Genomic DNA, 56,394 nt, shown 5'->3' with positions numbered 1-56,394 from the left:
CCGCCGGCGACGGCGCCGTATCGGTCATGCAGCTTCGCAGCGATGTGGCTGTAGGACAGCCCATGAAAGCCGTAGGAAACGATGCCCGCCTCGGTCATCGCGCGCGGCAGCCCGTAGGTTTTGGCAAGCTCCGGCCGGGTCGAATGAAACGCCGTGTCGAAGCATCCTATCTGGACGGCCTGCGGGAGGAGTGCAGTGGCCAGCGCGACAATCTCGAGATTGATCCGTTGGTGGATGGGCGCCATTGGCTCGAGCAAGCGCAGTGCCTTGAGCGTGCGTTCGTCGAGCTGCGTTGCTTCGGTGAAGTCGCGCCCGCCGTGAACGATCCTGTGCCCTACCCTGTCGATGCGACGCAAGAGATCGTTTTCGACGAGCACGGAGGCAACCGCCGCGAACGCCTTGTCCATATCGATTGGTTCTTTGCTCAGGCTCCTGTCGACTTTGGAGCTGCCGGCTACGGCCTCGACACGCAGCCGCGGTTGTTGACCCAGAGAGGAGACGTTGCCGCGCAGCAGCAGCGGCAGCTCACCGCGTCGCCCGAATACGGCGAACTTCAGGCTCGAAGAACCGCCGTTGAGAACAAGGATCGCGTCGGTCATGAAGCCATCCGAAATGTTGCCGTTCCCATGCGCTTGCGAACGGGTGTCCGTTCAATCCGGACGCTTCGGCGCCGCATCAGCATCCTGTCCCCACTTCCAGTCAAGGATCTCCGGCATGTCCTGCCCATGGGCGCGAATATAGGCTCGATGTTTAAGCAGCTTGCTGTCCATCGCCTGCTTCAGGCTGACCCGCATGCCCTTCAGTCGCGGAACCCAGTCGAGGACACTTTGGACGATATGAAAGCGGTCAAGGCCGTTCAGCACCGTCATATCGAAAGGGGTCGTCGTCGTCCCTTCCTCGTTGTAGCCGCGCACATGGATGTTGTCATGGTTGGTGCGCCGATAGGTCAGGCGGTGAATGGTCCAGGGATAGCCATGATAGGCAAAGATGACCGGTTTATCCGGGGTGAACAGCGCATCGAAATCACGATCCGACAGACCGTGCGGATGATATTCCTTCGGCTGAAGCGTCATCAGGTCGACGATATTGACCACCCTGATCCTGAGGTCGGGAGCCTGTTGCCTGAGGATCTGCACGGCGGCCAGCGTTTCGAGGGTCGGGACGTCGCCGGCGCAAGCCATCACGACGTCGGGCTCAGCCCCATCGTCCGTCGACGCCCAGTCCCAGATGCCGATCCCTGCCCGGCAGTGAACGATCGCCTTGTCCATCGGCAGCCACTGCCATGACGGCGGCTTGCCTGCGACGATGACGTTGATGCGGTTCCAGGTCTGCAGCACATGGTCGGTCACGCACAGCAAGGTGTTGGCGTCCGGTGGCAGGTAGACCCGTACGATGTCGGCCTTCTTGTTGAGGGCGACGTCGATGAAACCAGGGTCCTGATGGCTGAAGCCGTTATGTTCCTGATGCCAGACATGGCTGGACAACAGATAGTTCAGCGATGCGATCGGCCGGCGCCACGGGATCTCGCGGCAGGCATCCAGCCATTTCGCATGCTGGTTGAACATGGAATCGACGATGTGGATAAACGCCTCGTAGCAGGAAAACAGGCCGTGGCGCCCGGTGAGCAGGTAGCCTTCCAGCCAGCCCTGGCAGGTGTGCTCGGAGAGGATTTCGAGAACCCGGCCGTCGCGCCCGAGATGAACGTCTTCGGGCAGAATCTTTTCCATCCAGCCGCGCTCGGTGACTTCAAACACGTCCTGAAGACGGTTTGAGGCAGTCTCGTCCGGGCCGACGATGCGGAAGTTCTTCGCGGCCTCATTCAACCGCATGACGTCCCGCAGGAAGCTGCCCATCGCCCGCGTCGACTCGGCCTTGATGGCGCCGGGGCGCTCGACCGCAATGGCGTGGTCATGCAACCCGGGCAGTTCGAGGGACCTGCGCAGCAGGCCGCCATTGGCGTGCGGGTTGGCACTCATTCGTTTCGTTGCCTGCGGTGCCGTGGCGCGGATCGAAGCGACAGGAGCGCCAGCGGCGTCGAACAGCTCCTCGGGCCGGTAGCTTCTCAGCCACTCCTCAAGCAGCTTGAGATGCGCGGGGTTTTCGGCAAGGCCCGACAATGGAACCTGGTGCGAGCGCCAGAAGCCCTCTGTCTTCAGGCCGTCGACCTCTTTCGGCCCGGTCCACCCCTTAGGGCTGCGCAGCACGATCATCGGCCATTTTGGTCTTGGCTCGGTCGGGGCTAGTCCGTTGCGCGCGGCATGCTGGATAAGCTTGATGCGATCAAACGCATCGTCGAGCACGCTCGCCATCCGCTCATGCATCAGGACCGGCTCGTGGCCTTCCACGAACAGCGGCTCATAGCCGTAGCCGGCAAACAGCGCGCGCAATTCCTCTTCGGGAATGCGGGCCAGTATTGTTGGATTGGCGATCTTATAGCCGTTGAGATGCAGGATCGGCAGCACGGCCCCGTCGCGCGTCGGGTTGAGGAATTTGTTGGAGTGCCACGCGGCCGCCGACGGTCCGGTTTCTGCTTCACCGTCACCGACGACGCAGGCAACGATGAGATCAGGATTGTCAAAGGTCGCGCCATAGGCGTGCGAAAGCGAATAGCCCAACTCGCCGCCCTCATGGATCGAGCCAGGCACGTCCGGTGCGGCATGGCTCGGTATGCCGCCGGGAAACGAGAACTGCCGGAACAGCTTGCGCATCCCCTGCTCGTCCATCGCAATGTCCGGATTGAGCTCGCTGTAGGTGCCTTCCAGATAGGTATTCGCCACCATTGCCGGGCCGCCATGACCGGGCCCGCAGATATAGATCACATTCGCGTCCCTGAGCCGGATGACGCGATTGAGGTGGGCATAGATGAAACTCAATCCGGGCGACGTTCCCCAGTGGCCGAGGAGACGCGGCTTGACGTGCTCAAGCCGCAACGGTTCGCGCAGCAGCGGATTGTCGAGCAGGTAGATCTGGCCGATCGTCAGATAGTTGGCTGCGCGCCAATAGGCATCGATATCATGCAGCTCGCGATCCGACCGAAGGCCGCCGGAAGCTGGTATCGTCCTATGCTCGGTCATGTCTGGCTCCCATCCTGTTGGCGCCCTGTCGCCGGAGCGCGACATGGGCTTGTGTTCGTCGATCCGCGGGGAATGGACACCAACGCGTGTGCACGCTTTCCGTTCATCGCTTCGCAACCTTACGTATCCGTGTCCTCGAGCGCGCGCGCCTCCGGGTATGTCGCCATGCAGAGACATGCTATTGGCTTCATGAGATTTCGCGTCCTTCGCAACATGCCTGCGCTCGCGACATCTATGGAGGCCGCGGACAGCGCTGCATTGATTCACCGCAAATGCCGCCATCGGTGCGACCAAGGAATGAAGGTTGGGCATGCTCGGTCGGGAGGCCCACCCGCGAATGCTGACATTCACTGCTCCTGAACGACCTAGCGGGTTGTGGTGCCGCTGATAGTGCTCCGTTACCGGCGCCGAATGGATCGAGGCAAGGCCCGACTTGAACAGCCCCGACTTGAACAGCAGGTGAGGGTCGAAGCGTCCGATTTGAAGAACTCTAGCGTGTCGAAGGACTTGCACGACCATTGACGGCCAATGGCAAGCTTAGCCACCTCTCCTTACGGGCACTACGCGGACACAAATGCGGCGCTGTGGCAAAACAACCCCGTCAGCCTCGTGTAATTTATTGATTTCATTGAAATATTGGTGAGCGCGATGGGATTCGAACCCATGACCTACTGATTAAAAGTCAGTTGCTCTACCGGCTGAGCTACGCGCTCCCGCGGGCGCGAAAAGGCGGCCCTCGAAATTGCGCGGAACATAGGGAGAGTGCCTCGACCGGTCAACCGGAAAAAGAGCATCCGCAAGCCATACCGCGCAAGCATTCCCACTGTGGCACTCCGCCTGCTTCGATCAAAGGCGCAACGCCCCCGGCGAAGCGCTGGCATCACCCCACGTCGGCGCTGGTGGGAGGCCTCAGAAACATTACAATTCAGCAACTTGGGATTTAGCGAGGAACCTTCCCCAAAACCACCCGTTGTCTCGCCTCAAGGGACGTCAATCACCCTTTCGAAGGAGAAGGTCATGAACAAGATCGTATCGGGTATACTGGCGACCACCCTGTCGGCTTCGTTTGCCGCGACTGCACTGCCTGCCAATGCCACGCAGATGTTGGTGCCGCAGGCGGCTTCGAGCGCTGTGCAGACGGTCGATTACAAGCCGTGGATGAAGAACCGCCATTTCGACGGCAACCGTAACTTCGCGCGTAACGGCGACGCCTATTGGAATGGCCATCGCGGCTATCGCGAATATCATCGCGGCTATCGCCGCCACGGCGACTACTGGTTTCCGCTGGCAGCTTTCGCGACCGGCGCGCTGATTACGGGTGCCATCGTCAACAGCGAGAACAACCGCGTCTCCGAAGGCAATGCGCATGTGCAGTGGTGCTACGACCGCTATCGCAGCTATCGTGCTTCGGACAACACATTCCAGCCGAACTACGGACCGCGCCAGGAGTGCCGTTCGCCTTACTGACCCAGGGATGAGTGTCAGTGGCTGGCAAGTCTGATTACAAGGCCCGCGTTGGAAATGGCGCGGGCCTTTTCGTTGAGACTTTCAGCATCCCGGTCAACGGAATGAAGTTTCCTGTCAGTTGGTCCAGCTTGCGCTTTTGAGCATCAGATAAAGGCCTCCACCTTCTCCGCGCGGAGAGCGATAGGCTCCGAGCGCGTCGCAGACTCGCACCATTGCCGCGGCCAGTTCCCAGCCGAGTGCTTCCAGGTCATCTGTCGTGTCGGTCACAAAAGCCTGCTGAAGTTCGGCAATATCATTCTCCTCGCCGAAGGAACGAACGCGATTGGCGTCGGCAAGAAGTTCGTTGGGCAAGTTGGAATTCGACCACGCCCAAAGCCAGTTGCCGGCCTTGGCGCTTGTCGAGCCAGCAATCTGAATCTCGGCAACGACCTTGACGGCACCATTGTCCGAAAACAAAAGCCTGCCGGTCGTCAGGTCATAGTCATAGCGCGGCCAGCGGCCGAGGCGAAACTCCTTCTCCAAAATGGCATTCTTCGCGGTCAGCTGTTCAAAAGCCTCGTCCCGCCAAGCAGGATACCAGTCTGGCTGCATGTCCCCCACCTCAAGTCCGTTCCTGTGGTGACCGTTATGACACGCTCAGAGACCTGCGCACAGCATCGCGCCAGCCTGCCAGCTTGGCGGATCGCGTGGCGCTATCCATCTCCGGCTTGAACCGCCGCTCGAGCGCCCAGCTCTTGGCGAATTCCTTCGCCTTGGGCCAGACACCAGCCTTCGAGCCGGCAAGCCAGGCCGCACCCAGCGCGGTCGTCTCGAGGATGGTCGGGCGATCGACGGGAGCATCGAGAATGTCGGCCAGCCGCTGCATGGTCCAGTCCGACGCGACCATGCCGCCATCGACCCTCAGCACCGTTTTCGCCGAAGTGCCCTTCCAGTCCTTGCGCATGGCGTCGAGCAGGTCGCGGGTCTGATAGACGACGGCCTCCAGGGCGGCGCGCGCGAACTCCGCAGGACCGGAATTGCGTGTCAGTCCGAAAATCGCGCCGCGCGCCTCGGCGTCCCAATGCGGCGCGCCGAGACCGACAAAGGCCGGCACCAGATAGACGTTTTGCGTCGGATCGGCTTCATCAGCGAGTTTGCCGCTCTGCTCGGCCTTGCCGATCACCTTGATGCCGTCCCGCAGCCATTGCACGGCAGCGCCGGCAATGAAGATCGAGCCTTCCAGGGCATAGGTGGTCTTGCCGTTCAGCCGATAGGCGATGGTGGTCAAGAGCCGGTTCTTCGAACGCACCAGATCGCCGCCGGTGTTGAGCAGCGCGAAGCAGCCGGTGCCATAGGTGGATTTCATCATGCCCGGCTCGAAGCAGGCCTGGCCGATGGTCGCGGCGTGCTGGTCGCCGGCAACGCCGAGAATCCTTATTGCGGCGCCGAAGAGATTCTTCTCCGTGACGCCATAGTCATCTGCGCAATCCTTCACTTCGGGCAGCATCGCGGGGGGAATGCGCAGGATGGCCAGTAGCTCGTCGTCCCAGACATTTTTCTCGATGTTGTAGACCAGCGTGCGCGAAGCGTTGGTGGCATCGGTGGCGTGGACCTTGCCGCCGGTCAGCCGCCAGATCAAAAAGCTGTCAATCGTGCCGGCGAGCAGCTCGCCCTTCTCGGCACGCTTCCTCGCCCCCTTCACCTTGTCCAGCATCCAGGCGATCTTGGTGCCCGAGAAATAGGGATCGAGCAGAAGGCCGGTCTTGCGCGTGAAATTCTTCTCCAGCCCCTGCTTCTTCAGTTTCTGGCAGAGCGGCGCGGTGCGCCGATCCTGCCAGACGATGGCGTTGTGGATCGGCTTGCCGGTCGCCCTGTCCCAGATCACGACGGTCTCGCGTTGGTTCGTGATGCCGATGGCGGCGACATCAGATCCTTCGCGGCCAGCATTCTTCAGCGCAGCCTTCACGGTCGTCACGACGCTTGCCCAGATCTCTTCCGGGTCATGCTCGACCCAGCCCGAGGCCGGATAGTGCTGGGTGAATTCCTTCTGCCCGCTGCCGGCGACTTTCATCTCACCGTCAAACAGGATCGCCCGGGTCGATGTCGTTCCCTGGTCGATTGCCAGCACAAAACCGCTCATTGCGTCCTCCGCCTTCACACAAACAGGGGAGACGGCAACATGCCGCCTCCCCCAATTTCACACGGGCGCGAGCGCCCGCATAGGGCAGTCCTATTTCTGCCAGCTCTTCACCAGTTCGTCGTAGTTGATGGTGATCGGCTTGTCCTTCTCCTTCTCGAGCTTCAGCTGAGGCGCCAGATTGCCGCCCTTGACCGCGTCGGCGTTCCAGTAAGCAAGGTCATGCTCTTCGGCCATCTTCGGTCCGATGTCGCCCTGGACACCGGATTTCTCGATACGTGCCATGACTTTTTCCTGATCGGCGCAGAGCGAGTCCATGGCTTCCTGCGGTGTTTTGGCACCAGACGATGCGTCACCGATGTTCTGCCACCAGAGCTGAGCCAGCTTCGGATAGTCCGGCACGTTGGTACCGGTCGGCGTCCACTGCACACGGGCCGGCGAGCGATAGAACTCGATCAGACCGCCGAGCTTCGGCGCACGTTCGGTGAAGCTCTTGTCATGGATGGTGGAGTCGCGAATGAAGGTCAGGCCAACCTGGCTCTTCTTCACATCGACGGTCTTCGAGGTGACGAACTGGGCATAAAGCCAGGCGGCCTTGGCGCGGTCGGTCGGCGTCGACTTCATCAGCGTCCAGGAGCCGACGTCCTGATAGCCGAGCTTCATGCCGTCCTTCCAGTAGGAGCCGTGCGGAGACGGCGCCATGCGCCACTTCGGCGTGCCGTCCTCGTTCATGACCGGCAGGCCGGGTTTGACCATGTCGGCGGTGAAGGCGGTGTACCAGAAGATCTGCTGAGCGACATTGCCTTGCGACGGCACGGGGCCGGATTCGGAGAAGGTCATGCCCTGGGCTTCCGGCGGCGCATAGGCTTTCAGCCAATCAAGATACTTCTGGATGGCATAGACCGATGCTGGTCCATTGGTGTCGCCGCCGCGCGCGGTGCACGAGCCGACAGGCCGCGAATTCGCATCGACCTTAATGCCCCATTCGTCGACCGGCACACCGTTCGGCAGGCCCTTGTCGCCATTGCCGGCCATCGACAGCCAGGCGTCCGTGAACCGCCAGCCGAGCGACGGGTCCTTCTTGCCGTAGTCCATGTGGCCATAGACCTTCTTGCCGTTGACGTCGCGGCCAGTGAAGAATTCGGCGATATCCTCATAAGCCGACCAGTTGACCGGCACGCCGAGATCATAGCCGTACTTGGCCTTGAAGTCGGCCTTGTTCTTCTCATCGTTGAACCAGTCGTAACGGAACCAGTAGAGGTTCGCGAACTGCTGGTCGGGCAGTTGGTAGAGTTTCTTGTCCGGCGCGGTGGTGAACTTCGTGCCGATGAAGTCGTCGACGTCGAGCATCGGATCGGTGACGTCCTTGCCTTCGCCCGCCATCCAGTCGGTCAGGTTGCGCACCTGCTGGTAACGCCAGTGGGTGCCGATCAGATCGGAATCGTTGACCCAGCCGTCATAGATGTTCTGGCCGGTCTGCATCTGGGTCTGGATCTTCTCGACGACGTCGCCTTCCTGGATGACGTCATGCGTGACCTTGATGCCGGTGATGGCGGTAAAGGCCGGTGCCAGCACCTGAGACTCGTACTGGTGGGTGGTCAAGGTTTCAGACACGACTTTGATTTCCATGCCGGCGAAGGGCTTGGCCGCGTCGATGAACCACTGCATTTGCTTTTCCTGGTCGGCGCGGGAAAGCGTCGACACGCCGCCTATCTCTTTGTCCAAAAAGGCTTTTGCCTCATCCATCCCGGCATAGGCATTGCCGACGCCGAGCAACAGGACAAGGGCCGTTGTTGATGTTAAAAATTGCCGTCGCATGTGTTTCCTCCACTGTTTCAGGTTTGAAGTGCGATCTGGTGCGGTCGCCGGCATGCGGCCGCTCCAACAGTATCCCCCTCTATACGTAGCGGAACACGCCGATGGCGTAGACCACGGAGAGAGCGAGAGCCCACCACAGGTTGGATCCAACGAGACCCAGCCAAGCGAGATGAATAAAGGCGCTGCCAAGCAGCGACAGGAAAAGACGATCGCCGCGCGTCGTCTCGAAGCGCAGGATGCCGACGCGCGGATTGCCGCCCGGCGAGGCGTATTCCCAGGCCGCCATGCCGCACAGCAACAGCAGAACAGTCGCGAAGAAGGCCGCCGTCGGCCACGTCCACGCCATCCAGGAGAGATCTAGGTTCATGATCATACCCTCCCCAGGGCAAAGCCCTTGGCGATATAATTTCGCACGAACCAGATGACGAGCGCGCCGGGGATCAGCGTCAGCACGCCGGCGGCGGCGAGCAGGCCCCAATCCATGCCTGCGGCCGAAACGGTGCGCGTCATGGTGGCGGCGATCGGCTTGGCGTCGGTTGTGGTCAGCGTGCGTGCGATCAGCAATTCGACCCACGAGAACATGAAGCAGAAGAAGCAGGCGACACCGATGCCGCTCGCGATCAGCGGCATGAAGATTTTTACGAAGAAGCGCGGGAAGGAATAGCCGTCGATATAGGCGGTCTCGTCGATTTCCTTCGGCACGCCCGACATGAAGCCCTCGAGAATCCACACCGCCAGCGGAACGTTGAACAGGCAATGCGCCAGCGCCACGGCGATATGCGTGTCGATAAGCCCGAAGGCCGAGTAGAGTTGGAAGAACGGCAGCGCGAACACCGCTGGCGGCGCCATGCGGTTGGTCAGCAGCCAGAAGAACAGATGCTTGTCGCCAAGGAAGCGGTAGCGCGAGAAGGCATAGGCCGCCGGCAGCGCCACCGATACCGAAATCACCATGTTCATGACCACATAGGTGATCGAGTTGATGTAGCCGGAGTACCAGGCCTTCTCGGTGAAGATGGTGACGTAGTTGGCGATTGTCGGCGCGTGCGGGTAGAGCGTCATCGAGTTGACGATCTCGGCATTGGTCTTGAAGCTCATATTGATGAGCCAGTAGATCGGCAGCAAAAGTACGATGATGTAGAGCGTCGGCACGATCCACCACCAGCGCGATTCCTCGCCGCGCCGGCGCATGCGCCTGTCGAGATCGCTCTGCGACAGCGTACCGGCGAGACCTCCCGAAGCAGTCCCGTTCATCGCATTGCGCTCGGTTCGTTCATTGGCGCCAGCCATTTCAGCGCTCCGCGTCGTAATTGGTCATCACGGTGTAGAACACCCATGACAACAACAGGATGATGAGGAAGTAGACCAGCGACATGGCGGCCGCCGGGCCAAGGTCGAACTGGCCGAGCGCCGTCTTGACGAGGTCGATCGACAGGAAGGTCGTCGAGTTGCCCGGCCCGCCGCCGGTGACGACGAACGGTTCGGTGTAGATCATGAAACTGTCCATGAAGCGCAGCAGCACGGCGATCAAAAGCACGCGCTGCATCTTCGGCAGCTGGATGTAGCGGAACACCGCCCAGCGCGAGGCCCCGTCGATCTTGGCCGCCTGGTAGAAGGCATCGGGGATCGAGACCAGTCCGGCGTAGCAGAGCAGCACGACGAGGCTGGTCCAGTGCCAGACATCCATGACGATGATCGTCACCCAGGCATCGAACGGATCCTGCACGTAATTGTAGTCGATGCCGATCGCGTTGAGGTAATAGCCCAACAGTCCGATGTCGTTGCGTCCGAACACCTGCCAGATGGTGCCGACGACGTTCCACGGGATCAGCAGTGGCAGCGACATCAGCACCAGGCAGACCGGCACGCCCCAGCCCTTCTTCGGCATGTTGAGCGCGATGAAGATGCCGAGCGGCACCTCGATCGCCAGGATGATGAAGGAAAAGATCAGGTTGCGGACCATCGCTTCCCAGAAGCGGCTGGACGACAGCAGTTCCTCGAACCATTCGGTGCCGGCCCAGGTGAAGACATTGTTGCCGAATGTGTCCTGCACCGAATAGTTGACGACCGTCATCAGCGGGACGACGGCGGTGAAGGCTACCAGCACCAGCACCGGCAGCACGAGGAACCAGGCCTTGTTGTTCCAGGTCTTGTCCATCTATGCCCCCATCTCGACACGCCAGGAATCGGCATAGATGTTGATGCCGGCCGGATCGAACCGCACCTTCGGTTCGGCTGGCACGGTCTCGTCCTCACCGATGACGGCAGCGATGTCCCTGCCTTCCAGCTTGACGCGCACCACCTTGTGGCGCCCGACATCCTCGACCTTGCTGATCGAAACGGCCATGCCGTCGCGGCCGAGCCGCACATATTCGGGGCGGATGCCAAGTTCGATGGCGCCGCTGTCGGCCTTCGGCGCGCCCGGCAGTTCGATCCGCTGCGACCCGAGCGTCGCCGTCCTGCCGTCGATCGCCACCGGCATGACGTTCATGCCGGGCGAGCCGATGAAATAGCCGACAAAAGTGTGGCGCGGCCGTTCGAACAGTTCCGCCGGCGTGCCGATCTGGACGATGCCGCCATCATACATCACCACGACTTGGTCGGCGAAGGTCAGCGCCTCGGTCTGGTCGTGGGTGACATAGACCATGGTGTAGCCGAAGCGGCGATGCAGTTGCTTCAATTGCGAGCGCAGCACCCACTTCATATGCGGGTCGATGACGGTCAACGGCTCGTCGAACAGGATGGCGTTGACGTCGGAGCGCACCAGGCCGCGGCCGAGCGAGATTTTCTGCTTCTGGTCGGCGGTCAGGCCCCTCGCCTTCTTCTTGGCCCAGGACGCCAGATCGATCATCTCCAGCGTCTCGCGCACCTTGCGGTCGACATCGGCCTCCGGCACGCCGCGATTGCGCAGCGGAAAGGCCAGATTGTCGTAGACGGTCATGGTGTCGTAGATGACCGGAAACTGAAACACCTGCGCGATGTTGCGCTCCTGCGTCGACAGATTGGTCACGTCCCTGCCGTTGAACAGCAACTGGCCGTGCGAGGGATGCAGCAAGCCCGAAATGATGTTGAGCAGCGTGGTCTTGCCGCAGCCGGATGGGCCGAGAAGCGCATAGGCGCCGCCATCCTCGAATGTATGGTGCACTTCCCTGAGCGCGAAATCGGCATCCTTCTGCGGGTTCGGCAGGTAGGAATGCCTGACATGGTTGACGTCGATGCGCGCCATATCGCCCTCCTCAAGCCGCCAGCTTCGGCGCGGTCACGGCGCGGCCGTGCTCGTCGAAGACCATGATGTGACGCGGATCGATGAACACCTCGACCACTTCGTCGGTCTCGAAATCCCGGATGCCGTGGGTCAGCATGACCCAGCGCACGTCGGCAAAATCGAGATGGATGAAGCTCTCCGACCCGGTGATTTCCGTGATGGTCACCTTGGCCCGCACTGGCACTGCGCTGGCATTGGGCCGTTCGAGCGACAGATGGTGCGGCTGAAAACCGATCGTGTAATTGCCATCGGCAATGCCGACGAGTTCGGGCGGCACCGGCAGCTTCACCCCGCCTTCGAGCAGGAAGTCGGCGCCCTTCTTGGCCAGCACGATGGAGTTGAGCGGCGGATCGGCGAAGGTCCGAGCCGTCACCAGGTCGACCGGTTTGCGGAAGACGTCGATGGTCGGTCCGAACTGCGTGATGCGGCCTTCCGACAGCGTTGCCGTGTTGCCGCTGAGCAGCAGCGCCTCATGCGGCTCTGTCGTGGCGTAGACGAAGATGGTGCCGGCGGCGGCGAAGATCCTCGGCAGTTCGGCCCGCAGTTCCTCGCGCAATTTGTAGTCGAGATTGGCAAGCGGCTCGTCGAGCAGCACCAGGCTGGCATTCTTGACGATGGCGCGCGCCAGTGCGGTGCGCTGCTGCTGGCCTCCCGACAGGCTGAGCGGGGTGCGGTCGAGATAGGGCGTCAGCTTCAGCAGCGCCGCGGCCTCGCGCACCTGGCTGTCGATCTTGCCTTGCTCCGCGCCGGCCACCCGGAGCGGCGAGGCGATGTTCTCATAGACGGTCATCGCCGGATAGTTGATGAACTGCTGGTAGACCATGGCGATCTTGCGCTTCTGCACCGGCACGCCGGTGACATCCTGGCCGTCGAACCAGACCGAGCCGGAGGTCGGCACATCCAGGCCGGCCATCAGCCGCATCAGGCTGGTCTTGCCGGAAAGCGTCGGCCCGAGCAGCACGTTGAGCGAGCCGTGCTGAAGCGTCAGCGACACGTCGCGGATATGCTCGGCCGCACCGACCGTCTTGGTGACGTTTCTCAGTTCCAGCATGACGCCTCCTCCCAGGCTTTCCGCATCAGCTCAAACCCTCTTCATTCGGCAGCCGCGACATGCCGCCGGCTTATGCCGCGCATGAATTCATCGAGTGCCGCCACCTGCTCGCGGTTGAAATGCAGGCCGCGCTTTGTGCGACGCCACAGTACATCCTCTGATGTGACGGCCCACTCATTTTCAACGAGATAGCGCACTTCGGCCTCATAGAGATCGCCGCCGAAACTGCGGCCGAGCTCGGCATTCGACTTGGCAAGACCAAGCAGACGCTGGGCCCGCGTCCCGTAGAGCCGCGTCAACCGCCGGGCGAGGCGCGCATCGAGGAAAGGATAGGCTGTCTTGAGCTTCGCCACCTGTGCGTCGAACCCGGTCGCCGGGAAATCGCCGCCCGGCAACGGCGCGTCCGATGTCCACGGCTTGCCGCGCTTGCCGAGAAAACCCTCGATCTTTTCCAGCATCGATTCCGACAGCCGGCGATAGGTGGTGATCTTGCCGCCGAAAGCATTGACGATCGGGGCTGCACCCTCACCGCCATCGGCCTTGAGCACGTAGTCGCGTGTCGCTTCCTGCGCCTTGGAGGCGCCGTCATCGTAGAGCGGACGGACAGCCGAATAGGTCCAGACGATGTCCGAACGCTTGACGGGTTGCGCGAAATACTCGCTGGCCGCGGCGCAGAGATAATCGATCTCGGTGTCGCTGATCTTCACATCGTGCGGATCGCCGGGATAATCCCGGTCGGTGGTGCCGATCAGCGTGAACTCGTCCTCGTAGGGGATGGCGAAAATGATGCGACCATCCTTGTTCTGGAAGAAATAGGCGCGCGGATCGTCGAACTTCTTGGCGATGACGATATGGCTGCCCTGCACCAGGCGGACATTGTGCACGTCGTTCTGGCCGACGACGCCGGAAAGTACATGATCGACCCAAGGTCCGGCGGCATTGACCAGCAGCCGCGCCTTGATCTCTTCCGTTTCTCCGCTCCGCAGGTTCTCGATCTTGATTGTCCAAAGGCCGTTTTCGCGGCGCGCGCCGACCACCTTCGTGCGGGTCCGGATCGTTGCGCCACGATCGGCGGCATCGCGTGCGTTGAGCGCCACCAACCGCGCATCGTTGACCCAGCCGTCAGAATATTCGAACGCCTTTTTGAACAACGGCTTCAAAGGCTTGCCAGCCGGATCGCTCGCCATGTCGAGCGTCCTGGTCGCCGGCAGCAATTTTCGTCCGCCAATGTGGTCGTACAGGAACAGGCCGAGCCGGATCAGCCAGGCCGGACGCAGCCCCTTGGCATAGGGCAGCACGAAGCGCATCGGCCAGATGATGTGCGGCGCGTTCTTCCACAGAACCTCGCGCTCCATCAGCGCCTCGCGCACCAGGCGGAACTCGTAGAATTCGAGATAGCGCAGGCCGCCATGGATCAGCTTGGTGGAACCGGAGGAGGTTCCGCTGGCGAGGTCGTTCATCTCGGCGAGAAAAACCGAAAACCCGCGCCCAACGGCATCGCGGGCTATGCCGCAGCCGTTGATACCGCCACCTATGACGAAAATGTCCCGGACTGAAGACGTGTCCACTTAACTCCTCCACGATTTCGCATTGCACCATTTTTGGTCTTTTGCGAAACCGCGACGGAATTATTTCGAACTCATAACGAATGTCAAACGAAATATATAACAAACCCGTGAGACGATCGGGAAAGGGCCTCACCCCAGCGACGTCTCGATCAGCTGAACCTCGGCCTCCTGGCAGATCTTGCGCACCGAGGGGATGTCGCAGCGGTCGGTGATGAAGGTGTTGACCTGCGACAGGTGACCGATGCGCACCGGCGCCGTGCGCTCGAACTTGGTCTGGTCGGAAACCAGAATCACATGCCTGGCATTGGCAATGATCGCCTGCGCCACCTTCACCTCGCGAAAATCGAAGTCGAGCAAGGCGCCGTCATGGTCGATGGCCGAGGCGCCGATAACGGCGTAGTCGACCTTGAACTGCCTGATGAAATCGACCGCTGCCTCGCCGACGACGCCGCCATCCGACCCGCGCACCACCCCGCCGGCAATCACCACCTCGATCGAAGGATATATACGCATCCTATTGGCAACATTGATATTATTGGTGATCACCATCAGGCCGTTATGGTCGAGCAACGCGTTGCTGACCGCCTCCGTCGTGGTGCCGATATTGATGAACAGCGAGGCGTTGTCGGGGATCAACCTTGCCGCCGCGCGGCCGATGGCTTCCTTCTCGTCCGCGGCGATCTTGCGCCTCGCCTCATACTCCATGTTCTCGATGCCGGACGGGAACAATGCGCCGCCATGAATGCGGGAAAGCAGGCGCTGGTCACAGAGATCATTGAGATCCTTGCGAATGGTCTGCGGCGTCACGTTGAAACGCGTGGCCAGATCGTCGACCAGCACGCGGCCATGGTCCTTGGCCATCTGGATGATCTCGGCATGGCGTGGCGACAGATACATGGGCGGCCTCCCGTTTTCGTTTTTCTTGTCTATAGCCGAAAACGAAAGCAATGAAAAGGCATAAGCCGGCTAAGGGAAATCACCTGATTGCAAAGGCAAACTCCAGCGCAATCCTACATGGGCCTGTCAGACCAGGCCGCGCGCGATTTCGGTGATGACGGCAAAAGCCGCATCGACATCGCTAGCGGTCGCCTCGAACTGGCCGACCTGGAAGCGGATTGCCACCTGCCCGTCGACCCTCGTCTGCGTCAGGTAGATGCGGCCATCGTCGTTGATCGCATTGACGAGCCGCAGATTGTGCGCGTCGGCATCGGCGCTTGAGGGCGCCCTGTGCCGGAACGAAAATAGCGACAGCATCGGTTCGCTGACGATCTCGAAATCCGACTCCTTTGCCAGCCGCCCGGCAAGGCCCTCGCTCCAGTTCACATGGTTGCGGATCATGGCGCGCAGGTTTTCCAGCCCGTGGGCGCGCAGCAGGAACCACAGTTTCAGGGCTCGGAAGCGCCGGCCAAGCGGCACCGACCATTCGGAATAGTTGATGATGCCGTCATGACCGTGGGTTTTCAGATAGTCCGGCTTGATGGCCAGCGTCCTGACATGGCTTTCGGGGTCGCGCAGGAACTGGATCGAGCAGTCGAACTGTGCGCCCAGCCATTTGTGCGGATTGAAGACGATCGAATCGGCACCTTCGACACCGGTCCAGAAGTGCCTGTACTCGGGGCAGATCATCGCCGATCCGGCCCAGGCCGCATCGACATGAAGATACAGTCCATGCCGCTTGGCGACCTCGGCGACCGCCGCAATGTCGTCCGTGCCGCCGGTGCTGGTACCGCCGACGCAAGCGATGATGCCCGCCGGCAGCAGGCCGGCTTGCCGGTCGGCCGCGATGGCCGCCTCCAGGGCGGCGGTATCCATGGCGCGAAAGCGGCCGGAGACCGGAATGCGCACCAGATTGTCCTCGCCGATGCCCGACACCCAGATCGCCCTGTCGATCGACGTGTGCACCTGATCCGAGGAATAGATGCGCAACTGGCCCTGCCCGGCCAACCCCATTTTGTTGCCTTGCCAATCCAGCGCCCGCTCGCGCATGGTCAGCACGGCATTGAGTGTCGCCGACGAAGCCGAATCCTGGATGACGCCGGAAAATCCCTCGGGAAGGCCAAGTGCCTGGCGCATCCAGTCGACGGTACGGGTCTCGAGTTCGGTCGCCGCAGGCGAGGTCTGCCAAAGCATGCACTGCGCGGCCATTGCGGAGACGAGATACTCAGCCACCACCGAAACCGGCGCCGCATTGGCCGGGAAATAGGCGAAGAAGCGCGGGTGCTGCCAATGCGTCATGCCCGGCACGATCTTCTCTTCGAAGTCGGCGAAGATCCTGTCCATCGGTTCAGCGTCTTCCGGCGGCGAGGCCTCAATGCTCCTGAAAATGTCACCCGGTTCGACCAGCGGCCGCACCGGCCGCTCGCGCAGTGAATTGCGATAGTCGGCGCCCCAGTCGGCGGCACGCCGCGACCACTGCCGGAACTCGTCATTGTTCATCCTGTCCTCCCGACACGAATGCAATGCCGGCACTCTTCGCCCGGCTCTCAAATTCAATCAATAATTAACATGTGAAATAGATGCAAGCGCTGGCGCTACGGCAAGCGCCTTAAAGCGCATCGCTTGATAGGATCCAAGCGATGCGCTTTAGATCCTTGTTCTTGTGCATGTCGTTCCCCAAAACCGGGGCCACTTTTGGGCTGCATGCATCACCCCGGAAAATCCGGCAGGCTGGCAAAGGCGCTCTTCAGCGCATTCGACCAGCCGTCAGAGATGGTGCGGTAATACTGGTCGTCTTGAGCGATCCGCTTCTTCAGGCCGACCTTGAAGGCGTCCTTCTCCAGGAACAGCAGGTCGAGCGGCAAGCCGACCGACAGGTTGGACTTGAGTGTCGAATCGAACGACACCAGCAGCAGCTTCACCGTCTCGGCCAGGCTCATCGTCCGCTCATAGGCGCGGATGATAATCGGCTTGCCGTATTTGGTCTCGCCGATCTGGAAGAACGGCGTGTCGTCGGTCGATTCGATGAAATTGCCCTCGGGATAGATCATGAACAGCCGCGGCGGACTGCCCAAGATCTGCCCGCCGAGGATGAAGGAGGCGTTGAAATAGGAATCGGCCTTCTCGCCGGCGGGAGACGATTGCGCGATCACTTCTTTCACCGTGTCGCCCACCAATCGCACCGTCTGGTACATGGATGGTGTCTCGAGCAATTTCTCGTGGCGGTCGGTCACCGCCTTGGTGCGTTCGTCGAGCAGGCTGACCACGGCCTGCGTCGTCGCCAGATTGCCGGCCGACATCAGGACGATGACGCGCTCACCCGGCTGTTCCCAGACATGCATCTTCTTGAAGGTCGAGATCGAATCCATGCCGGCATTGGTGCGCGTGTCCGACATGAACACGAGCCCGCGATCGATCTTCAGGCCGACGCAATAGGTCATGGAATCTCTTCTGGCACTAATCCTTGCGGGATTACTGCTCTACCGTGACGGTGACCGCAAGCCGTTCTTCCGCCTGTCCCAGTCGAATTCCCGACACCGGCGAGGCGTCGCGGTAGTCGCGGCCGGTCGCCACCTTCACATAACGCTCGTCGGGAGAAATACCATTGGCTGGGTCGAAGGCAACCCAGCCGAGACCCGGAACATGCGCTTCAGCCCAGGCATGGCTTGCCGCCTGCTCGACAGCATCCATCATCAGATAGCCGGAGACGTAGCGCGACGGAAATCCCATGGCGCGCGCGGCGGCGGCAAAGATATGGCTATGGTCCTGGCAAACCCCGGTCTTCAGCACCAACGCCGCTTCGGCCGGTGTGGTCGCATTGGTTGTGCCTGGCGTGTAGGCGACGCGCTCGCCGATCATGGCCATCAGCCGGTGCAGCCGTTCGATGTCGGTGCCCGTGCCGACCGCTTCGGCCAGCTCGCGGATGCCGCCGCCGATGGTGGTCAAGGGCGTTTCCTGCGCGAACAGCCACAGCGGCGCAAAGCCCTGATGCGACCCGCAAACGCCTGACGTGTCGCGCGTCACCACCTCGCCGGACGCCTCGACCGTGATGAAATCTCGGTCACCCTCGACACTCAACAGCCTTGTGTCGTTGCCGTAGTGATCGGTAAACCGCACTTCCTCGCGCGCGCCTTCGACCTTCAGCGCCCAGGACAGCACCGTCTGTGTCTGTCCGCTGACCGGAAGCAGCCGCAGCCGCTGCAGCAGATATTGCACCGGCGCGTCGTAGCGGTATTCGGTCCGGTGGGTGATCTTGAGCCGCATGAGGTCCTCAATAAAACCGGTAATCCTGCGCGATCTCGTCGCCGAGCCGGGTGTTGTCGCGAATGAACCCGGCGAGGAACTCGTGCAGACCCGCGTCGAATATATCCTTGATCGACCCAGCCCTCAGCATGGCTTGCGTTTTTTCCGCCGTCGCGTGGCAGGCGTGGCGCTCGCCGTAATCGTCGCTCAGGAACTTCAGATGTTCGGACAGGAAGCGGTAGCAGAAGGTCAATGAACGCGGCATGCGGACGTTGAGGATCAGGTAGTCGGCGATGTTGGTCGGCTTGTAGTCCGCATCATAGACCCAACGGTAGGAGCGGTGCGCCGACACCGAGCGCAGGATCGATTCCCATTGATAGTTGTCGAGCGTCGAACCAACCCAGGAGATCGACGGCAGCAGCACGTAATATTTCACGTCGAGGATGCGCGCCGTGTTGTCGGCGCGCTCGACATAGGTGCCGAGCTGCGAGAAGTCGAAAATCTCGTTGCGCAGCATGGTGCCGTAGAACGAGCCGCGGATCAGCGCCGTCTCGCGCTTGATGGCGTCGAGGACGTTTGGCAGGTCGCGCTCGTCGATTGGCCTCGCCAGCATCCGCTTCAGCGACATCCAGGCTTCGTTGATGCTTTCCCAGGTCTCGCGCGTCAGCGCGGTGCGCACCATGCGGGCATTGTTGCGGGCCGTCTCGATCGACGACATGGTGCTCGACGGGTTCGAGGTGTCGCGCAAAAGGAAATCAGCGACATCGGCGGCCGTATAGTCCGAATACTTCTGCTTGAAGGCCACGTCGGAGCCGGCGCTGAGCAGCACCGAATTCCATTCCTCCGACGCGCTTTGCGTGCGGGTCAGCGCCATGCGCAGGCCGGCATCGACCAGCCGCGCCATGTTTTCGGCCCGCTCGATATAGCGGTTCATCCAGTAGAGCCCGTTGGCGGTGCGGCCGAGAAGCATAGGAAGGCCCTTTGGGCTAGTGAGTAGGGAATGGTGAGTAGTCAGTAGTAAATAGTTGAATTTCAGTGGAATATGGCATGCGCTTCCCCTCTACAGCTGACTACTCACTACCGACTATTCCCTACTCACTCATCTCATCTCAATCATCCAACACCCAGGTATCTTTCGTTCCGCCGCCCTGCGACGAGTTCACGACCAGGGAGCCCTCCTTCAACGCTACGCGCGTCAGGCCGCCGGGCACGATCTGGATGCGGTCGGAAACCAGCACGTAGGGCCTGAGGTCGACGTGGCGCGGCGCCAGTCCCTTGTCGGTCAGGATCGGGCAGGTCGACAGCGCCAGCGTCGGTTGGGCGATATAGTTGGAAGGCTTCGCCGCCAGTTTCTTGGCGAAGGCTTCGCACTCTTTCTTGGTCGCCGCCGGTCCGACGAGCATGCCGTAGCCGCCGGAGCCGTGTACTTCCTTGATCACCAGTTCGTGGATGTGCTCGAGCACATATTTCAGGCTGTCCGCCTCCGAACAGCGCCAGGTCGGGATGTTGCCGAGGATCGCCTTGCGGCCGGTATAGAATTCGACGATCTCGGGCATGTAGGAATAGATCGCCTTATCGTCGGCGATACCGGTTCCCGGTGCGTTGGCGATGGTGATGTTGCCGGCGCGATAGACATCCATGATGCCGGGTATGCCGAGGGCCGAATCCGGCCGGAAGGTCAGCGGGTCCAGGAAGGAATCGTCGACGCGGCGGTAGAGCACGTCGATTTGCTTGTAGCCCTCGGTCGTGCGCATCGCCACATGGCCGTCGACGACGCGCAGATCCTGGCCCTCGACCAGTTGCACGCCCATCTGGTCGGCAAGGAAGGCATGTTCGAAATAGGCGGAATTGAAGCTGCCGGGCGTCAGCACGGCGATGGTCGGCGCGCCCTTGGTGCTTTGCGGCCGAACCGCCGCCAGCGACTGGCGCAGCAGCTGCGGGTAGTTCTCCACCGGCCGCACCTTGATCTTCTGGAACAGCTCGGGGAACAGCTGCATCATCGTCTCGCGGTTCTCCAGCATGTAGGAGACACCGGACGGGGTGCGCGCATTGTCCTCCAGCACGTAGAATTCGTCCTCGCTGATGCGCACAATATCGACGCCGATGATGTGGGTGTAGACGCCGGCCGGCGGCCGCACCCCGATCATCTCCGGCAGGAACGCCTCGTTCTTGGCGATCAGGTCCCTGGGAACGCGGCCTGCACGCAGGATCTCCTGGCGATGGTAAATGTCGTCGAGGAAGGCGTTCAGCGCCTGCACGCGCTGCTCGATGCCTTGCGTCAGGCGCCGCCACTCATTGCCTGAAATGATGCGCGGAACGATGTCGAAGGGGATCAGCCGCTCGGAGGCTTCCTGCTCGCCATAGACGGCGAAGGTGATGCCGGTCTTGCGGAAGACGCGTTCGGCGTCCTGCATCTTCTCGGTAAGTCTGGCTGGATCCTGTTCCTTCAGCCAGCGATCATAAGCCGAATACGGTCTTCTCAATCCGGAAACTTCCGGAAGCATTTCATCGAACGCTGCCAATCGCATACTCCCCTGTGACGCCATTTCACTGGCGTCGCCGAAGAAAATCAAGCGCAATCGGTGATTTGGGAGATGCGGACGATCAGTATGTTGCGGCTGCCTAAAATTGAGGCAGACGAAATACGACCTTGATCAGGCTTTGCCTCGTGCCCGGGCAAATGCCTTCCCGGCTAGAAGGCGCGGAAGGTGACGACCGTGAACGTGTCCTTGATGCCGGGGAGAATCTGCACCTTCTCGTTGACGAAATGGCCGACATCTTCCTCGTCATCGACATAGAATTTGGCGAGCAGGTCGTAATTGCCGGCGGTGGAATAGATTTCCGAAGCGATCTCGGCATCGGCAAGCGCGCTGGCAACCTCATAGGATTTGCCCAACTCGCATTTGATCTGCACGAAAAACGCCTTCATGGCTTCGTCCCGCTAAACGTCCAAGTCCAAGCGGCCCTTCTGGCAGACTGGAGGCGGCCTTTCAAGCACTGGAATCCGCACTTGGCCGGCACGGACCCTGGCCACGGCCTCGCGTAGCCCGGCAACCGGCAGGACATTCCGGTGGCGAATATTCGCGATCGGTGAAACCGGGATGCACCGCCGAGCGTATGTTATCGTGCGTCATCGGACACTATTTTTGAGGGACCATTCCGAGGGACAACGGAGACAGGCCATGCGCCGCGCTTTTTTCGCATTCGCAGTCATTCCATTCCTCTTCACATCCTCGGCCTTTGCCGGCGATGCCGAAATCAAGGCAGGCCAGGTCGTCATCGACGGTCAGTTGAAGGCGTTGCTGGCCGATGACGGCGCCAAGGCCTACAGCTTCGCCGCCCCGAATGTGAAGCAGGTGTTCCCGACCGTCGACGCCTTCATGAACATGGTGACCAATGGCTACCCGCCGGTGCGCAGGCCACAGTCCTATGCCTTCGGCAAGGTCGAGCAGACGGGTCCGGGCTCGATTATCCAGCAGGTGCTGATCGTCGGCCCTGACGGCAAGGATTATGAGGCGGTCTATACGCTGCAGCAGCAACCCGACGGCACGTTCCAGATCACCGGCTGCAGCCTGCGCGCATCCAACTCGCTGAGCACGTGAGGACTTTCTTGTTCGAGCATTATCTTTTCCGAAAACCGGTCTCCACTTTTCGGGATCATGCTCTACAGGACGGGAATATCGCCCCTCGCCCAACCCTCTTTGATCTCGGCCCCACGCGCTTCGAAGCTGCCGGTCTCGATCGCGGCGCGAATGTCCTGCATCAGCTTCTGATAGTAGGACAGGTTGTTCCAGGTCAACAGCATGGCGCCCAGTGCCTCCTGCGAGCGCACCAGATGATGCAGATAGGCGCGCGAATAATCGCGCGCCGCGGGACAATCGCTTTCCTCGTCCAGCGGCCGCGGATCGTCGGCATGGCGGGCGTTGCGCAGATTGACCTTGCCTCGCCTGGTGTAGGCCAGACCGTGCCGGCCAGCCCGCGTCGGCATCACGCAGTCGAACATATCGATGCCGCGCGCCACCGATTTCAGGATATCGTCTGGCGTGCCGACACCCATGAGATAGCGTGGCTTGTCCGCGGGCAGTTCGGGACAGGTGATGTCGAGCATTTCCAGCATCACCGCTTGCGGCTCGCCGACCGCCAGGCCGCCAACCGCATAGCCCTTCAGCTCCATCGCGCTCAGCGCCTGCGCCGAGCGCACCCGAAGTGCCGCATTGTCGCCGCCCTGCACGATGCCGAACATCGCCTTGCCCGGTTGGTCGCCGAACGCCGTCTTGCAGCGCTCGGCCCAGCGCAGCGACAATTCCATGGCGCGCTCGATCTCCTTCAGTTCGGCCGGAAGCGCAGTGCATTCGTCGAGCTGCATCTGGATGTCGGAATCGAGCAGGCCCTGGATCTCGATCGAACGCTCCGGCGTCATTTCATAGGGCGCGCCATCGATATGCGAGCGGAACGTGACGCCCTTTTCGGTCAATTTCCTGAGCTTCGACAACGACATCACCTGGAAGCCGCCGCTGTCAGTCAGGATCGGATGCGGCCAGCGGGCGAATTCATGCAATCCGCCAAGCCGCGCGACACGCTCGGCGCCGGGCCGCAGCATCAAGTGATAGGTGTTGCCCAGGATGATGTCGGCGCCGACGCCGCGCACCTGGTCCATATACATGGTCTTAACGGTGCCGCCAGTGCCGACCGGCATGAAGGCAGGAGTGCGGATTTCGCCGCGCGGCATGTCGATGACACCGCGCCGCGCCTTGCCGTCGGTGGCAAGGACCTTGAAGCTGAACGGCTTAGCCATTGAATTCCTTGTCGTGGATCGGCGCGTCAGGCGCCTGTCTGTCGAGCGACTGGCGGTATTGGATGCAGCCGCGCATGAATTTGGGCCAGGGCGGCACCGCGATCGACGGCTCGGTCTTTTCCGGCAGCAGATCCCACAAATCGGGGTGATGCCAGCAGAGATCATGGCCTGACGTGTCGCGATGAGCGCGAATGCCGGCGCGCAGTTTCTTCACCTCGGCGATCAGGGCATCGCGACCGAGGGTTTCCAGGTCATCATCCATCGCTCGTCTCCGCTCGATAAAGCAGGCTTGCGTCACCATAGGAGTAGAACCTGTAGCGGTTGGCAATCGCATGCGCATAGGCCGCGCGCATCGTGTCGAGGCCGCTGAAGGCCGAAACCAGCATGAACAGCGTCGAGCGCGGCAGATGGAAATTGGTCATCAGCATGTCCGCGGTGCGAAAGCGGTAGCCGGGCGTGATGAAGATATCCGTCGGCCCGGACCACGCGGGCACCGTCCCGTCTTCGCGCGCCGCGCTCTCCAGCAGGCGCAGCGAGGTCGTGCCGACCGCGACGATGCGCCCGCCTCTTGCCTTGGCCGCGTTCAGCGCATCGGCGGTTGCCGCGCTGACTGAGCCGATCTCGGCATGCATCTTGTGGTCGGCGGTGTCGTCTGCCTTGACCGGCAGGAACGTGCCCGCACCAACGTGGAGAGTGACGAAGTGGCGCTCGACCCCTTTGGCGTCGAGAGCCGCAAACAGCTCCGGTGTGAAATGCAGGCCCGCCGTGGGCGCCGCAACAGCGCCTTCCTCCCGAGCATAGATTGTCTGGTAGTCGGCCCGGTCGCGCTCGTCGTCGTCGCGTTTGGAAGCGATGTAGGGCGGCAGCGGAATGTGGCCGACGGCGTGCAGCGCCTCGTCGAGGAACGGCCCCGACAGGTCGAAGCCAAGCAAGGCTTCGCCGCCCTCGCCCTTCTCTATCACCGTGGCATCGAGTTGGCCGAGGAAGCAGGAATTGCCGTCATGGCCGAAATGGATGCGGTCGCCGGCGGCAATGCGCTTGCCTGGCCGCATGAAGGCGAGCCAGCGATCCGGCGCCACGCGCATATGCAGCGTGGCCTCGACCTGCGCCTGGGCTTCGCCGCGGCGCCTTATGCCTTTGAGCTGCGCCGGAATGACCTTGGTATCGTTGAACACCAGCACGTCGCCGACCCTGAGCAGGGATGGCAGGTCGCCGACTGTGCGGTCGCCGAGCGCCTCGCCCGGTTTGACCACCAGCATCTTGGCGCTGTCGCGCGGCTCCGCCGGGCGAAGCGCGATCCGCTCCTCCGGCAGGTCGAAGTCGAAGAGATCGACGCGCATCAGTAGAGCCGGACGAGCAGCGCTCCGACCAGCAGCAGCACCGCGCCGGCGACGCGGCCGAGCGAGATTTCACGCACCGCGACGCCGAGGAAGCCGATGCGGTCGATGAGCATGCCGGCGAGCAGCTGGCCGGCCACCAGGAACGCCATCAGGGCGGCGGCGCCGATGCGCGGCGTCAGGATTGTGGAGAGCGTGACATAGAAGCCGCCGAGCATGCCGCCGGCGACGAAAAGCCAGGGTGCCGGCGCCTTCCATTCGAGCGAAATGCCTTGCAGCTTCACCACCGTGGCCGCGATGATGCCGAGCAGGATGGCGCCCGACAGGAACGAAAACGCTGCCGCCGCGACCGGGAGACCCAGGCCGCGCGCAAGCTGCGAATTGATCGGTGCCTGAATGGCAATGAAGGCGCCGGACAGGATGCCGAGAAGCGACCAGACGACGCCCATCATTGTCGTTTCGCCTTACTTGACGTCGGCCGCGACCTTCAACGTCACGATCTTGTCGGGATCGACCACCGGTTCGCCGCGCTTGATCTTGTCGACATTGTCCATGCCTTCGATGACCTGACCCCAGACCGTGTACTGGCGGTTGAGGAAGGCGGCATCGTCGAAGCAGATGAAGAACTGCGAATTGGCCGAGTTCGGATTTTGTGAACGGGCCATCGAGCAGGTGCCGCGGCCATGGTTGGCGTTGGAGAACTCAGCCTTAAGGTCCGGCTTGTCCGAGCCGCCCATGCCCGCGCGCGACGGCGCGAAGGTGGGTTTCGAGGAATTGCCGAACTTCACGTCGCCGGTCTGCGCCATGAAGCCGTCGATGACGCGGTGGAAGACCACGCCGTCATAGGCGCCTTCCCTGGCCAGTTCCTTGATGCGGGCGACATGGCCGGGGGCCAGATCGGGGAAAAGTTCGATCACGACCTTACCCTTGGTCGTTTCCATGATGAGCGCGTTCTCGCGGTCCTTGATTTCGGCCATGTCAGATATCCTTTTGAGAAAACAGAAATTACTTGTCGGCGGCGATGCGCACCTTGATCATCCGGTCGGGGTCGGAGACCGTACCATTGTCCGCCTCGTCACCCTTCTTGATGTGGTCCACCAGCTCCATGCCGCCGACGACATTGCCGACGATGGTGTACTGGCCGTCGAGCGGCGGCGCCGGCGCGAACATGATGAAGAATTGCGAATTGGCGGAGTTCGGATCTTGCGAGCGGGCCATGCCGACCACGCCGCGCTTATAGTGCTCGGTCTGCGAGAATTCGGCCGGCAGGTCAGGCAGGTCCGAACCGCCCGTGCCGACGGCCTGGGAGTTGAATCCCTTCTTCATGTTGCCGAACTTGACGTCGCCGGTCTGCGCCATGAAGCCGTCGATGACGCGGTGGAAAGCGACGTTGTCATAGGCATGGTCACGCACGAGCTTCTTGATCTGCGCGACATGCTTGGGCGCCAGATCGGGCCGCAACGCGATGGTCACGTCGCCGTCCTTCAGCGTGATGATCATGGTGTTTTCGGGATCGGCGGCATAGGCCGAGACCGAGGCGGTCACAAGACCGGCAAGCACGACGAGGAACGAGGCGAGCCTTTTGAGCTGCATGAGGATTTTCTCCGGGCTTATTTCGCGAATTTTGCGGTGAGCGCGCCAGCAACAGCTGCCGGCACGAAGGCGCGGATGTCGCCGCCCATCGAGGCTATCTGGCGTACAAGTGTGGCGGTAATGGTGCGCACGGACGGGCTGGCGGGCAGAAAAACCGTCTGCAGCTCGGGCGCCATGGTTTCGTTCATGCCGGCCATCTGCATTTCGTAATCGAGATCGGTGCCGTCGCGCAGGCCGCGGATCATGATCGAGGCGCCCTGCTTCCTGGCGGCATCGATCACCAGCCCGTCGAAGGCAACGACCTTGATGCGAGCGCCGTCGCGGCCGAATTCGGCCTTCGTGGCGGCTTCGATGAGTTGCACCCGCTCCTCGAAGGAAAACAACGGCTTCTTGCCCGGATGAATGCCGATCGCGGCATAGACGATGTCGGCCACCGCCAGCGACGCTTTCAGCACATCGAGATGGCCGTTGGTCAGCGGGTCGAAGGAGCCGGCGTAAAGGGCGATGCGTTCAGTCATGGCAGGTGCTTCTAGCGAGCCTCTCTCGCAAAGGCAAATCCGATCGGCGCGCGAGCCCATGAACCTTTTCCGGCACATGAACGACAGATGAACACGCTGATCACGAAGCCTTCACGCAGCGTTCACTAGGTTGCACCTTAATAAGATGAAACCAAAATCCCATCTATCCGTTGTAAGGCGCAGGAGAACACGCAAATGCTGATCTACATGCTCGCCACCGCAATGACAGTCGCCATGCTGATCGCCACCGTATTCGGGCTGCATCAGGAGGCGCAACGCATTCGCGTCAAGGCAACCACCAAGCGCTTCGAAGGTTTCGGCCCCCGCAAGCCGTATCGTCACTACTAAGCCGTCTGGACTTGCTGCCGCGCCGGCCGCTGGGCCGGCGTTGCTATGTCAAAAGCAGGCCCAGGATTTACTCGCCGCTGTCCGGACCGGCATCAGCCTCTGGAGCAGACCCAGCGCCGCCCTCGATGATCTCTTCGCTTTCCTCGTCCGATTGCGGCTCGGAAATCCGCTCGACCGAAACCACCTTCTCACCCTCGGCGGTATTGAAGATGGTCACGCCCTTGGTGGCGCGGCTGGCGAAACGGATGCCATTGACCGGCACCCGGATAACCGTGCCGCCATCCGACACCAGCATGATCTGATCATCGTTGCCGACCGGGAAGGTCGCCACCAGCCGGCCGATTTCAGCCGTCTTCGACACGTCGGTGGCGCGGATGCCCTTGCCGCCGCGGCCAGTCAGGCGGAAATCGTAGGACGACGAACGCTTGCCGTAGCCATATTCGGTCACCGTCAGCACATACTGCTCATGCGCCTTGAGGAACTCATAGCGTTCGTCTGAAAGCTCGGCCTCCTCGCCGATCTCCTCATTGGTCAGCGCAATCTCTTCCTCCTCGCCGCTGGCGCCAGCGGCAAGGCGGCGCTCGGCCGCTGCGCGCTTGAGATATGCGGCACGCTCTGCCGGCGACGCGTCCACATTCTCGATCACCGACATCGAGATGATGCGGTCCGTCTCGGCCATGGTGATGCCGCGCACGCCGACCGAGTTGCGGCTCTGGAAGACGCGCACGTCGCCGACGGAGAAGCGGATGCACTGGCCGGAACTGGCGGTCAAAAGCACGTCGTCATTGTCGGTGCAGGTTTCGACGCCGAGTATCTCGTCGCCCTCCTCCTCCAGCTTCATGGCGATCTTGCCGTTGCGGTTGACCTGCACGAAATCGGACAGCTTGTTGCGGCGCACGGTGCCGCGCGTGGTGGCGAACATCACGTCGAGTTCGCCCCAGCTGGTCTCGTCCTCGGGCAGCGGCATGATGGTGGTGATGCGCTCGCCCTGCTCGAGCGGCAGCATGTTGATCAGTGCCTTGCCGCGTGACTGCGGGTTGCCGATCGGCAGCCGCCAGACCTTTTCCTTGTAGACGATGCCGCGTGAAGAGAAGAACAGCACCGGCGTGTGCGTGTTGGCCACGAACAGCCGGGTGACGAAATCCTCTTCCTTGGTCGACATGCCCGAGCGGCCCTTGCCGCCGCGGCGCTGCGCCCGGTAGAGCGAAAGCGGCACGCGCTTGATGTAGCCGGAATGGCTCACCGTCACGACCATGTCCTCGCGCTGAATCAGGTCCTCGTCTTCCATGTCCGCGCCGCCGTCGGTGAGTTCGGTGCGGCGTGGCGTGCCGAACTCGTCGCGCACGGCCGCAAGCTCGTCCTTGACGATCTGCTGGACACGCGCCCGGGACGACAAAATGTCCAGATAATCAACGATTTCGGCGCCGATCGTGTTCAACTCGTCGGCGATCTCGTCGCGGCCGAGCGCGGTCAGCCGCTGCAGGCGCAGTTCGAGGATGGCGCGGGCCTGTTCCTCGGACAGATTGTAGGTGCCGTCCTCGTTGATGCGATGGCGCGGATCGTCGATCAAAAGGATCAGCGACTCGACATCACCCGCGGGCCAACGCCGTTCCATCAACTGCTCGCGCGCCGTCTGCGGATCCGGCGCGGTGCGGATCAGCTTGATGACCTCGTCGATATTGGCGACGGCGATGGCAAGGCCGACCAACACATGGGCGCGGTCGCGCGCCTTGCGCAGCAAGAATTTCGTCCGTCTTGTGATGACCTCTTCGCGGAAGGAGACGAACGCCTTCAGCATGTCGGTCAGCGTCAGCAGTTCTGGCTTGCCGCCATTCAGCGCCACCATATTGGCGCCGAACGAGGTCTGCAGCGGCGTGAAGCGGTAAAGCTGGTTGAGGATGACGTCGGCGACGGCGTCGCGCTTCAGCTCGATGACGACGCGATAACCCTGGCGGTCGCTTTCATCGCGGATGTCGGAAATGCCTTCGATGCGCTTGTCGCGCACCAGCTCGGCCATCTTCTCGATCATCGAGGCCTTGTTCACCTGGTAGGGAACCTCGGTGATGATGATCGATTCACGGTCATTGCCGCGCTGTTCGATGTTGACCTTGCCGCGCATGACGATCGAGCCACGGCCCGTCGAATAGGCGCTGTAGATGCCGGAGCGGCCAAGCACGATGCCGCCGGTCGGGAAATCGGGCCCAGGAATGATCTCCATCAGCGCCGGCAGGTCGATCGCCGGATTGTCGATGATGGCGATGGCACCGTTGCAGACTTCGCCCAGATTGTGCGGCGGGATGTTGGTGGCCATGCCGACGGCGATGCCGCCGGAGCCGTTGACCAGCAGATTGGGAAAGCGCGCCGGCAGAACCTTCGGTTCGGTGTCCGAGGCATCATAAGTCTCCTGGAAATCGACGGTGTCCTTGTCGATGTCCTCCAGCAGCTCATGCGCGACCTTGGTCAGCCGCGATTCGGTGTAGCGCATCGCCGCCGGCGGGTCGCCGTCGATCGAGCCGAAATTGCCCTGCCCGTCGATCAGCGGCACGCGCAGCGACCAGTCCTGCGCCATGCGCACCAAGGCGTCATAGATCGAGGCGTCGCCATGCGGATGGTATTTACCCATCACGTCGGCGACCGGGCGGGCCGACTTCACATATTTGCGGTTCCAGTGGTAGCCGCTCTCATGTGCCGCATAGAGAATGCGGCGATGCACGGGCTTCAGGCCGTCGCGCACATCCGGCAGCGCACGGCTGACGATCACGCTCATGGCGTAAGAAAGATAGGAGCTCTGCATCTCCTCGATGATGGAGATCGGCTCGATGCCGGTGGGGCCGCCGTCGGCGCCGCGCGGTGTCTTTTGGTCGGTCAAATCGGATCACAATCTAATCAGGAATCACTGACCGCTTATATAGGAAGCAAGGCCGAAACTCCAATGTTCGCGGCACTTTTCCAGTGTCATTTTTGGTGGTAATTTCAAAAGGATACCGCTGATTGCGACGATATGGCCATGACGCTTTTCGCCGCCACAAGGCAAAAGCCGGCAATGGACCAACTTTCCCAAGCGAAAGCCGCAAGCGCCATGAATTGGCGCCGGCGGCTGCCTTTGCAGGCGCTGAGCGGCTGGCAGTTCCGGGATCTCAATGGTGATCTGATCGCCGGCCTGACATTGGCCGCGATCGCCATTCCCGAGCAGATGGCAACGGCCCGGCTCGGAGGTTTTGCTCCCGAGATTGGTTTTTTCGCTTTTGTCGCAGGTTCGGTGGCGTTTGCCCTGTTCGGCGCCAATCGTCACCTCTCGGTTGGCGCGGATTCGACCATCACGCCGCTGTTCGCCGGCAGCCTGGCGCTGCTCGCCACATCCGGCTCGCCGCATTATCTGGCACTGGCAGCCATGCTGGCGTTGATGGTCGGGCTGATCGTAACCTTGAGCGGCGTCTTTCGCCTCGGCTGGATCGCCGATCTCCTGTCCGTGCCGGTCACCACAGGGTTTCTGGCGGGCATCGCCGTCCATATCATCGTCTCGCAGATGCCGGGGCTGCTTGGCCTGCCGGCCGAGAGTGGAGAAACGTTGCGGCGTATCGGCGAGATCGGCGGCAATCTCCATCTCACCAATCCCTGGAGCCTAGGGCTCGGCCTCGGCGTGTTCGCCATCGTGTTCTGTTCGGAACGGATCAGCGCCCGCATCCCCGGCGCCTTGATCGGCATGGTGCTTGCCACGCTTGCGGTCGTCGTCTTCGGCCTCGGGGATCGCGGCGTCGAGGTGCTAGGCGCCTTGCCAAACGGCCTGCCGCGAGCCGACCTGCCGGAGGCCAGCCTCGACGATATCCAGGCGCTGGTGCCACTGGCGCTGCTGATCGCCATTGTCGTCATGGTGCAGACGGCCGCCACCTCGCGGTCCTTTGCCTCGCAGCAGGACGACGCACCCGACGTCAACCGCGATTTCATCGGCGTCGGCGCCGGCGGCATTTTGTCGGGCCTGTTCGGCGCCTTTGCCGTCAATGCCAGCCCGCCGCGCACGGCCATCGTCGCCCAGTCGGGTGGCCGCTCGCAACTGTCCGGCCTCATTGCCGCGGCCATCGTGCTGGCGCTCGGTGCCTTTGGCGGCGGTCTGCTCGCCAATGTTCCGCACGCCGCCCTTGCCGGCGTCCTGATGTTCGTTGCCCAGCACATATTGCGCTGGAAGGTGTTCGCCAGCGTCTATCGGCAGGCGCCGGTCGAATTCGTGTTGATCCTGGTCACCATGGCGGCAATCGTGGTGTTGCCGATCGCAACCGGCGTGGCGGTGGGCATCGGCCTGTCGCTGCTGCATGGCATATGGAGCGCGACGCGCACGGAGCCGATCGAACTCGAACAGGTGCCGGGCACGTCCGTCTGGTGGCCTCCGGCCAAGCCCAGCGCTGGCGAACAACTCCCGGGCGTGCTGGTCGCGGCCTTCCAGGCGCCACTGTCCTTCGTCAATGCCGATCGCTTCAAGCGCGGCGTTTGCGACCTTGTCGATGCCAGGGACGAAGCCGTGAAACTGGTCGTGCTGGAGGCCAGCAACATCGTCGAGATCGACTACACCGCCGCGCAGGCCCTGATTGACACCATCCTTCATTGCCGCAAGGCGGGCGCGGTCTTTGCCATAGCGCGGCTGGAATCGCTGCGCGCCCAGGCAGCGCTGGCGCGGTTCGGCATTGCTGAAATGGTCGGCCCGCAGCGCATATTCCACAGCGTCGACGCGGCGATCAAATCACTTGGTCCGGGAAAACAGCAGCAGCAAGGACAGGATGGAGTGTCATGATCGACCCGCGAGAACCAATTGTGACGCCGGTTCCCGTCGAGGAACTGAGGCCGACGCAGATAACGGTCGGCATGAGAGAAGTTGCGTTGAAGCGCCAGATGATCCGGGAGCAGGACGCCAAGAAGAAGACCGGCGCTTTTCTCGGCAAACACATGGTGCCGGTCGTATTGGGTCCCAAAAATCGCAACTACGTCACCGATCACCATCACCTCGCCCGCGCCCTGCTCGAGGAAGGCGTCAAGGACGTGCTTGTGGCCGTGATTAGCGACCTGTCCGCGCTCGACAAGGACACGTTTCTTTTCGTGCTCGATAACAGAGGCTGGATGCACCCGTTCGATGAGAGCGGCCGGCGCCGCGATTACTCGGCCATTCCGAAGACAATCGGCGAGCTGATCGACGATCCTTACCGGAGCATGGCGGGCGAACTGCGCCGGATGGGCGGCTTTGCCAAGGACACGACGCCGTTCAGCGAATTCATCTGGGCGGATTTCCTTCGTCGGCGCATCGATCGCAACGCGGTTGCGAAGAACTTCGACAAGGCGATGAAAGAGGCACTTAGCCTGGCCAAGGGCAAGGACGCGGACTATCTGCCGGGCTGGTGCGGCCCGACCTCGGATTGAGCCTGCTTCGGCCGAGGCGCGATGCCGTTTGACTGACGGGCTCGATAATCGCTTGGCGTCTCGCCCATGATGCGTCGAAACCGGCGATTGAACGTCGACAGGTCGTTGAAGCCGGCGTCGAAGGCGATCGCCGAGATCGCATCATCCGACAGGCGCAGTCGCAATGCCGCACGGTGGAGACGGATCTTGAGCAGGAACTGGTAGGGCGTCATGCCGGCAACCTGCCGGAAAATACGCAGGAAATGATACGGGCTGGTCGCCGTCTCTTCCGCCAGCGCAGACAGCGAAACCGGCCCGTCGGCATCCAGTTCGATCCGCCGCACGGCTTCGGCCACCCGTTTCTGATCGCGACGGCTTGGTCCGCGCCTGATGGACGTAGCGCCGGAAATCGTGGCCACAGCCGCAGCAGCGATGCGCACACCGAGTTCCTCGAATGCCTCGCTGTCGCCCGTCTCCCGCGCGGCTTCCGCCTCGGCCAGCAGCGGCGCCAAGGCCGGCAAAGGCGGCAGGCGCGGCGCATCGAAGGTAAGCGTGCTCGCGCCCGGCAAACCGGCGACAATCCGTTCCATGTAGGCAGGCTTGAAATGGAACGAGAGACAGCGGTCGCCGCTGCCGTGTTCGTGTCCGCATTCATAGCATGTGCCGGAATTGCCGAGCAGCAGCGCGCCTGGCGCCAGCATGGCGGTGCCTTGCTGCGCGCGGTAGCGGAACGTGCCGCCGGTGACCGCTGCAACACAGAAATCCTGATGGGCTTCCTCGAACGGCCGGTCGCCCGCGCCGGCCGTGCAGATCACATCCGCCACGTGCCAGCCGGGTCCGGATGCGAGAGTGCGGGTCGTCGCTGTCATGGCCGAAATATAGCAATTTTTCCCAAGCCCAGAACCCCGTCAGCGCCTATTCCTCCCGGTCTCCTGACAGAAAGAGGCCGCAGCCATGTTCGACCCCTTTGCCGAAGCCCTGCACAGTCCCGGACCAATCGACGGGCTCGCCGAAGAACTGAACCTTTATGGCCGCTTCGTCGGCGCCTGGACTTTCGATGCCTCACGCCACCTCGAGGATGGCACCGTGCTGACCGGACGTGGCGAGGTGCATTTCGGCTGGGTGCTCGAAGGCCGCGCCATCCAGGACGTCTGGATCCTGCCCGCGCGGAACACCGGTTCCCAGCCTTCCCTGGGCAAGTGGACGTTCTACGGCACGACGCTGCGGGTCCATGATCCCGGCGCAGACGCCTGGCACATTTTCTGGAGCGATCCGCGCAATCAGTATTTCAGCCGCCAGCTCGGCCGGGCCGAGGGCGACGCGATCGTGCAGGTCGGCGCCGACGGCACCGGTTCCTCGGTGCGCTGGAGCTTTTCGCGGATCACCGAAAATTCCTTCCGCTGGCGCGGCGAGCGCTCGCACGACAATGGCGCGACATGGCGGCTGGAGGTTGAGTTCCTGGCGCGGCGCGTCGCAACAGCCTGAACCAGCAACACTTTGTAACAATGGAGAAAACGATGTTCGATCATATCTCGATCGGTGTTCGCGACGCCAACACCTCCAAGCGCTTCTATGACGCAGCGCTGAAGCCGCTCGGCTACACCTGCCTCAGCCAGTCACCGGGTTCGCTCGGCTATGGCGCCGAAAGCGTCGCGCTATGGGTCAACGAGGCAGCGCGGCCGGTTCCGGCGAACGAAAAATCAGGCCTGCATTTCTGCTTCGCCGCGCCGACACGCGACAGCGTCGATGCCTTCCATGCCGCTGCCTTGCGCGAAGACGGCAGCGACAATGGCGCGCCGGGCCCGCGCGCCGACTACGGCGACAATTATTACGCCGCCTTTGTTATCGACCCGGATGGTTATCGCCTCGAGGCCTATTGCGGCGCTGCCGGCTGACCCGTCGAGAGCCGTGGTTTCGCGGTCCTGACAGTTTCCACCGACCAGGCTTTGCTCTACCAATGGCATGGTACGGGCTCGGCCCGGCGGGAGGGTCAGCGATGCCGAGTTTCGACAGCCTGTTCAATGCCTTCGTCACCATTCTCGTGACCATCGATCCGCCCGGCCTGGCGCCACTGTTCCTCGCCGTGACGCGCGGCATGAACCGCGAGGAGCGCCAGCAGGTGTCGGTCCGCGCCTCGGTCATCGGCTTCCTGGTGATGGCGCTGTTCGCGGTGGCCGGCGCCTCGATCCTGTCGGTGTTCGGCATCACGCTGCCGGCCTTCCGCGTCGCCGGCGGTTTCCTGCTGTTCTTCATCGCCTTCGAGATGGTCTTCGAGCGGCGACAGGACCGCAAGGAGAAGATCGGCGACGTCGCCATCACCAAGGACATGATCCACAACATCGCCGCCTTCCCGCTGGCGATCCCGCTGATCGCCGGCCCCGGCGCGATTTCGGCGACGGTGCTGCTCTCCGGCTCGTTTCAGGGCTTTGCCGCGCAGGCAGCACTTGTCGGCATCATCCTCGTCTGCCTCGCCATCACCTATCTGGTGTTCGTGCTGTCGGAACGCATCGACCGCATCCTCGGCCAGACCGGCCGCTCGATCCTGACCCGCCTGCTCGGCGTCATCCTGGCCGCACTGGCCGTGCAATTCGTGGCCGACGGCATCAAGGCGCTGATGGCGGGGTGAACGGCAGTCCCTACTGCCCTACTGCCCTACTGCCCTACTGCCCTACTGCCCTACTGCCCTACTGCCCTACTGCCCTACTGCCCTACTGCCCTACTTTGCGGTGGTGTCGACGACTTCGAAATCATGCGTGATCGTGGCCGTCTTGGCCATCATGGCGGAGGCCGAGCAGTATTTTTCGATCGAAAGATTGATCGCCCGCTGAACCTTGTCGGGCGACAGCGCGCGGCCCTTGACGATGAAATGCATGTGGATGCGGGTGAACACCTTCGGGTCGGTCTCGGCGCGATCGGCGTCGAGTTCGACGACGCAGTCCTCAACCGCCTCGCGACCCTTTTCCAGTATATGCACGACATCATAGGCCGAGCAGCCGCCGGTGCCGATCAGCACCAGTTCCATCGGGCTCGGGCCCGGCGTCTTGCCTTCAGGGCCGGGTGCCGTTCCCAGCACCAGCTTGTGGCCGCTGCCGGACTCGCCGACGAAGGTGCGCTCTTCGACCCATTTTATCCGTGCCTTCACCGCTTTGTCCTTTCAGTCCTTTGGCCGCGCCTGCTATCAGGCCAAATCAACAATGCAAAACCCCGAAAGTCCATGCAGGACCCTCGGGGCATCGATCACGCGACGTCAGCCGTCTGATGTTGCTTTCGATCAGAACGGGATCTCGTCGTCCAGTTCGCGCGACGAACCGCCGCCACCGCCGCCCCTGGGGGCGCCGCCGCCACGGTTGAAGCTTTCGTTCGGGCTGGACTGGCCGAAATCGGAACCGCGGCTGCTGCCGCCGCCGGAATAACCGCCGACCTGGCCGCCCTCACCCTGGCGCCCGTCGAGCATCTGCAGTTCCCCACGGAATCGCTGCAGCACGACTTCCGTCGTGTACTTGTCGGCGCCGGTCTGGTCCTGCCATTTGCGCGTCTGCAGCTGGCCCTCGACATAGACCTTCATGCCCTTCTTCAGATACTGCTCGGCCACCTTGGCGATGCCCTCATTGAAGATGACGACATTGTGCCACTCGGTCTTTTCCTTGCGCTCGCCGGAATTCTTGTCGCGCCAGCTTTCCGACGTGGCGATACGGATGTTGACGACCGGCTCGCCAGAGTTCAGGCGGCGGATTTCAGGGTCCGCGCCGAGATTGCCGACCAGAATGACCTTATTGACGCTACCCGCCATGATTTTTCTCCGCGCTCATCCGAAACAAATTTTTGTCGCAGCACCTTACAGGCTGCGGACGTCAGCCGCCTGCTAAGGCTGGCTTTTCCCACAAGGTTTTTGTTCCCTTTTCGTTCCTATATGCACTGCCGCTGATTGTCAAGGAATGGCAACAGTGCCTGAGCCTGACATATGGGTTTCAAAACAGCGCTTGCCAAATCAATAAGTATCGACTTATGCTTTTGTCATGATCGAAGCAGAGATTTTCCGCGCTTTGGCTGACCCGACGCGCCGCGCCGTCTTCGAGCGCCTCGCCGCAGCTGAAATGAGCGTGTCCGAATTGCGCAGCGGCCTGACGGTGTCGCAGCCGGCAGTGTCGCAGCATCTGGCGGTGCTGCGCGGCGCCGGCCTCGTGGTCGAGCGGCGGGCCGGACGCAACGCCTACTATCGTGCCGATCCGCAGGGGCTCGCCCCCTTGCTCTCCTGGATCGAACGCTACCGGACCTTCTGGCCGGAGCGCATCGAAAGGCTCAAGACGGTTTTGAAGGACATGGATCAATGAAGGATTTGGGATCGATGAACGCCAAGACCCAGGGCGAAGCCTCCCCGGATGTGCTCGAGTTCGAATACGACCTTGCCGAACCGCCGGAAAAAGTGTGGCGGGCGCTGACCGTGCCGGAATTGCTCGCCGCATGGATGATGCCGAACGACATCAGGCCGGAAATCGGCAATCGTTTTGCCTTCGCCGGGACCGAAGCTGCCATCGAATGCGAAATCCTCGACGCCGAGCCGGAGCGCCTGCTGCGCTATTCCTGGCGAGAGCAGCCGGGCGACGCCGGGGATCCGCTCGACAGTGTCGTTACCTTCACACTCGCCCGCACCGTTTCCGGCGGCACGCATCTGCGCATCGTCCATGACGGTTTTGCAGGGAAAGCGATGCCCGCCGTCGCCACGGCGGGCGCCGGCTGCCGGCTCTCGCTTGGATTGGACGGGCGCGCAAAGCCTGTCGCCGCGAACATACCGAACACCCTGCTGCTTGCAGCCTGAACACGGAAATCGGAGAGGAAAAATGAGCGGTCTTGCCAGTCTGGTGCCGATGGTGATCGAGCAATCGAGCCGCGGCGAACGCGCCTTCGACATTTTCTCGCGGCTGCTGCGCGAGCGGATCATCTTCATCAATGGCGAGATCAACGACGACGTCTCGGCGCTGGTCTGCGCGCAGCTTTTGTCATTGGAGTCGGACAATCCCGACAAGGAGATATCGCTCTACATCAACTCGCCGGGCGGCGTGGTGACCAGCGGGTTCGCCATCTACGACACGATGCAGTATGTCAGTTGCCCGGTATCGACCGTGTGCATGGGGTTTGCCGCCTCGATGGGTTCGTTCCTGCTGATGGCGGGCACGCCGGGGCGCCGCATCGCGCTGCCCAACGCCACCATTCTGCTGCATCAGCCGCTGGGCGGCTTCCAGGGCCAGGCTTCCGACATCCAGCGCCATGCCGAGCGGATCGGCAAGACCAAACGCCATATGGCCGAACTCTACGCCCAGCATTGCGGCCGCAGCTATGAGGAGGTCGAACGCACGCTCGACCGCGACCATTTCATGACCGCCCGCGAGGCCCAGGCATGGGGCATTGTCGACCATGTCTTCGACACGCGCAAAAAGGCGGCGTGAACCAGCTCGGATTTCTGCCCGCTGTCGATGATTTGACGACACCGCTCTGGTTCCGGGAGCGGCTGGTCCCTATAATCCCGGGATGATCGACACTCATTCGCCCAGGACGTCGCATCGCCTCATGGTCGCAGCGGTGCTCACTTTTGCCAGCCTTGCGAGCGGTATGGCCCTCGCCGGCGACAGCGCACCGCAGGCACAGAAACGCGCACTGCCCGGTGTGAACGGTGATTATCGCATCGCCAAGCCGGGTCCCCGGCCGGAACCCGACGATGCGTTCCCCAGCAACGGCAACGGCACGTTCAAAATCGGCGATACCGATGTCAGGATTTCCGGCACCATCACGGTCGATATGGCCACGGGCGGGTTTAAGCCGCCGAGGTGAGCAGCCCTCCGCTGGGGCCGGTGCAGCCATGTCGTCAAAAGAACAGCCCCGCCGTGCCCTAGGCAAACGGACGGGGCTTTTCTGGATCTCAAATCCAAATTTTGCCGGGAGTGTACTGCCGGCGTTTGATTTCGGATGCTACGCGGCGTCAGCCGACGATCCGACTAGCGGTCTCTGATTTTGGGGATACGGCAAGTCACGGTTTGTCGGGTGGCGCAAACGCTAAACCCTGACACTTATGCCTGCCGCGGCTCCAACGAGGTGTGGAGCCCTTGGGGACTGTCCGGTGGCGTCATGCTCCGCTCCTGTGTCCGTTGCGACATTGTCGTAGCGAAGCGCAAATCGCAAATGCCTGCGGCGTCTCGCAGGCCGCCTTGGGGCGGCGAGGCCATCGAAAGACGGCCGGCTTCGCTGACCCCGGGAGACTGCCCCCGTGAGCCGGCCACGTCAACCTTCAATAGCCGGTTACGGAAAATTGTGATCGCCGGGAGGTTACGTACAGGTCAGGTTTCTACACAGCTTTGTCAGGAGCGTGTTCGGCCTTTGTTCTTTCTGCTTGCCCCTTCGCGAGAAAGACGGTTAAACGACTTCTGTCGGGAATTGTGGCGTCTCTCGACGTGGCGGCAAAAACACCTACATAGGGGATGGCTGGGACAATCCCGCCAATCCCACGAATTCCAGATCTGAGGCGGCGACCGGCGATGGCCGACCATAAATTCCTTTCCATTCGCGGGGCGCGCGAACACAATCTGAAGAATGTCGATCTCGACCTGCCGCGTGACAGCCTGATCGTCATGACCGGCCTGTCTGGTTCCGGCAAATCGTCGCTGGCCTTCGACACCATCTATGCCGAAGGCCAGCGCCGCTATGTCGAGAGCCTGTCGGCCTATGCCCGGCAATTCCTCGAGATGATGCAGAAGCCCGACGTCGACCAGATCGACGGCCTGTCGCCTGCCATCTCGATCGAGCAGAAGACTACCTCGAAGAACCCGCGCTCGACGGTCGGCACCGTCACCGAGATCTACGACTATATGCGCCTGCTGTTCGCGCGTGTCGGCGTACCTTATTCGCCGGCCACCGGCCTGCCGATCGAGAGCCAGACGGTCAGCCAGATGGTCGACCGGGTGCTGGCGCTGGAGGAAGGCACGCGCCTGTTCCTGCTGGCGCCGATCGTGCGCGGCCGCAAGGGCGAGTACCGCAAGGAACTGCTGGAGCTGCAGAAGAAGGGTTTTCAGCGCGTCAAGGTCGACGGTGTCTTCTATGAGATATCCGATGTTCCGACGCTCGATAAGAAATACAAGCACGACATCGACGTCGTCGTCGACCGTATCGTCGTACGCGGCGATCTGGCCACGCGTCTTGCCGACTCCATCGAGACGGCGCTGAAGCTCGCCGAGGGGCTGGCGGTGGCCGAGTTCGCCGACAGGCCGCTCGATTCCAGCCAGACCGGCGAGGATTCGGTCAACAAATCGAAGAACGAGACGCATGAGCGCATCCTGTTCTCGGAAAAATTCGCCTGCCCAGTGTCCGGCTTCACCATTCCCGAAATCGAGCCGCGGCTGTTCTCGTTCAACAACCCGTTCGGCGCCTGCCCGACCTGCGACGGTCTCGGCAGCCAGCGCGCCATCGACCCCAATCTCGTCGTGCCCGACGAAAACGTGTCGCTGCGCGACGGCGCCGTCAGCCCATGGGCGAAGTCGACCTCGCCCTATTACGTGCAGACGCTCGAGGCCTTAGGCAAGGCCTACGGCTTCAAGCTCGGCGACAAGTTCAAGGATTTGAGCGGCGAGGCCCAGGACGCGATCCTGCGCGGCACCGGCGAGCGTGAAGTCACCTTCCAGTATGATGACGGCCTGCGCTCCTACAAGACGACCAAGACCTTCGAAGGCGTCATCCCCAATCTCGAACGGCGCTGGAAGGAAACCGAATCCGCCTGGATGCGCGAGGAGATCGAGCGCTTCATGTCGGCGACGCCCTGCCCCGTCTGCAAAGGTTATCGGCTGAAGCCGGAAGCGCTGGCGGTTAAGATCGGCGGCAAGCACATCGGCGAAGTCACGGAACAGTCGATCCGCAACGCCGACAAATGGTTCACCGACCTGCCTGCGCAGCTCAACGACAAGCAGAACGAGATCGCTGTGCGCGTGCTGAAGGAAATCCGCGAGCGGCTGCGCTTCCTCAACGATGTCGGGCTCGATTATCTGACATTGTCGCGCAATTCGGGCACGCTGTCGGGCGGCGAGAGCCAGCGCATCCGCTTAGCGTCGCAGATCGGCTCGGGGCTCACCGGCGTGCTTTACGTGCTGGACGAGCCGTCGATCGGCCTGCACCAGCGCGACAACACGCGCCTGCTCGATACGCTCAAGCACCTTCGCGACATCGGCAACACTGTCATCGTCGTCGAACATGACGAGGATGCCATCCTGCATGCCGACTATGTCGTCGACATGGGTCCGGCCGCCGGCATCCATGGCGGCGAGATCATCGCCCAGGGCACGCCGCAGCAAGTGATGGCCAATCCCAACTCGATCACCGGCAAATACCTGTCGGGCGCGCTTGAAGTAGCCACCCCCGGGGTCCGGCGCGAGGCGAAAAAGAACCGGCGCCTGAAAATCGTCGGCGCGCGCGGCAACAATCTGAAGAACGTCACTGCCGAAATCCCGCTCGGCACCTTCACCGCCGTCACCGGCGTATCGGGCGGCGGCAAGTCGACCTTCCTGATCGAGACGCTGTTCAAGGCAGCCTCGCGCCGCATCATGGGCTCGCGCGAGCATCCGGCCGAGCATGACCGCATCGAGGGCCTGGAATTCCTCGACAAGGTCATCGACATCGACCAGTCGCCCATTGGACGGACCCCGCGTTCGAACCCCGCCACCTATACCGGCGCCTTCACGCCGATCCGCGACTGGTTCGCCGGCCTGCCCGAGGCCAAGGCGCGCGGCTACCAGCCGGGACGCTTCTCGTTCAACGTCAAGGGTGGCCGCTGCGAGGCCTGCCAGGGCGACGGCGTCATCAAGATCGAGATGCACTTTTTGCCTGACGTCTACGTCACCTGCGACGTCTGCCACGGCAAGCGCTACAACAGGGAGACGCTCGACGTCCTGTTCAAGGGCAAGTCGATCGCCGACGTGCTCGACATGACCGTCGAGGAAGGCGTCGACTTCTTCGCCGCCGTGCCGGGCGTGCGCGACAAGCTCGATACGCTGAAGCAGGTCGGCCTCGGCTACATCCATATCGGCCAGCAGGCGACGACGTTGTCCGGCGGCGAGGCGCAGCGCATCAAGCTCGCCAAGGAACTGTCGCGCAAGGCGACAGGCAAGACGCTCTACATTCTCGACGAGCCGACCACCGGCCTGCATTTCCACGACGTCGCCAAACTCTTGGAAGTGCTGCACGAGCTGGTTGACCAGGGCAACACGGTGGTGGTCATCGAGCACAATCTCGAAGTGATCAAAACCGCCGACTGGGTGCTCGACCTCGGCCCCGAAGGCGGCGACGGCGGCGGCGAACTGGTTGCCCAGGGCACACCGGAAGCGATCGTGCGCGAGAAGCGCAGCTACACCGGGCAGTTCCTCAAAGAACTGCTGGAGCGGCGCCCCGGAGGCAAGCGCGAAGCGGCGGAGTGATCAGCGGACCGGTTGGCGCCTGGAGAGTGTTTGGATGACAATCAGAAGAGCGCTTGCCGGTGATATCCAAACAGTCGTTTCGCTGACGCAAGCCGCCTACGCCCCCTACAACGCCATGCTCGACGCGCCGCCGATCCCGGTGACCGAAGACTACGCGCCGCGCATCGCGAACGCCGAGGTCTGGCTGCTGGAGAGCGACGGCGAACCTGCCGGAGTGCTCACACTGGAGCGGCATGCGGATCACGCCATGATCTTCTCCATCGCGGTGTCGCCCGCCTTCCAGGGCAAGGGGTTCGGTATCGCATTGCTAAAACACGCCGACGAGCAGACGCGCCAGTGGCGCCTGCCGGAGATACGGCTCTACACCAATGCGAAAATGGAGCGGAACATCGCGCTCTATCTCGCTTACGGCTATCGCGAAACGGGTCGCCGGCCCAACCCCTACCGGCCAGGATGGGTGCTTGTCGACATGGCAAAGCCGGTCGACGAGACCACGACGGCCTGATTTTCTGAACGCGGCCAGACTTCTGAATTTGGCCGGACACCGCACTCGGGAGGACGATAATGAGCAAATCGGGAACAATCCGCTCCGGCATGGGCGGCTGGACCTTCGAGCCCTGGGATACGTCCTTCTATCCGGACAAATTGTCGAAGGCCAAGCAACTGCACTACGCCAGCCGGCAGGTGCCGAGCATCGAGGTCAACGGCACCTACTATTCCAGCTTCAAGGAGCCGACCTTCGTCAAATGGGCAAGCGAGGCGCCGGACGGTTTCGTCTATTCGCTGAAGGGCAACCGCTTCGTCACCAACCGCCGCGTGCTGGGCGAGGCCGGTGAATCGATGATGCGCTTCCTCGGCTCCGGCGTTGCCGCGCTCGGCGACAAGCTCGGCCCGATCCTGTGGCAGTTCGCGCCGACGAAAAAGTTCGATCCGGACGATTTCGAAGCTTTTTTGAAACTGCTGCCGGAGAAACAGGACGGTGTCGCGCTGCGCCATGCGCTGGAAGTCCGCAACGACAGTTTCATCGTGCCGGAATTCGCGGCACTTGCCCGCAAATACAAGGCGGCGATCGTCTATGCCGACCATGCCAAATATCCTGATATCGCCGACGTCACCGGCGACTTCGTCTACGCACGACTGCAGACCGGATCGGACGACAATCCCGATTGCTACACGCCGAAGGGGCTCGACGAGTGGGCGGCGCGGGCAAAGACATGGGCTGAAGGCAAGCAGCCGGCCGATTTGCGACGCGCCGATCTCGCCACCGACGCGCCTGTTCAGCCGCGCGACGTGTTCGTCTACTTCATCACCGAGGGCAAAGTGCGCGCACCGTTCGGGGCGATGGCGCTGATGAAGCGCATAGCCGGCTGACAAGCATTCGTTGTTGTTCGGCTACATGCTGTAAGTGCATCATCTATGCGTTTTGCGCGTAGCAAAGCGCCTATTCCCGGGCATCTTCGCCACGATCGTAACCTTATCGACACTTCCTTGCTGCATGTATGCGGCGACGCCAAGCTGCAGAGCTGGAGCCGCCGCCGGCAGGGAAAGAGGGGCATGTCGCTCGACTACACTTCACTTCTGCTGGCTGTCGGTTTCTCCGCTGCTTGCCTGAGCCTGACATTGTTCGGCATGTGGCTGACCGCCCGCACGGAACGGTTCCTGCTGACATGGGCGATCAGCCTGGTATTCGTGGTCGGCGATATCTTTGTCTATGACGCCTATATCGACATGCCCGGGCACTTGCTCGGCATCGCCACCCTTGCCCTGTTGCTGCTCGGTTTCTCAACCATGCTGGGTGCGGCCTACCAGTTCAGAACCGGCGGCTCGCCGCTGCCGCGAGCATTGTTGGGCTGTGTTTCACTGGCAGTGACGCTGCCCACCATGGCTCTGGGCTATGATGGCCTTGGCTTCATGTTCGAGAACCTGTTCGCCGCCTTGCTCCTGTTCGCGACGGCATTCGAATACTGGCGCGGCCGCGACGAAGCCCCTGCCCTGACGGTCGGCATCACCACGCTCTACTCGGCCACCGCCGTTTCCTTCATGCTGTGCGCGGCGGTCCTGGCATGGGACGGCAAGCTGGTTCTCGGCCATGCACCAAGCAACTGGGCCGAGGAACTGAGCCTCATTGTCGTCATCGCCAGTATGACGGGCATTGGCGCCCTGTCCCTTGCGCTCAATCAGGGGCGCCTGGCGAGACACCACCGCCGCAACGCGCTCACCGATCCCTTGACCGGCCTGCTCAACCGGCGCGCACTGTTCGACATGCATGGCCATCTCCCGGTCGGTGCCTTTACCGCCGTGGTCGTCTTCGATCTCGACAATTTCAAAGCCATCAACGACGAGTTCGGCCACGCGGCCGGCGACGAGGTGCTGAAGGTATTTGCGAGCGAACTCGCCGGCAATCTTCGCCAGACCGACGTTGCCGCGCGCATGGGCGGCGAGGAATTCGCGCTGGTGTTGAAGCGCACCTTGCCGGAAACGGTCGAGGGCGCGGCGGAGCGCATCCGAACCGCCTTCGCGACACGCCAGATAGAGACCGAAACCGGCTCCCTGAGATGCACGGTCAGTGCCGGTTTTGCATTCGGCAGCAAAGAGGGGCTCAGCTTCGACAAGGTGCTCAGCGCCGCCGACAAGGCGCTTTACGACGCCAAGCGCGGCGGCCGCAACCGCGTCACCGCCTCTGCGTTCCGGCGCGCGAGCTGACCGCGCTTATCAATGCCGAGCTGTGACTATTGGATGGGCGAAGGCGACTCTATTGGATGGGCGAAAGCGGCTCTATGCCGCCATCACGATTTCATTGAAAGTATCGAGGTCGACGTAGAACACCTTGGTGATCTCCTCGATCAGGTCGTCATATTCGCAGCCCTGTGACCTCAAAATGTTGATGGCCGCGATGATATCGACCCGTTCGGTAAGCCGCCGCTTCTGGTAGTCCTCGACGAAACGTTCCATGGCTGTCCCTTAGCCTGTGTGCCCAAACGCGTTTGAACGACAAAGATCGCAGGAGAGAAGCTAGGAAGCCTTGCTTGCGTGGAACTTGCCGGCCTTCGCCGCGCCCTCGATCTGCGATAACCAGACTGATACGGAAGCGGCCGACTCACAAAGCCAACAAAAAGACTAGCATGCCGCCTCTGGCGCGCCAGAGACGAGGATCGCTGGATGAAAGAAATATTCGACTTGCCAAGGACTTTGGATCGTCAGCTGAAGTCCAGCACCGATTCTAGACGGTAAGAAACTTTCGCACATCAGCCCGGTCTAAATCTTCCGCCGGTCCAGTATGGACGATCTGGCCCCGGTCCATGATATTGACCTCGTCGGCAAGCTCGCGGCAGAAGTCGAGATATTGTTCGACCAGCAGCACCGCGATACCGGCCTGGTCGCGCAAATAGCGGATGGCGCGGCCGATGTCCTTGATGATCGATGGCTGGATGCCCTCGGTGGGCTCATCCAGCACCAGCAGCTTCGGCCGCATCACCAGCGCCCTGCCGATGGCGAGTTGCTGTTGCTGACCGCCCGAAAGATCACCGCCACGGCGGCCGAGCATCTGCTTCAGCACTGGAAACAGCTCGAAGACATGCGCCGGCACATTGCGGTCGGCACGCTTCAACGGCGCAAAACCCGATTCCAGGTTTTCGCGCACCGTGAGCAGGGGAAAGATCTCCCTGCCCTGCGGCACGAATGCGATGCCCGACCGGGCGCGGTCATACGCCGCGCTCCGGTCGAGCGCCTTCCCCTCGAAGGCAACGCTTCCGCTCGTCAGCCGGTGGTGGCCGACGATCGATCTCATCAAACTGGTCTTGCCGACGCCGTTGCGGCCGAGCACGCAAGTGATCTTGCCGGCGCCCGCCTTCAGCGAAACGCCCCGCAGCGCCTGGGCGGCGCCGTAATGCAGCGTGGCGTTGGAAACTTCGAGCATGTCAGCGCCTTCTCCAGAACCGGAGAAACGACAGATCAAAGCGATGAAACTGCACCCGCCAGACCATGGTCATCTCCCCAGATAGACTTCGACGACGCGCTCGTCGGCCGAGACGAAATCGAGTGTGCCTTCCGACAGCACCGAGCCCTCGTGCAGGCAGGTGACCTTGACGCCGAGTTCGCGCACGAAATGCATGTCGTGCTCGACGACGATGACGGAATGGTCGCGCGCAATGTCCCTGAGCAGCCGCGCCGTCTCCTCGGTTTCGGCATCGGTCATGCCCGCGACCGGCTCGTCGACCAAAAGCAGCTTCGGGTCCTGCGCCAGAAGCATGCCGATCTCCAGCCACTGTTTCTGGCCGTGGCTGAGATTGGCGGCCAGTTCGTGGCGCTTGTCGCCCAGCCGGATGATGCCGAGAATGTCGTCGATCTGCCGCGCCTCGGCCGCAGAGCGGCGGTGGAACAGCGCCGGGAAGATCGAACGCGGCCCCTTCAGCGCCAGCATCAGATTGTCCTCGATCGTGTGGCTTTCGAAGACTGTCGGTTTCTGGAACTTGCGGCCTATGCCCATCATGGCGATCTCGGCCTCGTCATGCCTGGTGAGATCCACCTGGCCGTCGAAGAACACTTCGCCCTCGTCGGGCCGCGTCTTGCCGGTGACGATGTCCATCATCGTCGTCTTGCCCGCGCCGTTGGGGCCGATGATGGCGCGCATCTCGCCCTTGTCGAGCACCAGCGACAAATTGTTGATGGCGCGAAAACCGTCGAAGGAGACCGAGACGCCGTCGAGATAGAGGATGGTGTTCGACTTGCTCATGGTCGCTACTCCGCCGCCTGCGGTTCAGGGTCGGACAAAGACCATTCGCCCGGATTCCTCGCCGGCGAGCGAGCGCGCTTCGAGGTCGCGGACGGCATTGCAACCTTGGTGGCGGCCTCTTCAGCGGCGGAGGCCGCGCGCAACGCCTTCGCATTGCCGCCCCAACTGTCCCACATGCCGATGATGCCCTTTGGCAAGAGCAAGGTGACGGCAACGAACAGGCCGCCCAGCGCAAACAGCCACAATTCCGGCAGCACGCCGGTGAACCAGGATTTGCCGGCATTGACCAGCAGCGCTCCGATGATCGGCCCGACAATGGTGCCACGTCCGCCGACGGCGGCCCAGATCACCACCTCGATCGAATTGGACGGTTCGAACTCGCCGGGATTGATGATTCCGACTTGCGGCACATAGAGCGCGCCGGCAATGCCGGCCATGACCGCCGAGACGGTGAAGGCGAACAGTTTCACATTCTCCGCCCGCCAGCCGAGGAAGCGCGTGCGGCTTTCGGCATCGCGCACCGCCATCAGGAGCTTGCCGTATTTGGAGCCGACGATCGCCCAGGTGATGAACACGGCGAGCGCCAGCATCACCGCGCTGGCGGCGAACAGCGCCGAACGCGTTGCGTCGGCTTGCACGTTGAAACCAAGAATGTCCTTGAAATCAGTCAGGCCGTTATTGCCGCCGAAACCCATATCGTTGCGGAAAAAGGCGAGCAGCAGCGCATAGGTCATCGCCTGGGTGATGATGGAGAGATAGACGCCGGTGACGCGGCTGCGGAAGGCGAACCAGCCGAAGACGAAGGCGAGCAGGCCGGGCACCGCCAGCACCATGATCGCCGCAAACCAGAAATGATCGAAGCCATGCCAGAACCACGGCAATTCCTTGTAGTTCAGGAACACCATGAAATCAGGCAGGATCGGGTTGCCATAGACGCCGCGCGAACCGATCTGGCGCATCAGATACATGCCCATCGCATAGCCGCCGAGCGCGAAGAAGGCGCCGTGGCCGAGCGAAAGGATGCCGCAATAGCCCCAGACCAGGTCGAGCGCGAGCGCCAGCAGCGCATAGCAGAGATATTTGCCGGTCAGCGCCACGATATAGGCCGGGACGTAGAAGGCGCTGGTTGGCGACACCGCAAGGTTGAGCAGCGGCACGATAATGGCCGCGGCCAGCAGGATGAAGATGGTGATGGCGATGCGGCGGTCGGCGCCGGCGGCGAAGAAGCGTCCCGTGATCATGCTTCCACCGCCCTGCCCTTGAGGGCGAACAGGCCGCGCGGGCGCTTCTGGATGAACAGGATGATCAGCACCAGCACGACGATCTTGCCGAGCACGGCGCCGGCATAAGGCTCGAGGAACTTGTTGACGATGCCCAGCGAAAAGGCGCCGACCAGCGTGCCCCAGAGATTGCCGACGCCGCCGAAGACGACGACCATGAAGCTGTCGATGATGTAGCCGCGGCCGAGATTGGGCGAGACATTGTCGATCTGGCTGAGCGCGACACCGGCAATGCCGGCGATGCCGGATCCGAGCGCGAAGGTCAGCGCGTCGACCCATGGCGTCCTGATGCCCATCGAGGCCGCCATGCGCCGGTTGGCGGTGACGGCGCGCATCTGCAGTCCCCAGGGCGTGCGCTTCATCACATAGAGCAGGACGCCGAAGACGGTGAGCGCGAAGACCAGGATCCACAGCCGGTTCCAGGTGATGGCCAGCTGGCCGATATCGAACGAACCCGACATCCAGGAGGGGTTGCCGACCTCCTGGTTGGTCGGCCCGAAGATCGAGCGCACCGCCTGCTGCAGGATCAGCGACACGCCCCAGGTCGCCAGCAGCGTCTCCAGCGGCCGTCCGTAGAGGAAGCGGATGACGCCGCGTTCGATGGCGAGGCCAACGAGTGCGGCGACCAGGAAGGCAAGCGGCAGCGCAATGACCAGCGACCAGTCGAACAGGCCGGGAAAGGATGTGCGGATCACTTGCTGGACAACGAAGGTCGTGTAGGCGCCGAGCATGACCATCTCGCCATGCGCCATGTTGATGACGCCCATGACGCCGAAGGTGATGGCGAGCCCGATCGCCGCGAGCAGCAGCACCGACCCTAGCGAAATGCCGTACCAGATGTTCTGCCCGGCATCCCAGATGGCGAGCGTTGAATTAATGCTTGCGATTGCGGCCGTCGCCGCTTCCTTAACCGCTCCGGAGGCGTTGGCCTCGACGGAGGTGAGTAGCGAAACCGCATTACGGTCGCCACGCGCACCGATCAGCGCGATTGCGGCGAGCTTGTCTGCATCAGGCTTGTCTGAAACCAGTATGGAAGCGCCACGCGCCTGCTCTAGCAAAGCCTTGACGCTCGCCACGCTTTCACTGGCGATCGCTGCGTCGAGCGGTTCGATATTGGCGGCGTCCGGTGTCTTGAACATGGTGTCGGCCGCGGCGATGCGAACGGTCGGATCCTTGGAACCAAGCGTCAACGTGCCCAATGCATCACGGATGGCGCGGCGCAAGGTGTTGTTGACAGTGATCTTGGTTATGTCGTCCTCGGAGGCCTCGCCAGCTGCCTCGCCGCTCAGCGGGTCAAAAAGCTGGACGCCTTCATCGCCTTCCTTGCCGACAAAAACCATCGAGTCGGCGGTGCGAATGTAAAGATTGCCGTCAGCCAATGCAGCAAGCGGCCGTTCGACAGCGGAATCCCCTGTGGCTGTCAATTCTTGGACGACAGCTCCCGTCTCAGAAAAGTCCGTTACCGTAGCGAACTTGGCGATGATGCCACGCAGGTCGGCTTCCGCGGCGCCCGAAGACGACAGCGTCGTCAGCAGGAACAGCAGTGTCAGGCCCGCGCGGATCAAGGTCATCGGCTTATGTTAACCCCTTGAAGGTTTGAATTGGACGTCCGGACGGCGGAGGAAACCGTCCGGACGCTGCGGTCTGGTCATGGACCCAACAGTCCAGACCTGGGAGGTCAGTTCGTTCCCTTGCCGCCGCACTTGCCGGTAGCAACGTTGAAGTTGCCGCAGGACAGAGGCTTGCGCCAATCGGAGATCAGGTCCTTGGAATCCGGCAGGTAATCGGACCATTCATCGCCCATCACCAGACCCGGTGTCTTCGAAACCGTTTCGAACTGGCCATTGGCCTGGATTTCGCCGATCAGCACCGGCTTGGTGATGTGGTGGTTTGGCATCATCGTCGAATAGCCGCCGGTCAGGTTCGGCACCGAAACGCCGATCATGGCATCGATGACCTTGTCCGGATCGGTGGTGCCGGCCTTTTCAACCGCCTTCACCCACATATTGAAGCCGATATAATGGGCTTCCATCGGGTCGTTGGTGGTGCGCTTGTTGTTCTTGATGAACTTGTGCCAATCGGAGATGAACTTCTTGTTCTCGGGCGTGTTGACGCTCTCGAAATAGTTCCAGGCGGCGAGATGGCCGACCAGCGGCTTGGTGTCGAGACCGGCAAGCTCTTCCTCACCGACGGAGAAGGCCATGACCGGAATGTCCTCGGCCTTGATGCCCTGGTTGCCGAGTTCCTTGTAGAATGGCACGTTGGCGTCACCATTGACGGTCGAAACGACGGCGGTCTTCTTGCCGGCAGAACCGAACTTCTTGATCGCAGAAACTTCGGTCTGCCAGTCGGAGAAGCCGAACGGCGTATAGTTGGTCATGATGTCTTCGGCAGCGACGCCCTTGGACTTCAGATAGGCCTCGAGGATCTTGTTGGTGGTACGCGGATAAACGTAGTCGGTGCCTTCCAGCACCCAACGCTTCACCGAACCGCCGTCCTTGCTCATCAGATAGTCGACGGCCGGAATGGCCTGCTGGTTCGGAGCCGCACCCGTGTAGAACACGTTGCGCTCGCTTTCCTCGCCCTCATACTGGACGGGATAGAACAGGATGTTGTCGAGCTCGGAGAACACCGGCAGCACCGACTTGCGCGACACCGAGGTCCAGCAGCCGAACACCGCCGCGACCTTGTCCTTCGAAATCAGCTCGCGCGCCTTTTCGGCGAACAGCGGCCAGTTGGAAGCCGGATCGACGACGACGGCTTCAAGCTTCTTGCCGAGCAGGCCGCCCTTGGCGTTCTGCTCATCGATGAGCATCAGCATGGCGTCCTTCAGCGTCGTCTCCGAAATCGCCATGGTCCCCGACAGCGAATGGAGAATGCCGACCTTGATCGTATCGTCGGCCGCCCTGGCGGGAGCCGACATCAACAGGCCGGCGGCAACGACGCTCGCCGAAAACATTTTTGTTATTGTCGAGAAATTACCCCTCATACGGAAGTCTCCCACGCTGGTTGATTGCACCGCAACAATACAATGCAACCCCCATGCCAACCGCCGCCGGGACGCTGAAAAACGGCCAATAATAAACATTATCAATCATTTATTATATTAGATTGAACAAATCTAAGAGAGCCGGTTAAAAATTGGTTGAGAGAAATTTGCGCAGCGCATATAGTAGCTGCCTAATTTTTGCCCAATTTCGCCAAATGCCTAGATTTTGGCCTCAACGTGCGAGGAGGGGGCTATGAAGTTGCAGCACAGCGCAAAAATAGGGCAAGCTCTCTGCTCAACCGAGCGACGTCATGACATCCCTGATTTCACGCATTTTTATCGGCATAGCGCTTCTGGCGGCAGCGACCGGCGCCGCACAGGCCGACTTCAGCGACGGCAAGATGCCTGACGGCACCTATCACTGCGAAGTCTACCTGCTCGGCTTGTTCCTCGACCTCGGCGACATCACGGTCAAGGGGAACGTCTATACAGGCCCGGTAACCTTCGGAACCGCCCAGCAGGCTTACAATTATCAGATGAATGCAAACGGCGAGATCTCCTGGCTGGGACCGCTCGGCGGCTACACCACGGGCGGCAACTCGCTGTCGATGACCCAGGCAACGCTGGATGGCCAGAACCCGCCCTCCTTCGACATCATCATGAAGCAACCCGACGGCGCCTTCACCGCCTCGACCTGCACCCGGCGGAGCAATCCGTAGGCCTGCCCTGGAACGGCGCCGCCGTACGGCCCGCAAGCCGTGTCCGCCTTCTCGTGTCATCTCACGCCAGATGGCACGACCTTGTTCCTGTCGGTCCAGCACCCCGCGGAAGACGCCGAGACGCTCGACAAGGCGCAAACATTGTGGCCCGATTTCAGGGACGGCCAGCCGCCGAGGCCGTCAGTGGTCGCCATCCGCCGCATGGACGGCCTGCCGGTCGGCGCCTGACCTATATCCGACAAAAATGCGGAGCGCCTGGCGCGCTCCGCACACCGGTCCGGGAAGACGGCAATCACCGGCGACGGTCACGCCGAACTGCTTGACGGCGATTCTGCTTTCGCCGGAAGCGCTTTAGCGCGCCGCTGCGGCAACCTCGAGCGCCAGCCGGCTCATATCGGTGAAAAGCGCCTGGCGCTCGGAATAGTCGGCCTGTTCGCCGGTAACCAGATTGTCGACGACGGTCAGCAGCGATAACGCCCTCGCGCCGAAATGCGCCGCGATGCGGTAGAGCGCGCTGGTTTCCATGTCCACGGCCAGCGCTCCGAGCGCCCTTGCCTCGGCATATCGGGTGTGCGTTTCAGGATGATAGAATATGTCGGTGCAGACTGTCAGGCCGGCATGGTGGTCGATGCCGAGTTCGGCTGCCTTGGCCAATGCGCGGGCGAGCAACGCCGGATCCGGGCCGGCGTCAGCCTCATAAAGGCCAAAGACCTGGCCGCTTTGCTTGTTTTCCGGCCGTGCCGATTGCGAGATCACCAGGCTGCGCAGCTTTACCTCGGCGCTCAGGCCGCCGCAGGTCCCGGTGCGGATCAATGTTCGGGCGCCATAATAGTCGAGCAATTCATGGGTATAGATCAGGAACGACGAAACCCCGATACCCGTTGCCTGGATGCTAATGGGCCGGCCGCGATAAAGGCCGGTAAAGCCGAAAGCACCCCGCCTGCGATTGACGCGGCGTGGCGCCTCGAGAAATGTCTGCGCCATCCATTCGGCGCGCTGCGGGTCGCCCGGCAACAGCACCGTTTCGGCGTAATCGCCCTTGCCTGCCTCTATGTGTGGCGTCAATCGCCGCTCCCCCAAGCCCGCCTGGCCCTCGCGCGCAATCATGGCGCTGTCGGGGCGTTGTGCAAGGCAGACCATTGGAGAAAACTAAATTAGGACTCCAGCATATCCTTGACGATCGTCGCCAGTTGCTTGAGCGAGAACGGCTTCGGCAGGAAGCCGAAATGCGCGTCGGCCGGCAGGTTCCTGGCGAATGCGTCCTCGGCATAACCGGACACGAACACGAACTTGATATCCGGCTGGCGCTTGCGCAACTCGCCAAGCAGGGTCGGCCCGTCCATTTCCGGCATGACGACATCCGAGACGACAATGTCGACCTTGCCGCCCAGGGCTTCGAAGACTTCCAGCGCCTCGACGCCGGAGGATGCCTCATGCACCGTATAGCCACGCGAGGTCAGCGCCCGCATGCCGCCCATGCGCACGGCATCCTCGTCCTCGACCAGCAGCACCGTGGCTGACCCCGACAGGTCCTTGGTGCTGTCGACCGGCTTGACCAGCGCGGCACTCGGGGTTTCCCCGGGTTCGGCCGCCTTTTTCGCTTCCGCGATATGACGCGGCAGGAAGATGCGGAAGGTCGATCCCTTGCCGACCTCGGAATCGCAGAAAATGAAGCCGCCGGTCTGCTTGATGATGCCGTAGACCATGGACAGGCCAAGGCCCGTGCCCTTGCCGACCTCCTTGGTGGTGAAGAACGGCTCGAAGATCTTCTTCAGCACATCCGGCGCGATGCCGCTGCCGGTGTCTTCGACCTCGACCACGACATAGTCGGCCGCGGCGAGTTCGCGATAGGAGAAGGTCTTGCACTCCTCGGCGGTGACGTTGCGGGTGCGCACGGTGAGATCGCCGCCGGCGGGCATAGCGTCGCGCGCATTGACCGCCAGATTGACCACCACCTGCTCGAACTGACCGATATCGACCCTGACCGGCCACAGGTCCCGGCCGTGGTCGATCTTCAGCTTGATGTCGTTGCCGACCAGGCGGGCAAGCAGCATCCTGAGATCGGCGAGCACGTCGGTGAGGTTCAGCACCTCCGGCCGCAGCGTCTGCTTGCGCGAGAAGGCCAGCAACTGCCTGACCAGTGAAGCCGCCCGATTGGCGTTCTGCTTGATGTTCATGATGTCGGGGAAGGACGGGTCCGACGGCCGGTGATTGGTCAAAAGCAGGTCCGACGCCATGATGATGGCGGTCAGCACATTGTTGAAGTCGTGGGCGATGCCGCCCGCGAGTTGCCCGACTGCCTGCATCTTCTGGCTTTGCGCCATCTGCCCTTCGAGCGCCTTCTGCTCGGTCGTCTCGACGGCGTAGACGATGGCCGATTCCTCTGCGCCCTCGCCGCCGGTGCCGTCGGCGACGGCATTGACGTAGAAACGGATGTGCCGCTCCTCGTTGCCGGGCAGCACGGTGTCGATCGGCTCGATGTCGGCCTGCCGCTGCCGGGCCTTCTCGAATGCGGCGGCAAAGGCCGGACGCTCTCGCTCGTGGATCACCGTATCGAGCCGCACACGGCGATCCACGGCGTCCCGGTCGACGACCGAGGAAAACAGCGACAGGAAGGGGGCGTTGGTGCGCAGGATGCGCCCGCTGGCATCGACACCTGCGATCGCCATCGGCGTCGAGTTGAAGAAGCGGGTGAAGCGCACTTCCGAGGCGCGCAGATCGGCCGAGGCATCCTCGCCTTGCGTGCGGTTGAGCACGATCGTGCGTGTCGGACCCCCGACACCTTCGCGACTGGCCGAAACGCGATGCATGAAGCGCACCGGCAGCGCCTCTCCCGTCATCGTCGTCAAATCGAGATCGATGACCGCGTTGCGCGTCGTGCCGGGGTCGGCCTTGACCGAGCGCACCAAAGCCATGCCGTCGCCGGCAACGATATCCGGCAAGGTCACCGCGCCGGGTGTGAAGCTGGCAAGATCGATGCCCAGCCACTCCGCGAGCGTGGCGTTGATGTAGGTGACGCGACCGTCCTGGTCGGCGGAAAAGAAGCCGGCCGGGGCGTGGTCCAGGTGATCGATGGCCTTCTGCAGATCGAGGAAGAAACGCTCCTGCTCGGCCCGCTCCTGCGAAATGTCGGCGAGTTGCCAGGCCAGCATCGGCAAGCGCTGGCCCGGAACGTTGAAGGTGCGGGCGCGCGCCCGGTACCAACGGGCGCCCGGTTCGGCGCCGGGCCGGATCGACTGCGCCAGCCGAAACTCGCCGTCGCCCGGCTGCCCGTCACGCAGGCCGGAGGCCAGCCGGTAAATCGTCACCGAGGCCTCGGGAACATCCGAAAGCAGCCCTTCGACCGTCTTGAGGTCGGCGGCCGAGGAAGCTCCGGTCATGTCGGCATAGGCACGGTTGGCGTAGACGACGCGGCCCTTGGTGTCCGTTACGAGCAGGCCCTGCGCCATCGAATCGACGAAAGCCTTGGACAGTTCATCCCCGGTCGAGCGCGGCGTGACCTGCACGAAGCCGATCGCGGTCGCAAACAGGAAGCCGACGCCGATCATCGCCAGCACGCCAAGCATGCCGAGCAGGAAGGGGTCCCCGAGGCGCTCGCGGAACAGGCCGAAGACGATCGCGGCCCCCGTCAGAACGACGATGAAGATGATGAGCCGGGTGACCGCGCCCGGTCGCGTGTTCTGGTCGACGATCGGTACCGGATAGAAATCGCCGCGCGCTTCCTTGGCCATATGCCCCCTGCTCGTGAAGTCCGATGTTCCGACACCCGCCCCTAATGCATGTCGCCCAAAATTGACTCCGGTTTTGGGAAAACGACCTGCAAGAATACAAGGACCTGAAGCGCGTCGCATCAATCCGCTTCAGCGCGACGCGCTTTAGCCGGTTGAATCATATTCTCCTAGTCCGGAAAAGGCCCGGGCGGCAAATGTCAGATAAAAATGATGCCGGCCGGCCTTCCCAGTGTTTCAAGCTGTTCACGATGCGTGAAAGGCAACTTGCGGTGGCCAGCCGCAACGGTCTAGTGTCGCGTCACTTTCCAAAACCGATCAGGGGAAACCAATGCAGTGGCTGGATAGCGTGGCGGGCCCTGGTTATGCGGCGGCACTCCTGTGGACCTTCGCGGCGCTGATCCTGCTGGTCATCGTGCTCGTCATCGTCAGGCTCGTTCGCAACCTGACCTTCGGCACGTTCGTCGCCGGTGGCCGGAACCGCAAGACGCGGCTGGCCGTCATGGACGCCACCGCCGTCGACAGCCATCGCCGGCTGGTGCTGGTGCGCCGCGACGATATCGAACATCTGCTGCTGATCGGCGGCCCGACCGACGTCGTCGTCGAACGCGACATACGCCTTGCCGCACCGCGCCGTCCAGCGCTGACCGGAGATGGTGGTCTGCAACCTGTCCCGGCCACCGCGGCCCCGGCGGCAAAACCGCGGCCGCCTCAGCCGGCTCCCGCACCGGCACGACCGGCGCCGCAGCCGGCGACCGCGGCGCCGCCGCCTGCCCGCCAGCGCCCGGCAGCGCCACCACCAGCCCCAACCCCCGCACCGAAACCGGCGCAACCCCATCAATCGACCAACGTCACGCCGCTGCCTGCCTATGGCTCAGCCAACGCCAATGCCGTCAGGCACGCGCCATCGCCACCGCAGAGCAGTATCGACGACGAGCTGATGAAGGACCTGGAGGTTTCGCTCGACCAGCCGCGCTCCGGTGGTCCTG

56 protein-coding genes and 1 tRNA gene (2 of these 57 cut by a window edge) are annotated in these 56,394 nt (G+C 62.2%); 19 read left to right on the top strand and 38 right to left on the bottom strand.

The annotated features are described in order from the left end of the window. From CK228_RS26585 to CK228_RS26575, 3 genes are all read right to left on the bottom strand, one after another. Window positions 1–599, bottom strand: partial view of an acetate/propionate family kinase gene (locus CK228_RS26585; protein WP_095789720.1) — the beginning only. The gene continues 601 nt to the left of window position 1, outside the view; only the first 599 of its 1,200 coding nucleotides appear in the window; its start codon is at window positions 597–599; its stop codon lies off the left edge, out of view. 51 nt (window positions 600–650) lie between these two features. Continuing rightward, complete coding sequence (locus CK228_RS26580) at window positions 651–3,074, bottom strand: phosphoketolase family protein (RefSeq protein ID WP_095789744.1); 2,424 nt, start codon at window positions 3,072–3,074, stop codon at window positions 651–653. A 637-nt stretch (window positions 3,075–3,711) separates the two neighbouring features. Then, window positions 3,712–3,787: transfer RNA gene (locus CK228_RS26575), tRNA-Lys, on the bottom strand. Window positions 3,788–4,091: 304 nt separating this feature from the next. On the opposite strand from CK228_RS26575, the gene CK228_RS26570 reads away from it, so the two are divergent. Beyond that, window positions 4,092–4,541 carry a BA14K family protein gene (locus tag CK228_RS26570; RefSeq protein ID WP_095789719.1) on the top strand — a complete coding sequence of 150 codons (450 nt, stop codon included), beginning with the start codon at window positions 4,092–4,094 and terminating at the stop codon, window positions 4,539–4,541. A 114-nt stretch (window positions 4,542–4,655) separates the two neighbouring features. Here the strand turns inward: CK228_RS26570 and CK228_RS26565 are convergent, their stop codons facing one another. The 16 genes from CK228_RS26565 to CK228_RS26485 form a co-directional block, all read right to left on the bottom strand. Continuing rightward, complete coding sequence (locus CK228_RS26565; protein ID WP_095789718.1) at window positions 4,656–5,132, bottom strand: DUF6882 domain-containing protein; 477 nt, start codon at window positions 5,130–5,132, stop codon at window positions 4,656–4,658. Between the two features lie 34 nt (window positions 5,133–5,166). Then, entirely contained in the window at window positions 5,167–6,660 is a 1,494-nt protein-coding gene (glpK, locus tag CK228_RS26560; protein WP_095789717.1) for a glycerol kinase GlpK, read from the bottom strand. A gap of 90 nt (window positions 6,661–6,750) precedes the next feature. After that, entirely contained in the window at window positions 6,751–8,475 is a 1,725-nt protein-coding gene (locus CK228_RS26555; protein ID WP_095775404.1) for an ABC transporter substrate-binding protein, read from the bottom strand. Between the two features lie 79 nt (window positions 8,476–8,554). Further along, window positions 8,555–8,842, bottom strand: a complete 288-nt coding sequence (locus CK228_RS26550; RefSeq protein WP_038652733.1) for a DUF2160 domain-containing protein — start codon at window positions 8,840–8,842, stop codon at window positions 8,555–8,557. A 2-nt stretch (window positions 8,843–8,844) separates the two neighbouring features. Next, complete coding sequence (locus tag CK228_RS26545; RefSeq protein WP_095775403.1) at window positions 8,845–9,762, bottom strand: carbohydrate ABC transporter permease; 918 nt, start codon at window positions 9,760–9,762, stop codon at window positions 8,845–8,847. A gap of 1 nt (window position 9,763) precedes the next feature. Beyond that, complete coding sequence (locus CK228_RS26540; RefSeq protein ID WP_013895315.1) at window positions 9,764–10,630, bottom strand: sugar ABC transporter permease; 867 nt, start codon at window positions 10,628–10,630, stop codon at window positions 9,764–9,766. After that, window positions 10,631–11,698: an ABC transporter ATP-binding protein gene (locus tag CK228_RS26535; RefSeq protein ID WP_095789716.1), complete on the bottom strand. Its 1,068-nt coding sequence runs from the start codon at window positions 11,696–11,698 to the stop codon at window positions 10,631–10,633. Window positions 11,699–11,708: 10 nt separating this feature from the next. Continuing rightward, a complete protein-coding gene (locus tag CK228_RS26530; RefSeq protein WP_095789715.1) occupies window positions 11,709–12,788 on the bottom strand; it encodes an ABC transporter ATP-binding protein in 1,080 nt (359 codons plus the stop codon). A 41-nt stretch (window positions 12,789–12,829) separates the two neighbouring features. Further along, on the bottom strand, window positions 12,830–14,356 hold the full coding sequence (glpD, locus tag CK228_RS26525) for a glycerol-3-phosphate dehydrogenase (protein WP_095789714.1): 1,527 nt from the start codon (window positions 14,354–14,356) through the stop codon (window positions 12,830–12,832). A 129-nt stretch (window positions 14,357–14,485) separates the two neighbouring features. Next, on the bottom strand, window positions 14,486–15,253 hold the full coding sequence (locus tag CK228_RS26520; RefSeq protein ID WP_095789743.1) for a DeoR/GlpR family DNA-binding transcription regulator: 768 nt from the start codon (window positions 15,251–15,253) through the stop codon (window positions 14,486–14,488). A gap of 126 nt (window positions 15,254–15,379) precedes the next feature. Continuing rightward, window positions 15,380–16,792: an aspartate aminotransferase family protein gene (locus tag CK228_RS26515; RefSeq protein ID WP_095789713.1), complete on the bottom strand. Its 1,413-nt coding sequence runs from the start codon at window positions 16,790–16,792 to the stop codon at window positions 15,380–15,382. Window positions 16,793–17,001: 209 nt separating this feature from the next. Then, window positions 17,002–17,733, bottom strand: coding sequence for a peptidase (locus tag CK228_RS26505; RefSeq protein ID WP_010909605.1), 732 nt, complete (start codon window positions 17,731–17,733; stop codon window positions 17,002–17,004). Between the two features lie 31 nt (window positions 17,734–17,764). Then, complete coding sequence (locus tag CK228_RS26500) at window positions 17,765–18,556, bottom strand: transglutaminase family protein (RefSeq protein ID WP_095789712.1); 792 nt, start codon at window positions 18,554–18,556, stop codon at window positions 17,765–17,767. 7 nt (window positions 18,557–18,563) lie between these two features. After that, window positions 18,564–19,505: an alpha-E domain-containing protein gene (locus tag CK228_RS26495; RefSeq protein ID WP_095775397.1), complete on the bottom strand. Its 942-nt coding sequence runs from the start codon at window positions 19,503–19,505 to the stop codon at window positions 18,564–18,566. Between the two features lie 139 nt (window positions 19,506–19,644). Further along, window positions 19,645–21,057 carry a circularly permuted type 2 ATP-grasp protein gene (locus CK228_RS26490; protein ID WP_179296057.1) on the bottom strand — a complete coding sequence of 471 codons (1,413 nt, stop codon included), beginning with the start codon at window positions 21,055–21,057 and terminating at the stop codon, window positions 19,645–19,647. 170 nt (window positions 21,058–21,227) lie between these two features. Then, entirely contained in the window at window positions 21,228–21,464 is a 237-nt protein-coding gene (locus CK228_RS26485) for an Lrp/AsnC family transcriptional regulator (protein WP_010909609.1), read from the bottom strand. A gap of 253 nt (window positions 21,465–21,717) precedes the next feature. Here CK228_RS26485 and CK228_RS26480 point away from each other — a divergent pair, with 253 nt between their 5' ends. Then, on the top strand, window positions 21,718–22,137 hold the full coding sequence (locus CK228_RS26480; RefSeq protein ID WP_095775396.1) for a DUF4864 domain-containing protein: 420 nt from the start codon (window positions 21,718–21,720) through the stop codon (window positions 22,135–22,137). Between the two features lie 62 nt (window positions 22,138–22,199). Here the strand turns inward: CK228_RS26480 and tgt are convergent, their stop codons facing one another. The 7 genes from tgt to coaD are packed head-to-tail and all read right to left on the bottom strand — an operon-like array spanning window position 22,200 to window position 26,778. After that, window positions 22,200–23,330, bottom strand: a complete 1,131-nt coding sequence (tgt, locus tag CK228_RS26475) for a tRNA guanosine(34) transglycosylase Tgt (RefSeq protein WP_095789710.1) — start codon at window positions 23,328–23,330, stop codon at window positions 22,200–22,202. Next, a complete protein-coding gene (locus CK228_RS26470; RefSeq protein WP_095789709.1) occupies window positions 23,323–23,592 on the bottom strand; it encodes a hypothetical protein in 270 nt (89 codons plus the stop codon). Before CK228_RS26470 ends, tgt begins: the two co-directional genes overlap by 8 nt. Continuing rightward, entirely contained in the window at window positions 23,585–24,670 is a 1,086-nt protein-coding gene (queA, locus tag CK228_RS26465; RefSeq protein ID WP_095789708.1) for a tRNA preQ1(34) S-adenosylmethionine ribosyltransferase-isomerase QueA, read from the bottom strand. Before queA ends, CK228_RS26470 begins: the two co-directional genes overlap by 8 nt. Beyond that, a complete protein-coding gene (locus CK228_RS26460) occupies window positions 24,670–25,119 on the bottom strand; it encodes a DMT family transporter (RefSeq protein WP_095789707.1) in 450 nt (149 codons plus the stop codon). Before CK228_RS26460 ends, queA begins: the two co-directional genes overlap by 1 nt. Before the next feature lie 12 nt (window positions 25,120–25,131). After that, entirely contained in the window at window positions 25,132–25,644 is a 513-nt protein-coding gene (locus tag CK228_RS26455) for a peptidylprolyl isomerase (RefSeq protein ID WP_095775391.1), read from the bottom strand. Window positions 25,645–25,672: 28 nt separating this feature from the next. Further along, window positions 25,673–26,260: a peptidylprolyl isomerase gene (locus tag CK228_RS26450; protein ID WP_095789706.1), complete on the bottom strand. Its 588-nt coding sequence runs from the start codon at window positions 26,258–26,260 to the stop codon at window positions 25,673–25,675. A gap of 17 nt (window positions 26,261–26,277) precedes the next feature. Next, the gene (gene coaD / locus CK228_RS26445; protein ID WP_095775389.1) at window positions 26,278–26,778 is read right to left on the bottom strand and encodes a pantetheine-phosphate adenylyltransferase; all 501 of its coding nucleotides are present in this window, start codon (window positions 26,776–26,778) and stop codon (window positions 26,278–26,280) included. A 195-nt stretch (window positions 26,779–26,973) separates the two neighbouring features. Here coaD and CK228_RS26440 point away from each other — a divergent pair, with 195 nt between their 5' ends. Then, window positions 26,974–27,126, top strand: coding sequence for a hypothetical protein (locus CK228_RS26440; RefSeq protein ID WP_019858284.1), 153 nt, complete (start codon window positions 26,974–26,976; stop codon window positions 27,124–27,126). Window positions 27,127–27,193: 67 nt separating this feature from the next. Here the strand turns inward: CK228_RS26440 and gyrA are convergent, their stop codons facing one another. Continuing rightward, complete coding sequence (gyrA, locus tag CK228_RS26435) at window positions 27,194–29,995, bottom strand: DNA gyrase subunit A (protein WP_095775388.1); 2,802 nt, start codon at window positions 29,993–29,995, stop codon at window positions 27,194–27,196. A gap of 210 nt (window positions 29,996–30,205) precedes the next feature. Between gyrA and CK228_RS26430 the strand changes: the two genes are divergently transcribed. Together CK228_RS26430 and CK228_RS26425 are read left to right on the top strand one after the other, a co-directional pair. After that, window positions 30,206–31,909 (top strand): SulP family inorganic anion transporter, encoded by a 1,704-nt coding sequence (locus CK228_RS26430; protein ID WP_095789742.1) that lies wholly within the window; start codon window positions 30,206–30,208, stop codon window positions 31,907–31,909. Further along, window positions 31,906–32,529 carry a ParB-like protein gene (locus CK228_RS26425; protein WP_095789705.1) on the top strand — a complete coding sequence of 208 codons (624 nt, stop codon included), beginning with the start codon at window positions 31,906–31,908 and terminating at the stop codon, window positions 32,527–32,529. The genes CK228_RS26430 and CK228_RS26425 overlap by 4 nt, the downstream gene beginning before the upstream one ends. On the opposite strand, the gene CK228_RS26420 is transcribed toward CK228_RS26425, so the two are convergent. Beyond that, complete coding sequence (locus tag CK228_RS26420; protein ID WP_245438116.1) at window positions 32,493–33,377, bottom strand: AraC family transcriptional regulator; 885 nt, start codon at window positions 33,375–33,377, stop codon at window positions 32,493–32,495. The genes CK228_RS26425 and CK228_RS26420 overlap by 37 nt on opposite strands. A gap of 85 nt (window positions 33,378–33,462) precedes the next feature. Here CK228_RS26420 and CK228_RS26415 point away from each other — a divergent pair, with 85 nt between their 5' ends. From CK228_RS26415 to CK228_RS26405, 3 genes are all read left to right on the top strand, one after another. Next, on the top strand, window positions 33,463–33,993 hold the full coding sequence (locus tag CK228_RS26415) for a hypothetical protein (RefSeq protein ID WP_095789704.1): 531 nt from the start codon (window positions 33,463–33,465) through the stop codon (window positions 33,991–33,993). Between the two features lie 32 nt (window positions 33,994–34,025). Further along, window positions 34,026–34,403 carry a VOC family protein gene (locus CK228_RS26410; protein WP_095789741.1) on the top strand — a complete coding sequence of 126 codons (378 nt, stop codon included), beginning with the start codon at window positions 34,026–34,028 and terminating at the stop codon, window positions 34,401–34,403. Between the two features lie 101 nt (window positions 34,404–34,504). Further along, window positions 34,505–35,134, top strand: coding sequence for a MarC family protein (locus CK228_RS26405; protein WP_095775385.1), 630 nt, complete (start codon window positions 34,505–34,507; stop codon window positions 35,132–35,134). A gap of 90 nt (window positions 35,135–35,224) precedes the next feature. Here CK228_RS26405 and CK228_RS26400 read toward each other — a convergent pair whose 3' ends face one another. After that, complete coding sequence (locus CK228_RS26400; RefSeq protein WP_095789703.1) at window positions 35,225–35,650, bottom strand: OsmC family protein; 426 nt, start codon at window positions 35,648–35,650, stop codon at window positions 35,225–35,227. Between the two features lie 129 nt (window positions 35,651–35,779). Beyond that, window positions 35,780–36,298 (bottom strand): single-stranded DNA-binding protein, encoded by a 519-nt coding sequence (locus CK228_RS26395; RefSeq protein ID WP_064985641.1) that lies wholly within the window; start codon window positions 36,296–36,298, stop codon window positions 35,780–35,782. Between the two features lie 226 nt (window positions 36,299–36,524). Here CK228_RS26395 and CK228_RS26390 point away from each other — a divergent pair, with 226 nt between their 5' ends. The 8 genes from CK228_RS26390 (at window position 36,525) to CK228_RS26355 (ending at window position 44,660) form a co-directional block, all read left to right on the top strand. After that, window positions 36,525–36,839, top strand: a complete 315-nt coding sequence (locus tag CK228_RS26390) for a metalloregulator ArsR/SmtB family transcription factor (RefSeq protein WP_010909628.1) — start codon at window positions 36,525–36,527, stop codon at window positions 36,837–36,839. Between the two features lie 14 nt (window positions 36,840–36,853). Beyond that, complete coding sequence (locus CK228_RS26385) at window positions 36,854–37,324, top strand: SRPBCC domain-containing protein (protein ID WP_245438115.1); 471 nt, start codon at window positions 36,854–36,856, stop codon at window positions 37,322–37,324. 22 nt (window positions 37,325–37,346) lie between these two features. Then, entirely contained in the window at window positions 37,347–37,952 is a 606-nt protein-coding gene (locus CK228_RS26380; RefSeq protein WP_095775382.1) for an ATP-dependent Clp protease proteolytic subunit, read from the top strand. An 82-nt stretch (window positions 37,953–38,034) separates the two neighbouring features. Further along, window positions 38,035–38,334, top strand: a complete 300-nt coding sequence (locus tag CK228_RS26375; protein ID WP_095789701.1) for a hypothetical protein — start codon at window positions 38,035–38,037, stop codon at window positions 38,332–38,334. Window positions 38,335–39,035: 701 nt separating this feature from the next. Next, window positions 39,036–41,957, top strand: coding sequence for an excinuclease ABC subunit UvrA (uvrA, locus tag CK228_RS26370; RefSeq protein ID WP_095789700.1), 2,922 nt, complete (start codon window positions 39,036–39,038; stop codon window positions 41,955–41,957). Between the two features lie 34 nt (window positions 41,958–41,991). Continuing rightward, the gene (locus CK228_RS26365; protein WP_095789699.1) at window positions 41,992–42,462 is read left to right on the top strand and encodes a GNAT family N-acetyltransferase; all 471 of its coding nucleotides are present in this window, start codon (window positions 41,992–41,994) and stop codon (window positions 42,460–42,462) included. A gap of 59 nt (window positions 42,463–42,521) precedes the next feature. After that, on the top strand, window positions 42,522–43,328 hold the full coding sequence (locus tag CK228_RS26360; RefSeq protein ID WP_095789698.1) for a DUF72 domain-containing protein: 807 nt from the start codon (window positions 42,522–42,524) through the stop codon (window positions 43,326–43,328). Window positions 43,329–43,511: 183 nt separating this feature from the next. Next, window positions 43,512–44,660 carry a GGDEF domain-containing protein gene (locus CK228_RS26355; RefSeq protein WP_095789740.1) on the top strand — a complete coding sequence of 383 codons (1,149 nt, stop codon included), beginning with the start codon at window positions 43,512–43,514 and terminating at the stop codon, window positions 44,658–44,660. Window positions 44,661–44,732: 72 nt separating this feature from the next. Here CK228_RS26355 and CK228_RS26350 read toward each other — a convergent pair whose 3' ends face one another. From CK228_RS26350 to urtA, 6 genes are all read right to left on the bottom strand, one after another. Continuing rightward, window positions 44,733–44,909 (bottom strand): hypothetical protein, encoded by a 177-nt coding sequence (locus CK228_RS26350; RefSeq protein ID WP_019858306.1) that lies wholly within the window; start codon window positions 44,907–44,909, stop codon window positions 44,733–44,735. Between the two features lie 268 nt (window positions 44,910–45,177). After that, a complete protein-coding gene (urtE, locus tag CK228_RS26345; protein ID WP_013895283.1) occupies window positions 45,178–45,873 on the bottom strand; it encodes an urea ABC transporter ATP-binding subunit UrtE in 696 nt (231 codons plus the stop codon). Window positions 45,874–45,942: 69 nt separating this feature from the next. Further along, entirely contained in the window at window positions 45,943–46,689 is a 747-nt protein-coding gene (urtD, locus tag CK228_RS26340; RefSeq protein WP_095789697.1) for an urea ABC transporter ATP-binding protein UrtD, read from the bottom strand. A 5-nt stretch (window positions 46,690–46,694) separates the two neighbouring features. Next, entirely contained in the window at window positions 46,695–47,930 is a 1,236-nt protein-coding gene (urtC, locus tag CK228_RS26335; protein WP_095789696.1) for an urea ABC transporter permease subunit UrtC, read from the bottom strand. Further along, on the bottom strand, window positions 47,927–49,540 hold the full coding sequence (gene urtB, locus CK228_RS26330; protein ID WP_095789695.1) for an urea ABC transporter permease subunit UrtB: 1,614 nt from the start codon (window positions 49,538–49,540) through the stop codon (window positions 47,927–47,929). Before urtB ends, urtC begins: the two co-directional genes overlap by 4 nt. A 107-nt stretch (window positions 49,541–49,647) precedes the next feature. Then, the gene (gene urtA / locus CK228_RS26325; protein WP_245318325.1) at window positions 49,648–50,928 is read right to left on the bottom strand and encodes an urea ABC transporter substrate-binding protein; all 1,281 of its coding nucleotides are present in this window, start codon (window positions 50,926–50,928) and stop codon (window positions 49,648–49,650) included. A 341-nt stretch (window positions 50,929–51,269) separates the two neighbouring features. Here urtA and CK228_RS26320 point away from each other — a divergent pair, with 341 nt between their 5' ends. Further along, a complete protein-coding gene (locus tag CK228_RS26320; protein ID WP_095789694.1) occupies window positions 51,270–51,677 on the top strand; it encodes a hypothetical protein in 408 nt (135 codons plus the stop codon). 39 nt (window positions 51,678–51,716) lie between these two features. Continuing rightward, window positions 51,717–51,905 carry a hypothetical protein gene (locus tag CK228_RS26315; RefSeq protein ID WP_095775371.1) on the top strand — a complete coding sequence of 63 codons (189 nt, stop codon included), beginning with the start codon at window positions 51,717–51,719 and terminating at the stop codon, window positions 51,903–51,905. Between the two features lie 123 nt (window positions 51,906–52,028). On the opposite strand, the gene CK228_RS26310 is transcribed toward CK228_RS26315, so the two are convergent. Continuing rightward, window positions 52,029–52,742 (bottom strand): DeoD-type purine-nucleoside phosphorylase, encoded by a 714-nt coding sequence (locus CK228_RS26310; RefSeq protein WP_095789739.1) that lies wholly within the window; start codon window positions 52,740–52,742, stop codon window positions 52,029–52,031. Window positions 52,743–52,831: 89 nt separating this feature from the next. Next, on the bottom strand, window positions 52,832–55,408 hold the full coding sequence (locus CK228_RS26305; protein ID WP_095775370.1) for a PAS domain-containing sensor histidine kinase: 2,577 nt from the start codon (window positions 55,406–55,408) through the stop codon (window positions 52,832–52,834). A gap of 328 nt (window positions 55,409–55,736) precedes the next feature. Between CK228_RS26305 and CK228_RS26300 the strand changes: the two genes are divergently transcribed. After that, window positions 55,737–56,394, top strand: partial view of a flagellar biosynthetic protein FliO gene (locus CK228_RS26300; protein WP_095789693.1) — the 5' portion only. 86 nt of this gene lie beyond the right edge of the window; only the first 658 of its 744 coding nucleotides appear in the window; its start codon is at window positions 55,737–55,739; its stop codon lies beyond the right edge, outside the window.

Source organism: Mesorhizobium sp. WSM4312 (genome assembly GCF_002294875.1).
In the GTDB taxonomy this organism is placed as follows: domain Bacteria; phylum Pseudomonadota; class Alphaproteobacteria; order Rhizobiales; family Rhizobiaceae; genus Mesorhizobium.
The sequence above is the reverse complement of the archived record's forward strand: the minus strand, read 5'-3'. Positions and strand labels throughout refer to the sequence as shown.

Bases quoted from the DNA above. Each gene is read 5' to 3' on its own strand.
- CK228_RS26405 (WP_095775385.1), top strand. From the start codon at position 34,505: ATGCCGAGTTTCGACAGCCTGTTCAATGCCTTCGTCACCATTCTCGTG.
- CK228_RS26530 (WP_095789715.1), bottom strand. From the start codon at position 12,788: ATGCTGGAACTGAGAAACGTCACCAAGACGGTCGGTGCGGCCGAGCAT.
- CK228_RS26390 (WP_010909628.1), top strand. From the start codon at position 36,525: ATGATCGAAGCAGAGATTTTCCGCGCTTTGGCTGACCCGACGCGCCGC.
- CK228_RS26360 (WP_095789698.1), top strand. From the start codon at position 42,522: ATGAGCAAATCGGGAACAATCCGCTCCGGCATGGGCGGCTGGACCTTC.
- CK228_RS26430 (WP_095789742.1), top strand. From the start codon at position 30,206: ATGAATTGGCGCCGGCGGCTGCCTTTGCAGGCGCTGAGCGGCTGGCAG.
- CK228_RS26455 (WP_095775391.1), bottom strand. From the start codon at position 25,644: ATGGCCGAAATCAAGGACCGCGAGAACGCGCTCATCATGGAAACGACC.
- CK228_RS26505 (WP_010909605.1), bottom strand. From the start codon at position 17,733: ATGACCTATTGCGTCGGCCTGAAGATCGATCGCGGGCTCGTGTTCATG.
- CK228_RS26365 (WP_095789699.1), top strand. From the start codon at position 41,992: ATGACAATCAGAAGAGCGCTTGCCGGTGATATCCAAACAGTCGTTTCG.
- urtD (WP_095789697.1), bottom strand. From the start codon at position 46,689: ATGAGCAAGTCGAACACCATCCTCTATCTCGACGGCGTCTCGGTCTCC.
- urtE (WP_013895283.1), bottom strand. From the start codon at position 45,873: ATGCTCGAAGTTTCCAACGCCACGCTGCATTACGGCGCCGCCCAGGCG.
- CK228_RS26350 (WP_019858306.1), bottom strand. From the start codon at position 44,909: ATGGAACGTTTCGTCGAGGACTACCAGAAGCGGCGGCTTACCGAACGG.
- CK228_RS26450 (WP_095789706.1), bottom strand. From the start codon at position 26,260: ATGCAGCTCAAAAGGCTCGCCTCGTTCCTCGTCGTGCTTGCCGGTCTT.
- CK228_RS26320 (WP_095789694.1), top strand. From the start codon at position 51,270: ATGACATCCCTGATTTCACGCATTTTTATCGGCATAGCGCTTCTGGCG.
- urtA (WP_245318325.1), bottom strand. From the start codon at position 50,928: ATGTTTTCGGCGAGCGTCGTTGCCGCCGGCCTGTTGATGTCGGCTCCC.
- CK228_RS26520 (WP_095789743.1), bottom strand. From the start codon at position 15,253: ATGTATCTGTCGCCACGCCATGCCGAGATCATCCAGATGGCCAAGGAC.
- CK228_RS26470 (WP_095789709.1), bottom strand. From the start codon at position 23,592: ATGGATGATGACCTGGAAACCCTCGGTCGCGATGCCCTGATCGCCGAG.
- CK228_RS26415 (WP_095789704.1), top strand. From the start codon at position 33,463: ATGTTCGACCCCTTTGCCGAAGCCCTGCACAGTCCCGGACCAATCGAC.
- CK228_RS26550 (WP_038652733.1), bottom strand. From the start codon at position 8,842: ATGAACCTAGATCTCTCCTGGATGGCGTGGACGTGGCCGACGGCGGCC.
- CK228_RS26555 (WP_095775404.1), bottom strand. From the start codon at position 8,475: ATGCGACGGCAATTTTTAACATCAACAACGGCCCTTGTCCTGTTGCTC.
- queA (WP_095789708.1), bottom strand. From the start codon at position 24,670: ATGCGCGTCGATCTCTTCGACTTCGACCTGCCGGAGGAGCGGATCGCG.
- CK228_RS26420 (WP_245438116.1), bottom strand. From the start codon at position 33,377: ATGACAGCGACGACCCGCACTCTCGCATCCGGACCCGGCTGGCACGTG.
- CK228_RS26540 (WP_013895315.1), bottom strand. From the start codon at position 10,630: ATGGACAAGACCTGGAACAACAAGGCCTGGTTCCTCGTGCTGCCGGTG.
- CK228_RS26385 (WP_245438115.1), top strand. From the start codon at position 36,854: ATGAACGCCAAGACCCAGGGCGAAGCCTCCCCGGATGTGCTCGAGTTC.
- glpK (WP_095789717.1), bottom strand. From the start codon at position 6,660: ATGAGCGGTTTTGTGCTGGCAATCGACCAGGGAACGACATCGACCCGG.
- CK228_RS26460 (WP_095789707.1), bottom strand. From the start codon at position 25,119: ATGATGGGCGTCGTCTGGTCGCTTCTCGGCATCCTGTCCGGCGCCTTC.
- urtB (WP_095789695.1), bottom strand. From the start codon at position 49,540: ATGACCTTGATCCGCGCGGGCCTGACACTGCTGTTCCTGCTGACGACG.
- CK228_RS26485 (WP_010909609.1), bottom strand. From the start codon at position 21,464: ATGAAGGCGTTTTTCGTGCAGATCAAATGCGAGTTGGGCAAATCCTAT.
- CK228_RS26570 (WP_095789719.1), top strand. From the start codon at position 4,092: ATGAACAAGATCGTATCGGGTATACTGGCGACCACCCTGTCGGCTTCG.
- CK228_RS26515 (WP_095789713.1), bottom strand. From the start codon at position 16,792: ATGAACAATGACGAGTTCCGGCAGTGGTCGCGGCGTGCCGCCGACTGG.
- CK228_RS26545 (WP_095775403.1), bottom strand. From the start codon at position 9,762: ATGGCTGGCGCCAATGAACGAACCGAGCGCAATGCGATGAACGGGACT.
- CK228_RS26580 (WP_095789744.1), bottom strand. From the start codon at position 3,074: ATGACCGAGCATAGGACGATACCAGCTTCCGGCGGCCTTCGGTCGGAT.
- CK228_RS26500 (WP_095789712.1), bottom strand. From the start codon at position 18,556: ATGCGGCTCAAGATCACCCACCGGACCGAATACCGCTACGACGCGCCG.
- CK228_RS26305 (WP_095775370.1), bottom strand. From the start codon at position 55,408: ATGGCCAAGGAAGCGCGCGGCGATTTCTATCCGGTACCGATCGTCGAC.
- CK228_RS26380 (WP_095775382.1), top strand. From the start codon at position 37,347: ATGAGCGGTCTTGCCAGTCTGGTGCCGATGGTGATCGAGCAATCGAGC.
- CK228_RS26565 (WP_095789718.1), bottom strand. From the start codon at position 5,132: ATGCAGCCAGACTGGTATCCTGCTTGGCGGGACGAGGCTTTTGAACAG.
- CK228_RS26495 (WP_095775397.1), bottom strand. From the start codon at position 19,505: ATGCTTCTCGGCCGCACCGCCAACGGGCTCTACTGGATGAACCGCTAT.
- tgt (WP_095789710.1), bottom strand. From the start codon at position 23,330: ATGGCTAAGCCGTTCAGCTTCAAGGTCCTTGCCACCGACGGCAAGGCG.
- urtC (WP_095789696.1), bottom strand. From the start codon at position 47,930: ATGATCACGGGACGCTTCTTCGCCGCCGGCGCCGACCGCCGCATCGCC.
- CK228_RS26410 (WP_095789741.1), top strand. From the start codon at position 34,026: ATGTTCGATCATATCTCGATCGGTGTTCGCGACGCCAACACCTCCAAG.
- CK228_RS26440 (WP_019858284.1), top strand. From the start codon at position 26,974: ATGCTGATCTACATGCTCGCCACCGCAATGACAGTCGCCATGCTGATC.
- CK228_RS26535 (WP_095789716.1), bottom strand. From the start codon at position 11,698: ATGGCGCGCATCGACGTCAACCATGTCAGGCATTCCTACCTGCCGAAC.
- CK228_RS26375 (WP_095789701.1), top strand. From the start codon at position 38,035: ATGATCGACACTCATTCGCCCAGGACGTCGCATCGCCTCATGGTCGCA.
- CK228_RS26480 (WP_095775396.1), top strand. From the start codon at position 21,718: ATGCGCCGCGCTTTTTTCGCATTCGCAGTCATTCCATTCCTCTTCACA.
- uvrA (WP_095789700.1), top strand. From the start codon at position 39,036: ATGGCCGACCATAAATTCCTTTCCATTCGCGGGGCGCGCGAACACAAT.
- CK228_RS26395 (WP_064985641.1), bottom strand. From the start codon at position 36,298: ATGGCGGGTAGCGTCAATAAGGTCATTCTGGTCGGCAATCTCGGCGCG.
- CK228_RS26425 (WP_095789705.1), top strand. From the start codon at position 31,906: ATGATCGACCCGCGAGAACCAATTGTGACGCCGGTTCCCGTCGAGGAA.
- CK228_RS26355 (WP_095789740.1), top strand. From the start codon at position 43,512: ATGTCGCTCGACTACACTTCACTTCTGCTGGCTGTCGGTTTCTCCGCT.
- coaD (WP_095775389.1), bottom strand. From the start codon at position 26,778: ATGACTGAACGCATCGCCCTTTACGCCGGCTCCTTCGACCCGCTGACC.